56 protein-coding genes (2 of these 56 only partly in view) are annotated in these 57,671 nt (G+C 47.6%); 28 read left to right on the top strand and 28 right to left on the bottom strand.

The annotated features are described in order from the left end of the window. Positions 1 to 267 carry the 3' portion of a hypothetical protein gene (locus tag ACOQOZ_RS19175; RefSeq protein WP_420589758.1) on the top strand. It extends 471 nt beyond the left edge of the window, so the window shows 267 of its 738 coding nt (coding positions 472-738); the start codon falls outside the window, past its left edge; it ends in the stop codon at positions 265 to 267. 6 nt (positions 268 to 273) lie between these two features. Here the strand turns inward: ACOQOZ_RS19175 and ACOQOZ_RS19170 are convergent, their stop codons facing one another. Next, complete coding sequence (locus ACOQOZ_RS19170; protein ID WP_420589757.1) at positions 274 to 933, bottom strand: hypothetical protein; 660 nt, start codon at positions 931 to 933, stop codon at positions 274 to 276. Between the two features lie 12 nt (positions 934 to 945). Continuing rightward, a complete protein-coding gene (locus ACOQOZ_RS19165; protein ID WP_420589756.1) occupies positions 946 to 2,262 on the bottom strand; it encodes an ammonium transporter in 1,317 nt (438 codons plus the stop codon). A gap of 227 nt (positions 2,263 to 2,489) precedes the next feature. On the opposite strand from ACOQOZ_RS19165, the gene ACOQOZ_RS19160 reads away from it, so the two are divergent. Both ACOQOZ_RS19160 and ppnN read left to right on the top strand, forming a co-directional pair. Next, positions 2,490 to 3,071, top strand: coding sequence for an HPP family protein (locus tag ACOQOZ_RS19160; RefSeq protein WP_420589755.1), 582 nt, complete (start codon positions 2,490 to 2,492; stop codon positions 3,069 to 3,071). 60 nt (positions 3,072 to 3,131) lie between these two features. Next, positions 3,132 to 4,493, top strand: a complete 1,362-nt coding sequence (ppnN, locus tag ACOQOZ_RS19155) for a nucleotide 5'-monophosphate nucleosidase PpnN (protein ID WP_420589754.1) — start codon at positions 3,132 to 3,134, stop codon at positions 4,491 to 4,493. A 22-nt stretch (positions 4,494 to 4,515) separates the two neighbouring features. Here the strand turns inward: ppnN and ACOQOZ_RS19150 are convergent, their stop codons facing one another. Beyond that, positions 4,516 to 4,986 carry an Lrp/AsnC family transcriptional regulator gene (locus ACOQOZ_RS19150; RefSeq protein WP_420589753.1) on the bottom strand — a complete coding sequence of 157 codons (471 nt, stop codon included), beginning with the start codon at positions 4,984 to 4,986 and terminating at the stop codon, positions 4,516 to 4,518. Positions 4,987 to 5,035: 49 nt separating this feature from the next. After that, entirely contained in the window at positions 5,036 to 6,406 is a 1,371-nt protein-coding gene (locus ACOQOZ_RS19145) for an aspartate aminotransferase family protein (protein WP_420589752.1), read from the bottom strand. A 176-nt stretch (positions 6,407 to 6,582) separates the two neighbouring features. On the opposite strand from ACOQOZ_RS19145, the gene ACOQOZ_RS19140 reads away from it, so the two are divergent. The 4 genes from ACOQOZ_RS19140 to ACOQOZ_RS19125 are packed head-to-tail and all read left to right on the top strand — an operon-like array spanning position 6,583 to position 11,672. Continuing rightward, positions 6,583 to 7,899 (top strand): hydrolase, encoded by a 1,317-nt coding sequence (locus ACOQOZ_RS19140; protein WP_420589751.1) that lies wholly within the window; start codon positions 6,583 to 6,585, stop codon positions 7,897 to 7,899. Continuing rightward, complete coding sequence (locus ACOQOZ_RS19135; protein WP_420589750.1) at positions 7,893 to 8,918, top strand: arginine N-succinyltransferase; 1,026 nt, start codon at positions 7,893 to 7,895, stop codon at positions 8,916 to 8,918. Before ACOQOZ_RS19140 ends, ACOQOZ_RS19135 begins: the two co-directional genes overlap by 7 nt. Beyond that, the gene (locus tag ACOQOZ_RS19130; protein ID WP_420589749.1) at positions 8,905 to 10,386 is read left to right on the top strand and encodes a succinylglutamate-semialdehyde dehydrogenase; all 1,482 of its coding nucleotides are present in this window, start codon (positions 8,905 to 8,907) and stop codon (positions 10,384 to 10,386) included. Before ACOQOZ_RS19135 ends, ACOQOZ_RS19130 begins: the two co-directional genes overlap by 14 nt. After that, positions 10,383 to 11,672 carry an N-succinylarginine dihydrolase gene (locus ACOQOZ_RS19125; RefSeq protein ID WP_420589748.1) on the top strand — a complete coding sequence of 430 codons (1,290 nt, stop codon included), beginning with the start codon at positions 10,383 to 10,385 and terminating at the stop codon, positions 11,670 to 11,672. The genes ACOQOZ_RS19130 and ACOQOZ_RS19125 overlap by 4 nt, the downstream gene beginning before the upstream one ends. Here the strand turns inward: ACOQOZ_RS19125 and ACOQOZ_RS19120 are convergent. The 8 genes from ACOQOZ_RS19120 to ACOQOZ_RS19085 all read right to left on the bottom strand — a co-directional run bounded on the left by ACOQOZ_RS19120 (position 11,660) and on the right by ACOQOZ_RS19085 (position 21,347). Continuing rightward, complete coding sequence (locus tag ACOQOZ_RS19120; protein WP_420589747.1) at positions 11,660 to 12,346, bottom strand: manganese efflux pump; 687 nt, start codon at positions 12,344 to 12,346, stop codon at positions 11,660 to 11,662. The two genes, ACOQOZ_RS19125 and ACOQOZ_RS19120, sit on opposite strands and share 13 nt — an antisense overlap. A gap of 2 nt (positions 12,347 to 12,348) precedes the next feature. Beyond that, positions 12,349 to 13,983 (bottom strand): hypothetical protein, encoded by a 1,635-nt coding sequence (locus ACOQOZ_RS19115; RefSeq protein WP_420589746.1) that lies wholly within the window; start codon positions 13,981 to 13,983, stop codon positions 12,349 to 12,351. Between the two features lie 149 nt (positions 13,984 to 14,132). Next, entirely contained in the window at positions 14,133 to 15,995 is a 1,863-nt protein-coding gene (locus ACOQOZ_RS19110) for an alkaline phosphatase PhoX (RefSeq protein WP_420589745.1), read from the bottom strand. 127 nt (positions 15,996 to 16,122) lie between these two features. Then, the gene (locus tag ACOQOZ_RS19105; protein WP_420589744.1) at positions 16,123 to 16,797 is read right to left on the bottom strand and encodes an OmpA/MotB family protein; all 675 of its coding nucleotides are present in this window, start codon (positions 16,795 to 16,797) and stop codon (positions 16,123 to 16,125) included. Continuing rightward, positions 16,797 to 17,594, bottom strand: coding sequence for a motility protein A (locus ACOQOZ_RS19100; protein ID WP_420589743.1), 798 nt, complete (start codon positions 17,592 to 17,594; stop codon positions 16,797 to 16,799). Before ACOQOZ_RS19100 ends, ACOQOZ_RS19105 begins: the two co-directional genes overlap by 1 nt. A gap of 18 nt (positions 17,595 to 17,612) precedes the next feature. After that, positions 17,613 to 19,592, bottom strand: coding sequence for a FliG C-terminal domain-containing protein (locus tag ACOQOZ_RS19095; RefSeq protein ID WP_420589742.1), 1,980 nt, complete (start codon positions 19,590 to 19,592; stop codon positions 17,613 to 17,615). A 12-nt stretch (positions 19,593 to 19,604) separates the two neighbouring features. Then, on the bottom strand, positions 19,605 to 20,285 hold the full coding sequence (locus ACOQOZ_RS19090) for a tetratricopeptide repeat protein (RefSeq protein ID WP_420589741.1): 681 nt from the start codon (positions 20,283 to 20,285) through the stop codon (positions 19,605 to 19,607). 9 nt (positions 20,286 to 20,294) lie between these two features. Further along, positions 20,295 to 21,347, bottom strand: a complete 1,053-nt coding sequence (locus ACOQOZ_RS19085) for a hypothetical protein (RefSeq protein WP_420589740.1) — start codon at positions 21,345 to 21,347, stop codon at positions 20,295 to 20,297. Positions 21,348 to 21,460: 113 nt separating this feature from the next. Here ACOQOZ_RS19085 and ACOQOZ_RS19080 point away from each other — a divergent pair, with 113 nt between their 5' ends. Then, positions 21,461 to 21,787, top strand: a complete 327-nt coding sequence (locus tag ACOQOZ_RS19080) for a hypothetical protein (RefSeq protein ID WP_420589739.1) — start codon at positions 21,461 to 21,463, stop codon at positions 21,785 to 21,787. Positions 21,788 to 21,876: 89 nt separating this feature from the next. On the opposite strand, the gene ACOQOZ_RS19075 is transcribed toward ACOQOZ_RS19080, so the two are convergent. Then, positions 21,877 to 23,388, bottom strand: coding sequence for a fumarate hydratase (locus ACOQOZ_RS19075; protein WP_420589738.1), 1,512 nt, complete (start codon positions 23,386 to 23,388; stop codon positions 21,877 to 21,879). A gap of 127 nt (positions 23,389 to 23,515) precedes the next feature. Beyond that, positions 23,516 to 24,241, bottom strand: coding sequence for a DUF2846 domain-containing protein (locus ACOQOZ_RS19070; RefSeq protein WP_420589737.1), 726 nt, complete (start codon positions 24,239 to 24,241; stop codon positions 23,516 to 23,518). Between the two features lie 190 nt (positions 24,242 to 24,431). On the opposite strand from ACOQOZ_RS19070, the gene ACOQOZ_RS19065 reads away from it, so the two are divergent. Next, positions 24,432 to 24,950: a hypothetical protein gene (locus ACOQOZ_RS19065; protein WP_420589736.1), complete on the top strand. Its 519-nt coding sequence runs from the start codon at positions 24,432 to 24,434 to the stop codon at positions 24,948 to 24,950. A 33-nt stretch (positions 24,951 to 24,983) separates the two neighbouring features. Next, complete coding sequence (locus ACOQOZ_RS19060; protein ID WP_420589735.1) at positions 24,984 to 25,481, top strand: hypothetical protein; 498 nt, start codon at positions 24,984 to 24,986, stop codon at positions 25,479 to 25,481. Here the strand turns inward: ACOQOZ_RS19060 and ACOQOZ_RS19055 are convergent. Both ACOQOZ_RS19055 and ACOQOZ_RS19050 read right to left on the bottom strand, forming a co-directional pair. Continuing rightward, the gene (locus ACOQOZ_RS19055) at positions 25,478 to 26,260 is read right to left on the bottom strand and encodes a hypothetical protein (RefSeq protein WP_420589734.1); all 783 of its coding nucleotides are present in this window, start codon (positions 26,258 to 26,260) and stop codon (positions 25,478 to 25,480) included. The genes ACOQOZ_RS19060 and ACOQOZ_RS19055 overlap by 4 nt on opposite strands. Before the next feature lie 89 nt (positions 26,261 to 26,349). Next, entirely contained in the window at positions 26,350 to 27,141 is a 792-nt protein-coding gene (locus ACOQOZ_RS19050) for a hypothetical protein (protein ID WP_420589733.1), read from the bottom strand. 307 nt (positions 27,142 to 27,448) lie between these two features. Between ACOQOZ_RS19050 and ACOQOZ_RS19045 the strand changes: the two genes are divergently transcribed. Both ACOQOZ_RS19045 and ACOQOZ_RS19040 read left to right on the top strand, forming a co-directional pair. Continuing rightward, the gene (locus ACOQOZ_RS19045) at positions 27,449 to 28,030 is read left to right on the top strand and encodes a Fe-Mn family superoxide dismutase (RefSeq protein WP_420589732.1); all 582 of its coding nucleotides are present in this window, start codon (positions 27,449 to 27,451) and stop codon (positions 28,028 to 28,030) included. Positions 28,031 to 28,102: 72 nt separating this feature from the next. Next, on the top strand, positions 28,103 to 28,708 hold the full coding sequence (locus tag ACOQOZ_RS19040; protein ID WP_420589731.1) for a Maf family protein: 606 nt from the start codon (positions 28,103 to 28,105) through the stop codon (positions 28,706 to 28,708). Positions 28,709 to 28,772: 64 nt separating this feature from the next. Here ACOQOZ_RS19040 and gspD read toward each other — a convergent pair whose 3' ends face one another. The 3 genes from gspD to gspN are packed head-to-tail and all read right to left on the bottom strand — an operon-like array spanning position 28,773 to position 32,354. Further along, positions 28,773 to 30,665 (bottom strand): type II secretion system secretin GspD, encoded by a 1,893-nt coding sequence (gspD, locus tag ACOQOZ_RS19035; RefSeq protein WP_420589730.1) that lies wholly within the window; start codon positions 30,663 to 30,665, stop codon positions 28,773 to 28,775. Positions 30,666 to 30,676: 11 nt separating this feature from the next. Beyond that, positions 30,677 to 31,558 (bottom strand): type II secretion system protein N, encoded by an 882-nt coding sequence (locus ACOQOZ_RS19030; protein ID WP_420589729.1) that lies wholly within the window; start codon positions 31,556 to 31,558, stop codon positions 30,677 to 30,679. 34 nt (positions 31,559 to 31,592) lie between these two features. Continuing rightward, positions 31,593 to 32,354: a type II secretion system protein N gene (gspN, locus tag ACOQOZ_RS19025; RefSeq protein ID WP_420589728.1), complete on the bottom strand. Its 762-nt coding sequence runs from the start codon at positions 32,352 to 32,354 to the stop codon at positions 31,593 to 31,595. Between the two features lie 332 nt (positions 32,355 to 32,686). On the opposite strand from gspN, the gene ACOQOZ_RS19020 reads away from it, so the two are divergent. Continuing rightward, positions 32,687 to 33,418 (top strand): substrate-binding periplasmic protein, encoded by a 732-nt coding sequence (locus ACOQOZ_RS19020; RefSeq protein ID WP_420589727.1) that lies wholly within the window; start codon positions 32,687 to 32,689, stop codon positions 33,416 to 33,418. Positions 33,419 to 33,430: 12 nt separating this feature from the next. Here ACOQOZ_RS19020 and ACOQOZ_RS19015 read toward each other — a convergent pair whose 3' ends face one another. Continuing rightward, entirely contained in the window at positions 33,431 to 33,748 is a 318-nt protein-coding gene (locus ACOQOZ_RS19015) for a GIY-YIG nuclease family protein (protein ID WP_420589726.1), read from the bottom strand. A gap of 16 nt (positions 33,749 to 33,764) precedes the next feature. Between ACOQOZ_RS19015 and trhA the strand changes: the two genes are divergently transcribed. Then, positions 33,765 to 34,484 (top strand): PAQR family membrane homeostasis protein TrhA, encoded by a 720-nt coding sequence (gene trhA, locus ACOQOZ_RS19010; RefSeq protein WP_420589725.1) that lies wholly within the window; start codon positions 33,765 to 33,767, stop codon positions 34,482 to 34,484. A 53-nt stretch (positions 34,485 to 34,537) separates the two neighbouring features. Further along, positions 34,538 to 34,948, top strand: a complete 411-nt coding sequence (arfB, locus tag ACOQOZ_RS19005) for an alternative ribosome rescue aminoacyl-tRNA hydrolase ArfB (RefSeq protein WP_420592434.1) — start codon at positions 34,538 to 34,540, stop codon at positions 34,946 to 34,948. A gap of 21 nt (positions 34,949 to 34,969) precedes the next feature. On the opposite strand, the gene djlA is transcribed toward arfB, so the two are convergent. From djlA to ACOQOZ_RS18990, 3 genes are read right to left on the bottom strand one after another with little or no spacing between them, the layout of a single operon-like run. Continuing rightward, positions 34,970 to 35,770 carry a co-chaperone DjlA gene (gene djlA, locus ACOQOZ_RS19000; RefSeq protein ID WP_420589724.1) on the bottom strand — a complete coding sequence of 267 codons (801 nt, stop codon included), beginning with the start codon at positions 35,768 to 35,770 and terminating at the stop codon, positions 34,970 to 34,972. Then, positions 35,767 to 36,468, bottom strand: a complete 702-nt coding sequence (murU, locus tag ACOQOZ_RS18995) for an N-acetylmuramate alpha-1-phosphate uridylyltransferase MurU (RefSeq protein ID WP_420589723.1) — start codon at positions 36,466 to 36,468, stop codon at positions 35,767 to 35,769. The genes djlA and murU overlap by 4 nt, the downstream gene beginning before the upstream one ends. Beyond that, positions 36,465 to 37,508: an aminoglycoside phosphotransferase family protein gene (locus ACOQOZ_RS18990; RefSeq protein WP_420589722.1), complete on the bottom strand. Its 1,044-nt coding sequence runs from the start codon at positions 37,506 to 37,508 to the stop codon at positions 36,465 to 36,467. The genes murU and ACOQOZ_RS18990 overlap by 4 nt, the downstream gene beginning before the upstream one ends. Positions 37,509 to 37,651: 143 nt before the next feature. Between ACOQOZ_RS18990 and ACOQOZ_RS18985 the strand changes: the two genes are divergently transcribed. The 10 genes from ACOQOZ_RS18985 (at position 37,652) to ACOQOZ_RS18940 (ending at position 50,024) form a co-directional block, all read left to right on the top strand. Then, positions 37,652 to 40,153, top strand: coding sequence for an LPS-assembly protein LptD (locus ACOQOZ_RS18985; protein ID WP_420589721.1), 2,502 nt, complete (start codon positions 37,652 to 37,654; stop codon positions 40,151 to 40,153). Further along, entirely contained in the window at positions 40,143 to 41,429 is a 1,287-nt protein-coding gene (locus ACOQOZ_RS18980) for a peptidylprolyl isomerase (protein WP_420589720.1), read from the top strand. The genes ACOQOZ_RS18985 and ACOQOZ_RS18980 overlap by 11 nt, the downstream gene beginning before the upstream one ends. After that, positions 41,426 to 42,424 carry a 4-hydroxythreonine-4-phosphate dehydrogenase PdxA gene (gene pdxA, locus ACOQOZ_RS18975; protein ID WP_420589719.1) on the top strand — a complete coding sequence of 333 codons (999 nt, stop codon included), beginning with the start codon at positions 41,426 to 41,428 and terminating at the stop codon, positions 42,422 to 42,424. Before ACOQOZ_RS18980 ends, pdxA begins: the two co-directional genes overlap by 4 nt. Beyond that, entirely contained in the window at positions 42,421 to 43,272 is an 852-nt protein-coding gene (rsmA, locus tag ACOQOZ_RS18970) for a 16S rRNA (adenine(1518)-N(6)/adenine(1519)-N(6))-dimethyltransferase RsmA (protein ID WP_420589718.1), read from the top strand. Before pdxA ends, rsmA begins: the two co-directional genes overlap by 4 nt. 24 nt (positions 43,273 to 43,296) lie before the next feature. Then, positions 43,297 to 43,677: a Co2+/Mg2+ efflux protein ApaG gene (apaG, locus tag ACOQOZ_RS18965; protein ID WP_420589717.1), complete on the top strand. Its 381-nt coding sequence runs from the start codon at positions 43,297 to 43,299 to the stop codon at positions 43,675 to 43,677. Positions 43,678 to 43,714: 37 nt separating this feature from the next. Beyond that, positions 43,715 to 44,542: a symmetrical bis(5'-nucleosyl)-tetraphosphatase gene (locus tag ACOQOZ_RS18960; protein WP_420589716.1), complete on the top strand. Its 828-nt coding sequence runs from the start codon at positions 43,715 to 43,717 to the stop codon at positions 44,540 to 44,542. Next, positions 44,542 to 44,862: a thiosulfate sulfurtransferase GlpE gene (glpE, locus tag ACOQOZ_RS18955; RefSeq protein ID WP_420589715.1), complete on the top strand. Its 321-nt coding sequence runs from the start codon at positions 44,542 to 44,544 to the stop codon at positions 44,860 to 44,862. The genes ACOQOZ_RS18960 and glpE overlap by 1 nt, the downstream gene beginning before the upstream one ends. Before the next feature lie 328 nt (positions 44,863 to 45,190). After that, positions 45,191 to 47,113 carry a PrkA family serine protein kinase gene (locus tag ACOQOZ_RS18950; RefSeq protein ID WP_420589714.1) on the top strand — a complete coding sequence of 641 codons (1,923 nt, stop codon included), beginning with the start codon at positions 45,191 to 45,193 and terminating at the stop codon, positions 47,111 to 47,113. A gap of 87 nt (positions 47,114 to 47,200) precedes the next feature. Continuing rightward, positions 47,201 to 48,493, top strand: coding sequence for a YeaH/YhbH family protein (locus ACOQOZ_RS18945; RefSeq protein WP_420589713.1), 1,293 nt, complete (start codon positions 47,201 to 47,203; stop codon positions 48,491 to 48,493). A 13-nt stretch (positions 48,494 to 48,506) separates the two neighbouring features. Next, a complete protein-coding gene (locus ACOQOZ_RS18940; protein ID WP_420589712.1) occupies positions 48,507 to 50,024 on the top strand; it encodes a SpoVR family protein in 1,518 nt (505 codons plus the stop codon). Between the two features lie 46 nt (positions 50,025 to 50,070). Here ACOQOZ_RS18940 and ACOQOZ_RS18935 read toward each other — a convergent pair whose 3' ends face one another. Next, a complete protein-coding gene (locus tag ACOQOZ_RS18935) occupies positions 50,071 to 51,276 on the bottom strand; it encodes a flagellar assembly protein FlgT (RefSeq protein ID WP_420589711.1) in 1,206 nt (401 codons plus the stop codon). Positions 51,277 to 51,288: 12 nt separating this feature from the next. Further along, complete coding sequence (locus ACOQOZ_RS18930) at positions 51,289 to 51,867, bottom strand: LPP20 family lipoprotein (protein ID WP_420589710.1); 579 nt, start codon at positions 51,865 to 51,867, stop codon at positions 51,289 to 51,291. Between the two features lie 381 nt (positions 51,868 to 52,248). On the opposite strand from ACOQOZ_RS18930, the gene traF reads away from it, so the two are divergent. Together traF and ACOQOZ_RS18920 are read left to right on the top strand one after the other, a co-directional pair. After that, entirely contained in the window at positions 52,249 to 53,874 is a 1,626-nt protein-coding gene (traF, locus tag ACOQOZ_RS18925; RefSeq protein WP_420589709.1) for a conjugal transfer protein TraF, read from the top strand. A gap of 88 nt (positions 53,875 to 53,962) precedes the next feature. Continuing rightward, a complete protein-coding gene (locus ACOQOZ_RS18920) occupies positions 53,963 to 55,189 on the top strand; it encodes a multifunctional CCA addition/repair protein (protein ID WP_420589708.1) in 1,227 nt (408 codons plus the stop codon). Between the two features lie 300 nt (positions 55,190 to 55,489). On the opposite strand, the gene folK is transcribed toward ACOQOZ_RS18920, so the two are convergent. The 3 genes from folK to tsaD are packed head-to-tail and all read right to left on the bottom strand — an operon-like array spanning position 55,490 to position 57,425. After that, positions 55,490 to 55,984: a 2-amino-4-hydroxy-6-hydroxymethyldihydropteridine diphosphokinase gene (folK, locus tag ACOQOZ_RS18915; protein ID WP_420589707.1), complete on the bottom strand. Its 495-nt coding sequence runs from the start codon at positions 55,982 to 55,984 to the stop codon at positions 55,490 to 55,492. Continuing rightward, positions 55,984 to 56,358, bottom strand: coding sequence for a dihydroneopterin aldolase (gene folB / locus ACOQOZ_RS18910; protein ID WP_420589706.1), 375 nt, complete (start codon positions 56,356 to 56,358; stop codon positions 55,984 to 55,986). Before folB ends, folK begins: the two co-directional genes overlap by 1 nt. Positions 56,359 to 56,381: 23 nt before the next feature. Beyond that, a complete protein-coding gene (tsaD, locus tag ACOQOZ_RS18905; protein ID WP_420589705.1) occupies positions 56,382 to 57,425 on the bottom strand; it encodes a tRNA (adenosine(37)-N6)-threonylcarbamoyltransferase complex transferase subunit TsaD in 1,044 nt (347 codons plus the stop codon). Positions 57,426 to 57,609: 184 nt separating this feature from the next. On the opposite strand from tsaD, the gene rpsU reads away from it, so the two are divergent. After that, positions 57,610 to 57,671: the beginning of a 30S ribosomal protein S21 gene (gene rpsU / locus ACOQOZ_RS18900; RefSeq protein ID WP_068441605.1), read on the top strand. It continues 154 nt past the right edge of the window; only the first 62 of its 216 coding nucleotides appear in the window; its start codon is at positions 57,610 to 57,612; its stop codon lies off the right edge, out of view.

The raw sequence follows: 57,671 nt of genomic DNA, 5'->3' as shown, positions 1-57,671 counted from the left end.
ATCGAACGCGCGGCATCTTCGATGGGCGCACCGCTGTCCGTTGATGGTCCGCAATTACCGGAGCTGATGGCCAGTTTTAAACAAGGTCTGGAACTGTTTCCACAAGGGAAAGCCGGATCGGACGCAAGCCGTTCTCTCAGCCGCATCAAAGGGCAATGGCTGTTTATCGAGAAGTCAGCCCAGGATCAAAGTGCTCGATTAGTGCCCTATCTGGTGATGCGTTATACCGACAGCATTCTCAACCGCCTACAACAACTGGCAAGCTGAATTACCTCACAACAATTGCGACACATCAGGCTCACTGTATTGAGCCTGAGTGTGTTTAATCGCATGGGAAAGAATCCGATCAGCTTCAACTGGCCCTAGCCGTTCGCATAAACCGATATAAATGTAATTCAGTAGCTTCCGCAAAGCCGCAGATTCAACATCAGCAATATCCATAACACCCTGTGGGCTTTCTTTCCAAAGCGTGAATGCATAAGCCAGGCGTGCATCCAGAGAATGACGCTCCGCCTGCTCTTGGGCATATTTGCCAATACTGCGTGCAGTGTCGCTGCGTAATGAGGTAAATATATCCCGCGCTACCGTAGAAAAAGCTGCCGACCAATCAGAAACTGCAGTCGCTTCAACAAACGGGTTTAACAACTCCAGCTCGGTTAACTCTTCTGCGTAGTTTTGCATATCAACAATAGGGTCGGCTTTCAGTTCTTTTTCTTCCAGCATCATGCAACTGATTAAACGCCGATATAAATTTGCACGATTTCCGGCAATGGCCTGAATATGATTACAAGCCGATAAAAAACCATTTAATTCAAATTGTGATTTATGTGAAAACTGTTGTTGCCAGCACCACATTGCTTGCCACAATTCAGCTCCCTCAACGACCTCAGATAAAACGGTAAATACTGCACGACGTTTATGTTCAATATTCATTCGGATACCCGCTTAACTTTTCTTCTGATAGGTCACATGCTGATGAAATTCCGGATAACCAATCTCATCATGTTCTGTGTAATCCAGGCCCTGCTGTTCATGCTGAGTTGACGCACGCAACCCAACCAACCGATCGATCACAAAAAACAGCAATAGTGCAACCGGGAAAGCCCAGAGAAATGCGGACAATATGCCAACTAACTGCACCACAATTTGCGACAGGTTAAACAAATCTCCTTCTACGAATAAACCTGCAGCTAACGTTCCCCAGGCTCCGGCAAAGCCATGCACGGGAATTGCACCAACCACATCATCGAGTTTGCGTCGCTCCATCCAGGCCGTGCCATACACTGACACTGCGCCAGCAATCAGTCCGGTAAATGCGGCAAATTCAACCGACATCGTGGCGCAACCAGCGGTAATGCCTACCAGTCCGGCCAGACTGCCATTAATGGTTGCCGTTAATAACACCGGTCTGCGGCTAATACGGGAATACAACAAAGCCCCAACTGCACCCGCGGCGGCAGCCAGTTGAGTATTCAGGATAATTTTGCCGACATTAGCGCTGGCTGCTAACGTACTGCCACCGTTAAAGCCAAACCACCCCAGCCATAAAATAAAACCACCTAAGGCTACCAGCGATAAGTTATGCCCGGGAATTTCCCGGACGCTGCCATCATCCGGGGAAAATCGCCCGGTACGTGACCCCACTACAATAATGCCCGCTAAAGCACACCAGGCACCAACCGAGTGAACTACAGTAGAACCGGCGAAATCAATAAAACCGAGTTCTGCCAACCAACCGGAGCCGCCATATAAACCACCCCATACCCAACTGCCAAACACCGGATAAATAACGGCAATAATCCCACATGCAGCAATTAAATAAGCATCGTATTTTGTTCGTTCCGCCATTGCGCCACTACAAATGGTAACGGCTGTGGCAGCAAACATGGTCTGAAACAATAAAATTGTGTAATCCCAGCTTTCTCCATTATTCATCGCAAAGTGACTGGCACCAATAAAACCGGAATTGTTTTCGCCAAACATTACGCCATAACCAACCAGCCAGAATAATAAGCTGCCAAGACAAACATCCATGTAGTTTTTCATCATCACATTAACGGCATTTTTAGAACGAGACATACCGCTCTCTAACAAAGCAAAACCGGCCTGCATAAAGAAAACCAGAGCAGCAGCAATAACCACCCACATGGTATTTAAATTCAGTTCCAGCACCTGCATTACTGAATTTTCACTGGCATTGGCCGATACACTGAATAACGACACAAATAATGCTCCGGAAACTTTTTTGTCAATCGATGACATATCCGTACTCCCAATGAATAATTGTTTGAGTTCAGCAACAGATATGCCAGAAAAGATACGCATTGAAATACGCAATTATTTCAGCCGTTATCACCTTCGTTTGACATTTTTGGGCACTTAAATCTTATTCCGGCACCAAATAAGATCACATTCAAAATCAGGTCTGCGTTATTTTTGTGCAGCCCGCCCTCTCACGGTATTATTTGGTAACAATACAGGAGGTCAGGATGGCTTTAGTGGTATATGACATGGGCAAACGGATCGAAACACCGATGCGCCCGGAAAAAAACCGCATCAACCCAACCGTTGCCAGCCAGGCAATCACTCCGGTCGCCGATCAGAATGCTGATTACGGCGATCAGGCCGCTGCCTATCAACAGCAGCAGCCACAGCATCAACCGCAGCCGGTGGCCTATGTCAGCGACATAATGCAAACTCCGGTGCGCTGGATCAGTTCCGGCGCCAATGTTGGTGAAGCCTGGCGCCTGATTCAGCAGAGTAACTTCCATCATATCCCGGTGGTCGACTCCGAACTGAAAATTAGTGCAATATTCTCACAACAGGATATCGTCAAACATTGCGCTAACGGGCCGATTGACTGGCAGAAAAACATCCTCGACTTCGCCAGCCGACCGGTATTGTGTATCGCGGCAGACGCTGATATCCGCCAATGCGCCCGAAGCATGCTCGATTACGACATCGGCGCAATGCCGGTGGTAAATCAGGATCATATCCTCAGCGGCATCATTACCCGCAGCGATATTCTCAGAGTGATAAGCCATTATGGGCCGATGGAACTCTGGGCCTGATCAGCGCATCAAACAACTATGGGTCGTCTACGCTTTAAAGACTCTAATAAGGAATTATCTATGGCACGAAACATCGAAGTCATTCATCCGAAAACGCACCTCAGAGTGCTGTCTCGTTACGAAATTCAACAACTGAAAGATTTCAGCGCTCCTACCCACGAATTACTGCGCCGTTGCTGCTATGCCGTTCTCAGTGCTGGCAGCCAGAACGATGATTACCTCGACCTGGAAAGTGAATTCAAAGACTTTAATATCGAAGTAGCTCAGGAAGAACGTGGCATTGTACTGAACCTGACATCACCACCGGAAAGCGCATTTGTTGATGACGAAATTATCCGCGGTGTTCGCGAGCAACTGTTTTCCGTTCTGCGGGACGTGTTGTACGCACAGGATTCCATCATCAAAGCACATCGCTACGATTTAAGCCGCGGTGAAGATATCAGCAACGCCATTTTTCATTTACTTCGCAATGCTGAAGTATTAAAACCAGATCGAGAAGCCAATCTGGTAATTTGCTGGGGTGGTCATTCTATTCCGCGCCACGAGTATCAATACACAAAGGATGTTGGTTATCAGCTTGGTCTGCGCAGCCTGGATATTGGCACTGGCTGTGGCCCTGGGGCGATGAAAGGTCCGATGAAAGGCGCGGCGATTGGCCATGCGAAACAACATATCTGTGATGGCCGTTATATCGGCATAACAGAACCCGGAATTATTGCCACCGAAGCACCCAATCCAATAGTCAACGAGCTGGTTATTTTACCGGACATTGAGAAACGTCTTGAAGCCTTTGTCCGTCTTGCCCATGGCATTGTTATTTTCCCTGGAGGTCCGGGAACGGCTGAAGAACTGCTGTATTTATTGGGTGTGCTATCTCATCCGGCCAACCAGAACGCTCCTTTCCCACTGGTAATCACCGGCCCTGCGGAAGCAGAACCTTACCTGAGAGATATCGATCAGTTTATTGGTGATACCCTGGGTAAAGAAGCACAGCAGCGTTATGAAATAATTATTGATGATGCAGAAGCTGTGGCTCGCTACATGTCACAAGGCACACAAAAAGTCCGCGATTACCGCAGCCTGATCGAGGATGCATTTTTCTTTAATTGGTCGCTGACCATTGCAGATGACTTCCAGCAACCGTTTGATCCAACTCACGACAACATGGCCGAGCTGGAGCTGAGCCAATCTCTACCTCAACATAAACTGGCCGCTAATTTACGCCGGGCTTTTTCCGGAATTGTTGCTGGTAATGTAAAAGAAAAAGGCATTAAACGCGTGCAGCAGCACGGTCCTTATCAGATCCGGGGGGATGAAAATATTCTTGCGGGTATGGATAAACTATTGTCGGCGATGGTTGCCCACGGAAGAATGAAAATTCAGGGGGAATACACTCCTTGTTATCGCATCGTCAACGAATGACGGTTGAACAGAAAATAACAAGTCACAGTGAAGGCAGAATAAAGCCCTGAAATCGCTTGCTCTGCTTCAACACAACGTGAGTATTTATCTGACCAATGTCCGGGCAATAATGAAGCAGTTCATTGGTCAGATCCATATACCGACTCATCTGTGCACAGGCAAAGCGCACAATAAAATCGCAACCACCACTGACGGTATAGGCTTCTAACACTTCCGGCATTTGCTCCAGCTGCTTTTCCACCGAAGCAAAGGATTCCGGTGCATGACAGCTCATCGATATCGTTGCCAGACACTGTACCGGTGCCGCCAGCTTATCGATATTAACAATACCCTGAATGCCAAGCAGCCAGTCTTCGTCCAATAACCTCTGGAGGCGTTGATGACAGGCGCTGGTCGACAAATTAACCTGTTCTGCCAGATCTTTATTGCTGATTCGTCCATTGTCCTGCAATAACGCCAGTATCCTGAGATCAATGCGATCAAGTGATTTCATACACACCGTCCGCCACAGTTATTGTTGTAACTATAGCAGGCTTCCGCGACTACCCGGTGACCACCTTAATGGCATGAGCCATCACATCAACAATACGCTGTAGCTGCTCACGGCTGATGATCAGTGGAGGTGATAAAGCCAGACTGCCAACCCCCGGCAGTGGCCGCGCGATAACACCGGATTTACGCATTTCGGCCACCACTTTAGCGGGCCACTTTATCGCCGGATCAGGAAGTTCAGCCCGCTGCTTATCAACCACTAACTGAACACCGGCGAGTAACCCGAGCCCTCTGACCTCACCAACATGATCGGACAACATCAGTTGCTCTCTGATCACTTGTTGAAACCAGCGGCCGTTATCATCGGCTTTTTTAATCAGCTGCTCATTTTCAAGAATCTGAATATTTGCTAACGCCACAGCAGCCCCTACCGGATGGCCTGAATAAGTATATCCATGGGAAAAAGCGCCTAACTTATCTGAACCCTGAACCAGAACCTGCCAGATCTCATCACTGATAAGCGACGCTGACATCGGAAAATAGCCACTACTCAAGCCTTTGGCACAACTGAGCATATCGGCCTCAATGTCGAAGTATTCACTGGCAAACCAATGCCCTGTGCGTCCAAAAGCACACACCACTTCGTCAACAATTAAAAGAATGTCATTTTGCTTCAGTAACGGCTGGAGCTTTTTAAAATAGTCTTTAGGCGGTGGAATCACTCCGCCCGCGCCCATAATAGGTTCAGCAATAAATGCGGCAATATTCTCAGCGCCTTCCTGCTCAATAGTCGTTTTAATTTCATCTATTAATCGCTGACAAAACTGCGCTTCGGTCTCCCCTTTAAGACCCCGCGTATAAAAATGAGGACATTCAACCCGTAATACAAAATCCAACGGTAATGGATAATAATTATGAAAACTGGGAAGCCCGGTCAGGCTGGATGTACTGACTGATGTACCATGATAAGCCTGCTGACGAGCGATGACTTTTTTCTTCGAAGGCTGTTGTTTTAAAGCAAAATAATGCCAGGCAATTTTTATCAGAGAGTCGTTGGCATCACTTCCTCCGCTGCCAAAAAATACCTTTGATAATGGTTCCGGCGTCAGATCGACCAGCTTCTTAGCCAACGCCCCCTGCCATGGATTCGTAGCATTACTGAAGCTGTGGTAATAAGACAGCTGCAGCGAAGCCTCTTTCATCACCTGAGCCAATTCATAGCGACCATAACCAACGTTGACGCACCATAAACCGGCAACACCGTCCAATAGCTGATTACCCTGCTCATCGGTAACCTCACAACCCTGTGCTGCAGCAATCAACCCCGGACCATCCGCAATCAGCTGACTGATCGACGATGCAGGGTGCAGCAAATACTCCGCTTCCTGTCGGGCACATTCAGACCAATAATTTGCCGTCATAGACACGCTCCTGACGCAGAATGAAAACGCGTACTTTTACCCTACCCCAGAGCCCGCCTGATTTTATTCGGATTATCATCATAAGTTACGCAGAAAATCCGGTGCCGCCTGGGTGATACTGGAGAGAGTTAATTCTTAGCTGATGGTAAATGCTTCCGGCATAGGCGGTGGGAGGTATGATGAAAACACCTGAAGACACACCAGCATTACGCATTCCGATTAAAACGCCCGTCGAAGACTTTTCATTGGGTGAATATCTGTGGAGCCGCTGCCAAACCGCGCAACAAACCATGCTCGACCGGACAATAGAATTATGCGAAATAAATTCCGGTAGTTTTAATAATCAAGGGATATCAGAAATTCAGCAAAAGTTGAAATCATTATTTCAACCGATAGCAGACAGTTATCAGACCATTGACCTGCCCGACTCCGAGTTAGTTGATGACGAAGGCAAAACTCAGACATACGCGTTACGCCCAATGCAGGTATTCCGTTTTAACCCTGAAGCCGAATGCCAGTTACTGCTTACCGGGCACAGCGACACTGTTTTTCCCACTGAGTCTTCGTTTCAATGCTGTAGCATCAAACAAAACCACCTCCATGGCCCTGGAACCGCTGATATGAAAGGTGGGCTGATGGTGATGCTACAGTCATTGTTATTATTGCGGGAAATTCTCGCCGACACCTTCACATCAGAATGTCCTCTTGGATTTACAGTAGCAATATCACCAGATGAAGAAACGGGGTCACTGGGATCGGCTGAGACATTAACCAATCTGGCACGCCAGGCCGATTTTGGCCTGACGTTTGAACCCGCTTTAAGTAATGGCATGTTAGCCGGGGCACGCAAAGGCAGCGGCAATTTTACACTCTGTGCATATGGAAAAAGTGTTCATGCTGGCAGAGATTTTTTCTCCGGCCACAACGCCTGCCTCGCCATCGCAACTGTTTGCAGCGAACTGGCCGCATTAAGTGATGAAGAAAACGGAATCACCTTGAACATCGGAAAGATCAGTGGCGGCGGCGCGGTGAATGTTGTGCCGGATTTCGCACAGTGTCGATTTAATGCCCGTTTTCAACATCAACACCAGCAAGTGACAATAGAGCAAAAATTCAGAGAAATTATTTGTCGGGTCGAGCAGCAAAGTCACTGCAAACTCAGACTATCAGGGCAATTCAGCCGTCCGGTAAAAGTCATGAGCCAGCAGCAGAGTCAGATGTATCAACTACTGAGACACTGCGGTGAAAAACTGAATATTCCCATTAAATGGCAGGCAACCGGTGGCTGCTGCGAAGGTAATAACCTCGCAGCTGCCGGACTTTTAAATATCGATACTTTGGGAGTCCGGGGTTCTGGTATCCATAGCGGTCAGGAATACGCATGTATTGATAGTTTTGCCGAACGTAGTGCACTTGTCACCAGCTTTATGCTTCACCTGCTGCAGCAAAAATCGGGATCATTGAACTCAGAGATGGAGCGACTGTTATGCTGATTGTACGCCCCGTTAAACATTCAGATATCGATGATTTACTGTTGCTTGCTGTTAAGGCAGGCCCTGGAATGACATCCTTCCCGGCAGACCGGTATTTGCTCGAACGTAATATCGAAACGTCAATAAACAGTTTCAGCCATGAAGGCTATGATCCTCACGACTTTTTCTGGCTTGGGCTGGAAGATACTGATAAAAACAAAGTGGTTGGCTGTGCCGCGATTTTTACAACAACCGGCAGCCGTCAGGCCTTTTACTCATATCGATTGATTTCATTAAGCCACCATTCCCATGCGCTGGAAAAACAGTTGCGCGTCGACATGCTGCAACTGACAAACGACTACACCGATTGCTCAGAGGTCGGAACACTGTTTGTTGACCCGGAATACCGTGGTAATGGCCATTGGCTGGCACGTTGTCGTTACCTGCTGATGGGGGCCTACCCAGAGCGCTTTAACAGCCATGTGATTGCTGAACTCAGGGGACGCGTTGATAAAAATGGCTACTGTCCATTCTGGCAAGGCCTTGGCCGACACTTCTTTCAGATGGATTTTACTGAAGCAGACCGTTTATGCGCTGAAGGTTCAAATCAGTTTATTACCGAATTAATGCCACGCCAGCCGATATACACCTGTTTACTGCCGGAAGAAACCCGTAATGCCATAGGCAAGCCTAATGATGCCGGTATTCGCGCTCAAGAACTGTTACACCAGGAAGGATTTCAGTTTGAACAAGTCATAGATATTTTCGATGGTGGCCCGCTGTTGCGCTGTAAGGTATCAGAGCTTAACAGTGTGAGAAGTATTCGTCGCACAACACTATCGCAACTTGATCAGTGCAATCCATCAATAATCAGTAATGGAAGCTTCTCCGGCTTTCGTGCCACCCTCAGTAGCCAACAGACTGATGATTCAGAACCGCATAAAGAGCTATACAGCCATCTGAATTTAATGCCAGAAAACGAAGTTGTGGCTATTCCCCGAACGTGTCAGCAGACGGGAGAAAAAAATGAATATATCTGATAAAGGTTTATTTATTAATGGCAATTGGCTAAATGGAGAAGGCCCTGTTCTTACCTCTTCAAACCCATCCAGTGGTGAAGTTATCTGGCAGAAGAATCAAGCTGCAAAGCATCAGGTTGAACAGGCTTTTGTAGCAGCCAGTAGCTACGTCGGTCGCTGGAGAAATATCGGTCTTACAGAACGTATCTTGATTATTCAGACCTTTACTCAGTTGCTGAGAGATAATCAAGAATCGTTGGCGACATTATTATCGAAGGAAAATGGTAAACCGCTGTGGGAAGCCCGAACAGAAATCGCAGCCTGTATCAATAAAACAGACATCAGTATCTCAGCCCAGCAAAACCGTTGCGCCGATACCAACAAGAATCCATATAGATTGGTTCACCAGCCACTTGGTGTGGTGGTGGTAATTTCTCCCTATAACTTCCCATTTCACCTGGCCAATGGCCATATTGTTCCTGCTTTATTGGCAGGCAACTGCATTTTGTTAAAACCAAGTGAGCATACCCCAGCCTGCGCTGAATTTATGGTTCAACTCTGGCATCAGGCCGGCCTTCCTGCCGGGGTAATAAATTTATTGCCTGGAGGCTCTGAGGTATCAGAGGCCTTATTATTACAGCCCGTAAATGCCGTGTTGTTTACCGGGTCTTCACAGACTGGCCGGATAATACACAAAGCCTTAGCCGGAAGGCCGGAAGTTTTATTGGCCCTGGAAATGGGTGGCAATAACCCGCTGATTGTCGATGCTTATGATAAACCATATTCAGATAATGAAAGAAATCAAATCAGCGACCTGATTATACGCAGCGCGTTTATCAGCAGTGGCCAGCGTTGTACCTGCAGTCGTCGACTTATCATCATTGATAACCAAGAAAACAGAGAGTTACTTAACAACTTGGTTTTACGTTGCCAAAAGCTTCGGGTATCAACAACCGATGGAAAAGAATGCCAGAGCTTTATTGGCCCGCTGATTTCCCCACACGCAGCAAATAAAGTCAGACAGCAATATCAACACCTTGAGTCTCTGGGAGGTAAAAAACTGCTTGAGCCACAAGATTTAGAACCAGACACACTGGTCTCTCCGGCAGTTATCGACATGTCTTCAGTTCCGCAATCAATAATTCCGGACGAGGAAATATTCGGACCTGTGTTACAGGTGTTTTGGGTAGATGACATCAATCAGGCAATCCAGCACGCTAATGCAACGCAGTATGGTCTGGCTGCGGGTTTGGTCTCACAAAATATTGTTCATCAACAACAGTTCCAGCAACATATCAACGCTGGCTTCTTCACAATAAATAAACCCACAACGGGAGCTCCCAGCACGCTGCCGTTTGGAGGAACCGGGGTCAGCGGCAATCATCGTCCCAGTGCTTATTATGCAGCAGATTACTGTGCATGGCCGCAAGCCTCTGCTTTAGCAGAAGCCATTGAAGATTCCGTGAAAATCAGCCAGGTGGATTTATGATTGAAGTGAACTTTGATGGGTTAATTGGCCCCAGCCATAATTATGCTGGTTTAGCCATTGGTAATGTTGCCAGCCAACAGCATGCACAGCAAATATCTTATCCCAAAAAAGCAGCGCTTGAAGGGTTAAGCAAGATGCAGTGGATGATTGAATCCGGTTTTATCCAGGGAATCTTTCCTCCTCATTTTTGCCCTCGTATTGAGCTGCTTCATCAGCTGGGTTATTACGGTAATCTGTCGGAACAGTTAAAGCAAGCGAGTGAAATTCCGGGATTATTAGCACGCTTGTATTCGGCATCAGCCATGTGGGCTGCGAATGCTGCTACCGTCACACCATCCTGTGACACTCTGGATAATAAATTACACATTACCGTAGCTAACTTGCAATCCAATGATCACCGAAAACTGGAAGCCGAACAAACAGCTAGAATGCTGTCAACGATATTTTCAAACAATGCTCACTTCACGATTCATCAAGCGCTACCAGAACTGAGGATTTTTTCAGATGAAGGAGCGGCAAATCATAACCGGCTGTACGATAAACATAACTATGTGCAATTATTTTGTTATGGAAAAAATTCAGCGGAACAGGTCTACCCGGGCCGACAAAGCCTGGGGGCCAGCCAGTCCATTGCCCGGATTCACCAGGTACCAGTAACCCATCAGGTATTTATTCAGCAGAGTACCGAAGCAATTAATGCCGGAGCCTTCCATAATGATGTTGTTGCCGTGGCTAATGCCAATGTACTCTTCTTCCATGAAAAAGCCTATGAGCCCGAATCACAAAAACTGGCGTTCGAGAAAATCCGATCGCTGATTGATTTCCAGCCAATAACAGTAACTGAACAACAGGTGCCATTAGAAGAAGCTGTAAACACTTACCTGTTTAACGGCCAACTGTTAAACGATCCAAAGCATAAAAATCTAATGCGGTTGTTATTACCGGTTGAATGTCAGTACAGCGTGAAGGTAAAAACCTATTTAAATACCCTGCTAAATGATTATTCACAACCAATCAGAAAAGCAGACTTCATCGATGTTCGTCAGAGTATGAACAATGGTGGAGGGCCAGCTTGTTTACGTCTGCGTGTTGCATTAACTGCCGAAGAGCTATCACAAGTCGACCAGCGATACCTGCTTGATCTGAATAAGATTGAACAACTTCAGCAGTGTATCAATGCTTTTTACCTCGATTCGATAGAGCCTGAGCAATTAAAAAGTGCTGACTTAGCCGAGCAGTGTCTGCTCGCCAGCCAAAAAGTTCATCAACTTATTCAGGCGTTCTGAGGTTGCTGTAATACGGATGAGGCTGCCATCAGTACCGATGTCATTGCCATAGATAACACAAAAACAGAGGCATCACTGATTTCAGAGCCCAGTGTATAGCGGAATAAGGCCAATAAACCAAAGTAACCAATAACGCTGTATTGCACCCACTGCAGGAATATTAACGGGTTGCCGCGTAAGCGGGCATAGTGGCAAAAAGCACTGGCGAGACGAAATGCCAACATGGCAAAGGCCATCACAACCAGGCCGACCAGTATAAACGAGCTCCAGATCTGCCACTCACTCCAACCAACAATTTGTGCTGACTTAGCAGGTCCGGACCATAAGGCATCCCAGCTTACTGCCAGAATAATACCCGCGGTTACGATCAGATTCTGGTGTTCTGATTCTTCTTCGCTTGCAAACAACTCTTCCCATAAGAACCAGGCAATCAAAGAAAAAGCCAGAACACCAATCAGCGGCGTTAAGGTTGGTAACGTTTGAATGCTGAAGTAAGTCAGTAAATACCCTGCCATAGGAAACAGGGTGTGAGTCAGAGTAACGCCGGCAATCCACAACCACACGATTTTCTGCTGTTTAAGAACCTGTGTACGCAATGCCGTTGCAATTGCTACATCGATTCCGATTCCCAGGCCCATCAGCAAACAAGCCTGAAAAAAACTATCTGATAGCATGGTTATAGACTCTCAGCCAGATCCAGATGTTTATTCCAATCTAGGCGCATATCCCAGTGATGACGATGTGTTTCCTGCAGCGGAGCAACACTATCATCAACATGCTGAAGGACATTGCTTGCTGGCGTTAGCACGGCATCACGACCATAGATGTAACTCTGCTCGTCTACGATGGCTTTATAAGCCTTATTCAATGCCAGCGCCCGCTCTGCAGATGGCATAATCAGCTCATACAGAGATTTCGCTGCTTCAACCTTTGTGCGATTAACAGTTCCATCGCTATTGAACCAACGCTTCAGCATCTCTTTATTCTGACGGAACTCGTCGCCACCACCAACGCGTTGCATATAGGTTAAAAATTCACCTTGCGTTTCACCCATGGTCGGAACATCTTTTATTTTTCTTAAGTCGATATAACCCCAACCCTGCTTCCCTTCTAGCTTACGCGCAAATGAAAAGGTTTGATCAAAGGTTGTGCCGACGGTCTTATGGCAACCGTTGCAGAAAGCCAGTTCTTCACGATTTTGTTGTCTCAGACTGCCATCTTTATCTTCGATATAACCATTAATTACCCAGCCAAAACCATTGCTGATACCTTTATCTCCGGTATACACAGTTACCGGCAATTTTCCGAAATCTTTTTCTTTAGCTTCGCGATAGTAAGATGTCGACAACAGGTTCTTGCGTTTAAATTGAGCTTTACGCATGTAACGTACTTCTTTCATTCTCGGTGCATTAAAGACCTGGCCGTTCTCGTCAACACCTATATAACGCACTGTATGCAAGAACTCTGTTCCTTCTGGATACAGCATCTTTGCCAGCTGGATATTTGAGGCATCACCAAGATAAGTATCACGAATTGTTATCGTGGTAACGTCATCTTTCAGAACACCATCGCCATCGATATCTTCTGCAATACTGTTCTCAGAAACCGGGAGGGTAGATACTTGTTTTATATCTTTTACAGCAATTTCCAGAAGCGCCAGGTTAGCGAAATAAACATCGGAGTTATACACGCCGTCAATCTCGCGAAAAGCTGCAGGCAGGCGAACCATGACATCTCCGGTAGATCCGTTTGTCGGCCAGAAAGTACTCGGGAATGGTTTGTAGTTAAATGCCACCCAATAACTGCCGTCTTTAGCAAGGCCATTTTCATGGAAGGCTTTATCGGGATAAGCCAGATCTTCGATTTTTGCTATCTCACCCTGCCAATCAGAGTCATTCTCAAGCTGACTTATAAACACTGAATAATTGTCTTTATCAACCCAACTACGGATATCATCATCAGATAATGTTTTTATGTATTCGCCTCGGTCAACAAACAAGTTTTTCCAGCTATTCACCATACCTTCATCAGAGAAGTCATAGCTGCCCTGAAGTCCACCATCAGCCATAATATTCGGCCTACCTTCCGACTTTTTGTAGGTTTGGTGGCATGCATAACATGGGTTTTTATTACCATCAGTCTTGGTATAACACTGTGGAGGAATCACTGCTTCCGGGTTATAAGTCTCACCCAGAGCGATGTAATCAGATGCAGGAATACCGGAAGAAGTGGTATTAACATTGCTATCGGCTGCTCCTTGATCGCTACAAGAAGCAAGAAATGAGAATAAAAGAATGCCTCCAAACGACATAAAAAAATACATTATATTCATGACATCAAGCTAATCTATTTCTAATTAATATTCTGTCATTATGATTTTTAAAAGTTTCATTCTTATTAAATACTAATAACAAAAAAGGCCTTACGTTTTACCGCAAGGCCTTTTAAGGAATCTAAATTTTATTTTTTAGGTTCATACATCCAAAGCGTATCATTATCGCGATTACTGCCAGCATCCTCACCAATCAGAATACTACCATTATTCAGAACGATAACGTTGTCAGGGTTTGTAATACCATTCACATCACACTTATCTGCGCCAGATAACTTGGTACGATAAGTAGAACCTGTTAGCACAGGGTCGATACGATTAATGTTGTAGTCAGCAAGAATTTTCGCACGATAAATAGTGCCGCAATCTTTAACACGACTGGATAGGCGGATATCTCCAACTTCATCAATCATGGTTTTATCGGTGTCGGCATTCCCCATATACAGATAAGCAGCTGTTACTTTCTCGTCTGCAATCAAGTCTTCACCAGTAACTGCTTCTTTTACACGCTTATGGTTAATAGAAATCCCTTCCAGTTTGCGCCATTCTGCTGTTGCACCGAGTTGTCGGGCTGCCTGACGAGACTCAATAAACGCTGAACGATCATCCATAGGCTTGCCAGCCGTTACCTTGCCACCGCCATTTTCTACTGTCGGATAAGTATGCCCAGTAGCCGGACGACCCGCTTTCACCCATGCAGCCCAAGCTTCAACATCTTTGACTGTCATATAGCTGGTCTTGCCATCTTCCCACTGATCAGTACCAATGCCATCGAATTCATTGATCCAGGCTTCAATCGTTGCATTATCAGACGATGCCAGAGCAACCCACTCAACGTCGAAACCCGTTGTTGCCGGATCATTCTTATCAGCATCCTGAGTCAATTTAGCACCGTACAAGGTACCTGAACTCAAATCTTCTGCAGTATCGGCAACGAATTTAAACAGAACACCGCCATCATCATCCTGAGATGAGTAAACCGTTTTCGCGTCAGGCATTACTGTTGAGTTTTCATGCTCATAGCGGCCAATGGTGTAATGTTTAACCGGCACAGGAGCTGCTTCGAGAGGTTTGCTGATTTCAACGATATAACCGAAGTCATAAGGGTTAGCAGGCGTATCAGCTAAGTCCCAAACGGCACTGGTACTGCCAGGTTTGTTCCAGTCCGGGTGAGTGGTTGTATCTACTTTTGTGCTGATAACCCACTCTTCTGAAGTCAATGGAGTACCCCATGGAGAAACGGAACCAAAACAGTTAGCACCTGTTCCTTGTACGGCCGCGAAATCAACCATCATCGCATCCAGAACCGTCCATTTGCCATTTTCTTTCTTCAGGTGCATACGGCTCATACCACCCGGGCGATCTTCCCAGTTGGTATACAGGTAACCTTCATTAGTTTTGTTTGGAATTGGCAGGTATGCATTGAAGTCTGGCATATCGGTTTCGGTGACTTCTGCGCTGTTATCCAGTTTGCGAATGCTACCTAACTTGCCTTCTGGCTGTGTGCCGCCATTTTTTGCGGCGTCGCCGTTCTGGCCAAGAATTTTGTATTGACCATATGCGGTCTGTACCAACTGCATTTCTGCACCAATAGGAACTGGCAGGTTAATTTTATCTGCAGGAATTTCGTTGAAGCTAAAGCCTTCGATAACGCCTACCGTACCTTTGTTATACGGCGTTGCATTACCATCCGTTTCGACGTTCGCACTTGATGGGTGCTGTGCGTTGAAGAATAAATCACCATTTTCCGTCATAAACATGCCGGTTACTTCAGCACCGGTTGGGACGGTTGCAATACGAGTTAAACGGCCAGTTACAGACGCATCATCCCCTTTGTCTCCCTTGTCACCAGGTGAGCCCGGAGCACCTGCCTGACCTGCTGTGCCAGTAGCACCATTGTCGCCATCTTCTGAACCACAAGCCACCAGAGCGCTGGCCGCCATAGCAATCATCAGCGCTTTATATAAGCCACTTTTGTTAAATTCCATCATCGTTCTCTCTCAGGAGCTAAGCTTTAATTCGGAGCCAGCAGGCTAAGAGAGAAAAGTGACAATAACGAGACACGAATATTTCAGAAATGTAGCAGTTATATTTCCACGAAAATATTATGCTGCTGATTCAGTAACGTCGAACAAATACCACAACCCGACGATTCGCGGGACGAAGCTGTTCAGCAGTGAGGTTTTCGGAGTTTTCCTTAGGGCGACTATCTGCAAAGCCGGAAGCTTTTAAGCGTTCTTTTTCCAATCCCTGCGACAAAAGATACTTTACGACATTGGTCGCACGAGCCGACGATAGCTCCCAGTTGGAAGGAAATTTTTCTGTCGATATAGGCAAATCATCGGTGTGCCCTTCGACTTCAATCATATGACTGGAGTGACTGGTATTGCGAATAACCCGACTCACTTCCTCAAGCAGAGGCAGCGCGTCGGTCTTGATGTCCGCCGAGCCAGAATCGTACAAAGCAACGTTAGCAAACTCGACTTTCACTCCCTTGTTATCGAGCACTACTGATAACTGATCCTGAAGGCCTTGCTTTGCAATATATTCATCAAGGCCCTTCTTAATATCAGTGAAGGGAGTAGGCTTATCTTCATTAGTGATAACTTCAGATAAACCTTCTTTCAAAGCCTCAACCTTACCCTGATTAAGATCACTGACGGCCAGGATCATGACAAAAAAAGCCAACAATAAGGTAATTGCATCCGAATAAGTCACCAGCCACGAACTGGCTGAATCATCAAAGTTTGGCCGACGACGGCGCAGCCCTCTTGATTTAACCGACTCCTGCATCAGAAGTCCTCAACAACCGGACGTAAACGTGATGTTGGATGCAGGTAGGCATTCAAACGATCCTGAATAAACATTGGATCACGTTTTTCAGCAAGCAATACAAAGCCTTCTGTAACCAGCTGATTGCGGAAATACCAGGTTTCCTGTTTTTCTGTCACCTGATTGGCCGCAGGCTTAAAGAACAAGTTTGATAACACAACGCCGTAGAGAGTTGTAATCAATGCCAGCGCCAGACCTTTCCCCAGTGCCGCCATATCACCGTTCATATTATCAAGCATAATAATCAGGCCAATTATGGTACCAACCATGCCGAATCCCGGGGCATAAACAGCCATGGTGTTGAGTACTTTTGCCTCCAGTGTATGGCGCTGCCAGGAGGCGTCTGACTCATCGGTTAACATCATACGAATATCGCTGTTTTTATAGCCGCTTCCCATCAATTCAATGCCATTACGAATAAAGTCATCTTTTTGTTCCTTCTCCGTAAGACTGCTTTCCAAAGCGGCAATACCACCTGAGCGATAGACCGTACTCCATTCAACAAAGCGCGCAACCAGTGTGTTCAGATGCTGCTGTGAAGTTGGTGCGTGGAAAAACGTTGCTGCCATACAACGCACTGCAATCAACACATCTTTGGTGGAATAACTGATTAAAGACGCGGCCACCGTGCTGCCTAAAACCAATGCAAAACTCGATAAGCTAACGAATATCTGATGGTTGTCTGTGCTGCTGGCAACAGCAAACACAAACAAGCTGATACCAGCAATAAAACCAATTAGCGTACTGAATGAAAACATAAACTGCTCTTCTTATCGTTATTCAGATTCAACAACATCTTCACGCGCAGGCGTCGCAATCGGGGCCAGTTCGTCCATAGAAAAACGGCCTTCTTTCAGCAAACTGCGCATTATTGATACAACCTGTTGTCGCGCCGCTTCAACATGGTCAAGCGTTGCTTCACTCTCCTGAATTTTGAGTTCAGCAATCACGGCTGTTCTTAATTTACCAGGCAATGCAGATAACACATGACGTTTAAATTCGGTCGAACAATGACACAACGCCATCGCCATCACATCACGATTCACTTCTCGAAGCTCATTGGTAATTACGCGCTCTGGTGTGCGAACCAAATCAGCAAACGTGAAATACACCTGACGCAAGCGATAGAAGGTTTCTGGCTTTTCTGATTTCAGTGTTTTGAGCAGGCGGGTTTCATCAGCGGTATTCATGTTATCCAACATACGAATCAGTACTGACAGGCCGTCTGCGGTTACATTTTCAAAAGTTGGTGCCGTCAGAGACTGCTTTGCCAGTCGATCCGCGACGTCTTTAAATGCTGCTAAAGGCAAGGTTTCAAACTGTCCTAATTCGTAAGCGACTGCAGCCTGATCTTTGGCTTTGAGGCGTTGAATAATATCCGCCGCACGCTGGGCTTCCAGCTGTGACAATACCAGCGCTTTGATACGAACATCTTCATCTTTAATAAGATAGATTACCTGGGAATCATTAAGCTTCTCCAGGAAAGAAAATGGCTTACTGCTTTCAGGTGTATCACTGTCAATCGCCAATACCATACGCTGATGGAAATCGACCAAGGAGGTTAATACCAATTCCGGTGACCATTCCATCTGCGTATGCAGTTCGTTGATGTGATGCCACTGCTCAGTATCAATAGCAGGCAATAAACTTTTCAGTAGGTTCCCGCCCATAACTTCAAGCATTGCAGCAACTTCTGTATCGCGTTGACTCTGAATAGATTCAGTCACCAGGCGCTGGAACAGCTGAGGTTTCGCTAAACCAACCGAGACCAATTCCTGTCGGGTTTCATTCAGCTTCTGACGTAGCTGCTGCATTTCATCACTATTGCCCGATAGCGGCATAACGGCCGGCATTGCCGATTCAGGCGCAACGGAAGATAGGCTTTCCGACGCTGAGGGAGTTTCTGACTTCCCGGTACGGCGGTAAAACCAGATGATTAACAGTATCGACAGAAGCAGGAACAACAGAACAATCAGGGTCCAGATCCAATCGGCATATTTCGTCAGAAAATCTTCTGCTGGTTCTGCTTCCGGTGTCGCTTCTGACGGTTTGGTATCGATACGGTTAAAATCGGTTCGTACGATGTTCAGGGTATCACCACGTAACTCATTCAACTGAGATTTGCGGGTAATCAGATTTTTCAGGAATTCGATCTGCTCATCTTTTAATTCGCGATCAACAACCAAAGTGATGGTCATCTTTTTAATGCTGTTGCGATACCCCAGCGTTTTTTCTTTTATGGTTTTAATCTTTTTCTGAGCTTCTTGCTTCAGCTTATCTGCATACTGCAATGCTTGTTGACGATCGAATTCAAGTTTTTCGACGATCTCCTGCAATGCCGCGATCTCTTGCTGGTTTTCACGCAGCAAAGGTAACTCATTTACGGGTAATCCTGGCAGTTCCTCCAGATCCGCAGCATCAATGGTTTTTACTTCTGGAGGGCGGACCTGAGTGGTTGTAATAGAAGGTACGGGAGCCTGAGGCAACACGGTTGCAGGAGAGCCTGAATCGCCGCCTTCTTTAACGACGGTACGGGTTTTTTGCAGTACTGCTTCAACCTGAATAATAAACTGGTTATTTCCCAAATATGACTCAATGTCCCGTGCAAGCCGGGCTTCCATTTCATTCTTAAAACGGGCTTCTTCCAATTCGTCTTTTTTGACAGGTACTTCATATTGCTGAGGCTCCGATTCTTCAGAGAAAGCAATATGGGAAAACAAAACCAGATTGAGTAATAACGAAATCAATACTTTCATAGTGAGTCTCCGTTATTGAATACGAGCAAGGCTGGTTTTTACCTGATCCATTTCAGGATCAAGCGACAGAGCCTCTTCCCAGCTGGCTTTCGCTTCAGGAATTAAACCCATCTTGTAATATATACTGCCCTTTAATGCATGCGCCTGAGCAGATGTTGGTAAGCGCTCCAGAGCTGCATTAGTCTCATCCAATGCTTTCCAGTATTCTTTTTTGTAGAACATGGACTGAGCATTCAGGATATGGCGGGTAGTTTGTTCAACAACCTGAGCTTTTTCCTGCTCTAACTCTTTGATACGTTCGGCCATTTGCTGATGATTTTCAGCCGGATCAGGCAGGTCTTCAGCAGTTTCAGACTCTTCGTCAAAGTCAACGGCATCAGACTCAGGCTGCGGTGATTCCTGTACTTCCTTGCCATCAGGTAACGCCATTACAAATTTAACATCACTATCGCCGGCATCCAGTGTCAGCAAAATGTCATAACCCGGACCATAACGATGAATGTGCATCAATCCATGTTGTTTCTTCGCCGCCTGGGCGACTTCTTCTTTTCTTTCTGATTCCTGTGGGGCGTCTTCAGTTTCCGAAACCCAACCAGAATCACCAAAGCCTTTTACAATACGGTTGTTTCTTTCATAGCTGCAACCGGACAAAAATGTCACCAGGCCGATAAATATCACTGTGATTAATTTCATAATAACGCCTTAAAATCTCAGCCCTAATGTCAGGTCATAACCGGTTCCACCAAATTTTCCGCTCTCTTCCAAGGTTGATTCTTTTTTCCATTTCACATCGCGAGTCGGCATTGAAACCATGCCAAAATCAATAAAGCCATCACTGAAAAACGGGAATTCAAAACCAAGGCGAAAAACGAGGCTATTGGCATCATTAAAAAATGACTGACCAAGTCCGAGATAGACCCGGGTATCAATGATGTTATCCAGACTAGGCAGATCAGCGATTATCCGGCCTTCAAGATTGACTCCGGACACATCGAAGTTGTCGCTTTCAGAAAAATTTCGGAAGTGCTCAATTGCTAAAGTGTACTCGAGCTTTTCATCGATGCTGGTTGCTTCGCGACGGCGTAAACCAAACACAGTGACGCCATCCACTTTTTCACTGCCACCGGCAATAACATCACGCTCACCGGTCACTCCCCAACTGCCAATCGTCAGTTCGTAGGTCACCAGGTCAAAACCTTCTTCTTCCTGCTCTCGAGTTGTCTTTTTGGAGTATTCCTTTAACCACAATAAACCGTTGTCACGAGCATCAACCATACGCAGGTTAATGGTGAATTTTTCATCATGAACCGAAGCGTTCCAGAACAAAAAAGCATCGGCACGAACTTTTTTCCCCAAACGGCGAAGCTGCTGGTTAGATTCCGCCGCATGAGCGATTTCCAGCTGTTCACCTCGTAGTTGCACCTGAGTCATTCGGCACTCGATGCACTGGATCAGTTCGAAACGCTCACTGTCCAACACCCGGTGCATCAGTTTATTTTCGATCATCAGATGCACTTGCTTTGGTATTTTTCGGTGTAAACGATCACCATTGTGGTACATGGCAACCCGTTTAATATTGGCATCCAGATCGATCAGCTCTTCAAGCACCAGTGTTTTATCGTCATCCAATAGCTGACTAAAACCGGTATAAAGAGACGACGGTTGCTCATTTAATTTGGGTAGTTGGTCTTCTGCGTGCGCAAAGGCGCTCCATATGCCGACTAACATCACGGCAATGAATTTTAGGGAAGTCATTCAGATTCCTTGGTCCGAAAATTCCTGAGAGATAGAGAAAGCATAGTTCATATTTCAGAAATGAAAGGAACGGCCGATAATAAGAACAATCGGAAATACTCTGGAATTACGGTGTGAAAAACCTGATTTACCTGTTTTTTTTACTGAATACTTGCACAACGATGGCAGCGGATCGCATTAACAACCAGACAATCATCGCGGTGTATCAACTTGATGATGAGGAAGGTGCTGGCTTCGACTTTTTTTCGTCAGAAAAACTTCATAAGTGCGACAAAGAGCCGTCAGGCCGATATCGTTCGTACAGTAACAACGCCGATGTTGCGGCAAGAAATTTTGAGCTGGCGCTGATGGCGTTTGAACAAAAAGGCAGACTCAGCTTCAGGCTTCTGTCTTGCGAAGGTAAAGCGATGCTGGTTGACCAGATTGGTATTCAGAAATAATACCGAGAAACAAAAAAGGCTCCCGAAGGAGCCTCAATTTTTGCGCGACGCAGAATTAATTCTCAGTCACACTTTTACCTCTTTAGCGCTTACACCTCAGTGGCATTAATGCGCTGGAACCACTCTTGTGGGCCGGTCTGGTGAACTGATTCACCTTTGCTATCTACTGCAACCGTTACTGGCATATCAACCAGATCGAACTCGTAGATAGCTTCCATACCCAGATCTTCGAAACCAACAACCTTAGCTTCTTTAATCGCCTGTGATACCAGGTAAGCAGCACCACCAACGGCCATCAGGTAGACCGCTTCGTTATCCTTAATCGCTTCAATTGCAATCGGACCACGCTCGGCTTTACCAATCATACCCAGCAGACCGGTTTCTTCCAGTACGGTGCGAGTAAACTTATCCATACGGGTTGCAGTGGTTGGGCCAGCCGGGCCAACAACTTCTTCGCGAACCGGATCAACCGGGCCCACGTAATAGATAAAGCGTCCTTTCAGATCAACCGGCAACTCTTCACCTTTGGCGATCATATCAACCATACGCTTGTGAGCCGCATCACGGCCAGTCAGCATCTTACCTGACAAGAGCACAGTCTCACCCGGCTGCCATTCTTTAACGTCTTCCGGAGTGACCTCATTCAGGTTTACACGGCGTACGTTTTCACCCACTTCCCAGCTGATTTCCGGCCAGTCTTCCAGGCTTGGCGCTTCCAGCTTAGCCGGGCCAGTACCATCTAAAGTGAAGTGTGTGTGGCGGGTTGCAGCACAGTTAGGAATAATCGCTACCGGCTTATTCGCAGCGTGAGTTGGGAAATCAGCAACTTTTACATCGAGAACGGTTGTCAGACCACCCAGCCCCTGAGCGCCAATGCCCAGCTTATTCACTTTTTCGAACAGCTCTAAACGTAGCTCTTCAGCACGGTTAGAAGCACCACGTGCTTGCAGCTCATGGATATCAATCGGATCCAGCAGAGATTCTTTAGCCACCATCATAGCCTTCTCTGCAGTACCACCAATACCTATACCCAGCATACCTGGAGGACACCAGCCAGCACCCATCTTAGGCACCTGCTCCAGAACCCAGTCAACGATGGAGTCAGATGGGTTCAGCATGGCGAACTTGGTTTTCGCTTCAGAACCACCACCTTTCGCCGCTACATGAACATCAACGGTGTTACCCGGAACAAGTTTCATGTGAATAACAGCTGGCGTGTTGTCTTTGGTGTTAGCACGTTTGCCATCCGGATCAGCCAGAACAGAGGCACGCAGCACGTTATCAGGATGAGTGTAAGCACGACGAACACCTTCGTTCGCCATATCTTCAACACTCATATCACCTTCAAACTTCACATCCATACCAATGGTCAGGAATACGGTTACGATACCGGTATCCTGACAAATTGGACGTTTGCCCATGGCGCACATACGGGAGTTGATCAGAATCTGAGCCATTGCGTCTTTAGCAGCTTTAGATTCTTCTTTCTGATACGCCTCGTGAACAGCGTCGATAAAATCTTTTGGATGGTAATAAGAAATGTACTGCAGCGCGTCAGCCACGCTTTGGATCAGGTCTTCCTGCTTGATCACAGTCGTCATGGAAGGGCTCTCTCTTGTTTTGGCCTGATGAAGCTAACCGCAATCTCAGGCTCTTACGGTTGTAAAAACGCCCACTAAAAAGTGGGCGTTTGAATGCTATCCGTATTGTAACCCATTGAGGTCTGACCTAAAACGGCCACCACTCTTCTTCTTTAGTACGAGGGCGTGCCTTAATTCCGCTCGCTCCCGAAGCTGGAGAAGCTTCATTACTGACCGGTGCTTGCTCTTCATCTTCCAGTGACGCATCAAACACATTTTGCAGATCTTCGTTTGGTTTCACCTCGAGGGCAGCTAACAGTCCACGGCCGCGGTGAATCATCTGTACGTCACGCAATTCCGCCAATGCCCGGCTTGGAGCAACCAATTGCAGCGGACCATCTCCCAAAGGAATTTCTTCTAAATCAGGGTCGATAACCGGCGGATCAATTTCGGAGTAACGTAAGTAATATACTTTTCCGGCTTTGGCTTCGAATGCGATTTCTGCAATTCGCTTGATCTCAAACCACTCAACGCCTTCCAGACCAAAAATACCGCGTCGAACCACAATATCGTATGAGCCTGGCTCCATCTCATACCAGGTATACCCACCACCTTTAATATTGAACAAACGCTCCCCGTTTACATTGAAACTTGGCGTTTCAAGTTCATCCATCGACCACTCTGTAGCGGGACGGTAAACATAGAGTAAAGCCGTATGTTCATAATCCCAGCGGTAGCCAACGGGCTTGAAATCCTGGCCATCCGGAGCTGCGACATAAGAACCGAAGTTATCACCGATAGATTGGTGAATGGTACAGCCGCTGAGGGCTAAGAGTGCAAGTATGCACCAACTAACTGACAATTTTTTTATCATTATTATGGTCCTGCCTAAGGCAAAATCCCGAAAACACTCAACAATACATCAATCTGGCACAATTAGACCGACCGCAGTCTGGTAAAGGCGTACCAAATGGGTTAAAACGAGCCGATGCATTGTACATAAAAAGTACGCGTTGCTATCATGACATAATTACAAAAAATAACAAAAAGCGATAGGGTCATTTATGAATGGCAAAGGGAAAAAGCTGCTACTTGTGACAGCGCTTGGAACAACTGCTGTAGTGAGTCCGTTATTGTATTCTCAACCGGGCAACGAAGCATACTATTCTACCGAAATCGATGATGCCGTCGCTCATGCCAAGCGCAACCCAATCGACAAGCGTTATGTTGGCTCGACCTGGTACAACCGCTCAACCTCGAAAAGCTTCCGCCTCCCGAAAATGCTGAACACCGAGATGGATAACGAGATGATTGAGGGAGCCGTTGGCGCAACGGCGGCTGGCGACGAAAGAGTTGCTGAAATTGATGAATCGGTTATTCAGGTTGACCTGGGACATACCATCGATAACGAAAGTCTCGAAGAGGCCAGGCCAGTTCAGTCAGCTGAAACACCGGTTCAGAAGGTAGATTTGTCAGAAGCAGAAGTGTACATTCCTGTCACCACTTATTCAGGGCAAGGCTTTTCTGGAACAGCAACTGACATCCGCTCAAGCGTTAGCATTAGTGCCGAAGCTCGCCCCTGATATTGTCAGTTAAGAATAATAACGAGGTGCAGTATGAAAAAGATCACACTGTTTATCGCAATCGCGATCCTGAGTTCTAAAGCGTTCGCTGTTTCGCCACAGCATGACGAATATTATTCTGATGATATTTTTACAGCGATCGAAGAAGCCAAGCACCGCACTCACCATTACAACTACAGTCGGCATAAGCGATATAACCGTACGACTTCACAGAGTATCGACATCCCACGCCTACTCAATTCAGAAATGGATGAACAAGTTATCGAAGGAGCAGTTGGTGCAACAGCAAGTGGTGACAACCGAATTAATGAAGTCGAAGAACCAGTTCGCCAAGCCAATCTCGGACAAACAATTAGCTCAGAAAAATTGAGTGTGGAACAACAGTCCAGCAAGGACAATAGAGCTCAAAAGGTTATTCAGAGTGGAACCACTACTTATATTCAAAGCATCAATTATTCTGGCCAGGAATTTACAGGTTCGGTTAACAATATTCGCGCAGATGTGTCCGTAAGCGCAACAGCTCGCCCTTAAAGCCTAGCTTTCACTTTCTCTCGAGCGACTGCGCCTAACATCAGTAGTGCGCTATCTTGCTGCCACTCCTGGCGAAAGGATGAAGGTAACTCTTTCGAAGCCAGTTTCATTTCTGTCCCCAGCTTATCAATTAATGACAGCGAACTCTGACTGAAATAGTCAGGGGATTCATGGTAAGACTCAATCAACGCCGAAGCTGAGTTCGCTAGCATCGATTTTAAATGAGAGTCCGACAACGTCCTGATTAGCCAACCTGCATAGCTCAAACTGACCATCACGTCTTCCCAATACCTGAACGGCTTAAATGCTCTCTGATGTGCATCAGCGAGGTAGTAATCAGGCTCACAGGTACAGTGATCAAATACAACTGGAGTGTGCGGAACATCCTTTAGAAATGCTTGTTGTTTTGTGGAGTTCTGAGGAGTAAAGCCCTCGTCCGACGTCAAAACCTTAAGGCACACCAGCTGAGAATCTTGATTATTAGCAAGCACATAAACGGAGTCTAATAGCCCACGCTCCAGCAACATAACATGTGACTTAGTGCCACAAACAATTTGACCCTCCCCTCTCTGACTGACGGAAGTTTCAAAGTCTCTGGACGAACGAATACCTTTCTCAGAAGCTGCAAAAGCCGCGAATTGATCGTTCTCTAATACAGGATCTAGGCGGCGAACCGCGCACTGATAACCAAAGAAAAACGCAGTTGAAAGAGTGTCACTTAAGTGACCGCAAGCCAGAGCGGCTTCTGCGAGAGGCAAAGAGCGCAGCTGCTGAGACATAATCTCAGTCAGCTGCTGTTTATTAGCAGTGGAAATATTACAACCAGGCAGGTCCGCCAACGATTGCAACAATTGCGCTCCCGATACCATTATTGAGCGGTACCACCCAGAGCGTTCTGGATACGGTCAAGACGGATCTGAATATCTTCAATCTCCATTCGCATGTCACCCAAATCTCCACCAAGCTTCAGTTTTGCGACCTTAGCATCCAGCGCCTGAATAGTTTCGCTGTTTTGACTGATACTCAGCTGTGCTGTCGCCAGATCTTCACCTGAAGCTTCCACTTTCTTAATACGCGAAGATAAAGCGGAAGTTTTAGAGTTTAATGCCTGAGTCAGCTCTGTTTTCGCCGCTGTGATAGCAGACTTGTTCGCTTTATCCGCAGCTACCTGCTTTTTAGATACAGCAGCAAGAGAGGATTTTACCGACTTAATCGCTTTGTCGTTACTGGCGATATTTGCCTTGTTACGTTTATTAGCAACGTCCCAAAGCTTACGGATCTCTTTATTGTTTTCTTTGACCAATATTTTTAACGCATCAACCGACAGGTTGGCATTTTCACCGGTCGCGGACAGCTGGTCATTCAGCTTCTGTAAGTTCTTACCCTGATCGGTAATAACCACCTGCGCCTGGTTTAATTGCTTTTGCACAATCTGTAGCTGCATAAAGAGAAACGCTGCAGCTGCTCCCATAACAATCGCTACTACCAGAGCAATAATCGCAACGGTTTGTTTCGCCGGTTGTGCTGGTGCAACCGCAGTTTTCGCAACCGCAGCACGCTGTGCAGCCTGACGGCGAGCAGCCATCTGACGCTTACGCAGCTCAATATCTTCGGCGGATGGTTTCATATCAGGAACGATAGGTTCTTTTTGCTTTTCCATGGTTCACAACTCGTGGTAGCCGCCAGCTTACTGCTGGTCTGTGTAATTTTGCTACGAATAGTAACCTAGAGAGACAAGCGGTTAAACATACACAAGTCTCAGAATTAGCAAAATGTGCGACCAATCAGCGAAGAAGGCTAAAACCATACAATTTTCATGCGTAGCAAGCCCTATAGTCCGGTGCTATCATTGCTCGACTACTAAAAAAGAGAGTTGAATTCGCTTCATACTCTCCCCATATATAGTGGACCCGTATTCCCCCGAATTGGGTTTGCAACCGACTTAGCAAAGATAATGGAGACTCACAATGGCATTCGAATTACCGGCTCTGCCGTACGAAAAAAATGCTCTGGAACCACACATCTCTTCAGAGACTCTGGATTTCCACCACGGCAAACACCATAACACTTATGTGGTAAAACTGAATGGTCTGATCGGTGGTACTGAGTTTGAAGGTAAGACTCTGGAAGAAATCGTAAAAACTTCTTCTGGCGGTATCTTCAACAACGCTGCGCAAATCTGGAACCACACTTTCTACTGGAACAGCCTGAGCCCTAACGGTGGCGGCGAACCAACTGGTGCTGTTGCTGACGCTATCAATGCAGCGTTTGGTTCTTTCGAAGAATTCAAAGCCAAGTTCAACGAAATGGCTGTGAACAACTTCGGTTCAAGCTGGACCTGGTTGGTTAAAAAAGCTGACGGTTCTCTGGATATTGTTAATACGTCTAACGCAGCAACACCGATCACTGAAGAAGGTGTTACTCCACTGATCACTGTTGACCTGTGGGAACACGCTTATTACATTGATTATCGCAATGTTCGTCCAGACTACCTGAACGGTTTCTGGGCCCTGGTAAACTGGGAATTCGCGAACGCTAACTTCGCTTAATTCTGATCCAGAATAAAAAAGGAGCTGCGGCTCCTTTTTTATTGCCCTTAATATTTTGCTGATAAGTAACTCATGTCTGACTTTAAACTGCTACTGGCATCAAGCTCTCCTTTCCGTCGCCAGGTTCTGAACAAACTTCGTATCCCGTTTGAATGCGCCTCGCCAGACATTGATGAAACACCACTCCCAAGAGAAAAACCGCAGCAATACGTCGAGCGCCTGGCTGTCGAAAAAGCTCAGGCATTGGCCGAGCAATTTAATGATCACTGGATTATTGGCAGCGATCAATGCAGCGTTGTCGACGGCAAAATCTGTGGTAAACCTCATACAGTCGAGAAAGCACAACAACAGCTGAAGTTGAGCAGCGGTAAAGCGGTTCACTTTTATACGGGGATCTGCTTATTAAATGCCAAAACCGGAGAGCATCAGAGTGTTACTGAACCCTTCTCAGTACATTTCCGCGAATTAGATGACGAAGAAATTAAGCGTTATATCGAGCTGGAAATGCCACTCAAGTGCGCAGGAAGCTTTATGGTCGAAGGCCTTGGCATCAACTTATTTGAGAAGCTTGAAGGTCGTGATGAGAACAGCCTGATTGGCTTACCGCTGATTGCACTTTTGCAATTGATGAGAAGTGCCGGACTAAATCCATTAGCGCTGGCTCAGCCGGATAACTGATCAGCAAAAAAAGAAAAAGCCGGTATTAACCGGCTTTTTACGTCAGGGAGAACACTAAACTCGCTTACCGGGCGGCCGGTAAACCTTTGAACAGTTTCTCCATTCGTGAGTTAACATCATCAACACCGACGTCATCAGAAATGGTGAACTCCCAGATACCGTTGAGCTTATCTGTTGTTAACTGCTTCGCTTTGCTCGCTTCAACCACAATCGTAGGACGCAGGAAAACCATCAGGTTACTTTTTACCTGCTCGGTAGAGCTGGAGCGGAACAACCAACCCAATAGAGGGATATCACCGAGCAGAGGAACTTTGCTTTCCACTTCACGAACGTCGTCACGAATTAAGCCACCCAATACGATAGTCTCTTCGTTTTCCGACAAAATCATAGTTTTGATCGAACGCTTATTGGTAATCAGATCGGCACTGCCGTTCACACTGGTTTGAGACACAGATTCCGCGGTTGCTTCAACCTCTAAACGAATGGCTTCGCCATCGTGAATGTGTGGCTTAACCTTTAACGTAATACCAATGTCTTCACGAGTGATCGTGGTAAACGGATTGGAGTTATTATTCGATGCGGTCGATCCGGTACGGAAAGGAACGTTCTGACCGACAATAATCTCAGCTTCCTGGTTATCCAGCGTCATGATGCTTGGTGTCGACAGCAGGTTCGTGTTGGTATCACTTTGCAGCGCCTGAATAACGGCACCAAAAGAAGCCTCACCGTCTTTTTCCTGATACGCACCTAACGTTAAGCCAGCACCCAACGCAGCGGCCGGATTACCACTGGCAACCGAACCCGCAATGGTCGATAGCGACGGACCAGCATTGCTGAAGTTGGTGCCGCCAACAGGGTTGTCTAAATCGCCAACAGCCCACTGGACACCCAAAGCGTCATTCACGTTACCAGTTACTTCAACAATTGCAGACTCAATTAACACCTGAGCACGACGCACATCGAGTGACGACACCAGCTCTTTAATTTCTTTCATTAACGAAGGCTCGGCGCGCACAACCAGAGCGTTTAACTCTTCATCAGCGTGAATACCCGCCTTACCTTTTGCCTGGTTAGCATCTTTGCCGCCAGCCGGCGCTTCAGATAATAAGCCCTTCAGCAGCTCTGCCAGTTTCTTGGCATCGGCGTATTGCAGACGCATCACCTGGGCGCTGCCACTGAAATATGAAGGCTGATCCAGCTCTTCAATCAGTTTACGTACGCGGGCGCGCGCGCTTTTTTCACCTTTAATAATCAGACGATTACTACGCTCATCAGCCACCACACGGATACTGCCTGAGGTGCGGCCCGCATTGCTATTTCCTTTGGCCACTTTTGAAGGGTCCAGGTTCTGCAACATGGTAACCACATTACCCACCCAGGCCTCTTTCAACTGAATCACTTCAAGTTCTTCAACACCCTGTTTATCCAGACGTTCAATAATCTGTTCGATACGACGAATGTTAGAAGCATGATCAGAAATGATTAAAGCATTAGCGGATTTCACACCTGCCAGGTGACCGTATTTAGCCACCAGCGGACGCAAGATAGGAACCAGGTCCAGTGCCGGGGTGTTTTTGATACCAATAACCTTGGTCAGCATTTCCTGGCTTTCATCAGCAATCTGCGCTTCGATGTCGCGTCCCTGCTGCTTAATTTCATTCTGCTGAACAACTAATACCACTTCACCGGCTGGTACAGCGGCATAACCATGTACCTGTAACACCGACAAAAACAGCTCATAAACCCCAGCCTGATCGACCGGTTCGCTGCTCAGTACGTTCACTTTGCCTTTAACCCGTGGGTCAATCACAAAACTCTTACCCGTGATGTCGGCAACCTGGCTGATAAAGGCACCGATATCAGCGTCCTTCAGATTAATTTGCCAGTTTTCCTGAGCCTGTACCGGATTGAGAAAGCTCAGCAACAATAATGAAGCGACTAAAAAACGCTTAAACACACCCATTTCCTTTAATTAAGTTTGTGATTAACCACGAAACGATTATTACCACGCTGCACTTCAATTCGTGCATTACCAGAGCTGGAAAGCTGTTCCAACACAGATCTGTCCGCGTCCAGATCACCCAGTCGCTGGCCATTAACTGACAATACGATATCACCCGGCACCAGCTGTAAAGCAGTGAGCATAGAGCCCGGTTGCACCTTATACCCCTGACCGGCTCCGGCTGACCGAAGCCCCAACTCACGAATGGCACCTTCAGGATCGCTGGCCATTTCAGCCGATGCTAACTCCATAAAATCCGATGCAGAACGAACTTTGCCAAAACGCTCACGTAATGAACCTGATCGACGGCTGGCGGGTTTCGGGGCAGCAACAGAGCGTGCGTTGATACCGGATTTTTTTGTTTCTTCGAACTTCAGCGTTTCAAGCTTGCCGTTGGTATCCAGAACCACTTTGTCATGCTGAACACCGGCCAACTTGGTACGCCCCTGAATCGTGTCACCAATGCGGTAAAAGTCTCCTCGACCGCTTTGTGGTGCAATAATGGCGCTAGACTGCTCGGCATCCGACGATTTATTGATGCCCAGTAAACGTAGACGCAAGCGGGTAACAGGCGCATCCACCACCTGAGTCTGGGCCTTCACAGGCTCTTCAGTGGCAACACCAAATAAATGATAATCCGCCGTGCCACGAATGCCGGAAACCTGCGCTCCGCCACTGCCTTGCGTGGGTGCCATAAGCGACAGTGGTTCAGGAGCAACAATCATCCACACCAGTGCCGCAGCCTGAACGGCCAGCAATATCGTAAACAGCAATTTTCCCAGCACTAAGACCAGCTTTTGCCACGATGCAAGCGGCACACTGGCTGGCGCATTTATTTCCGCGCTCACAACCAAACTTCACTCCTTCAGAAAGCGCCCAAGGTTATAGAATCTTCCGGGACACTTCAAAAATTACTGTTTCCTCGGTGGCCTCTGCCGGCCATTTTTGTCCGAGAATATCCAGGAAGCGACGACGGATAGCGACACCTCCCCAACCATCGTTCTGGATAAACGCCTGACCAATAGGCAGGCCTTCCTGAGTTTCAATATTTAATACCGACTTGTCAGATTCGCGTTTCAACAAACCGACCAACAGTGGCAGTTCCGCCTGAACCGGTTTGCCATCCACCGGAAAACCAACATCACCACCGGAAAATATCAGCTGGCCATCGAGTTGATTAATCTGACGTGATTCAATATCCAGCTGCGCGGTTAAACCGGTGACCTCAAAATCACCTTGTAACGATGCACGCCCCTGACGTAACAACGGCTGCAGATGTTTAGACGATAAAAAGCCCGTTGTGTTCATCACATGTAACTGACGGTCGGTTCCCATCATGACCTGACCATTGAGCTGGACACCATTGCCACTGACATCCAGATTCAAATCAGCATTAGCCGTTAATAGTTTCCATGGGCTTAGTTGCCAGTGAACATCAAGCAATCCCAGCTGCGGGTCTTGTACGCGCACCTGTCCATCCCAGACAGTGCCGGAAATCTGTTTGATATTAACGGGTAAATTAGCAGCCTGAGGCTCAGCAAAACGCCAGATGAAATGCAGAGGTGTGGTTACAGCAAGCGCAATCGTGAAAACAAATAAGCCCAGTAACACATACCAACGGGCTGCCCAAATGGCCTTAAACATGGTGAAAATTATTATCCGTATCGAATCGTGCGGGACATTCTACTGAACAGGAACATAAAGTGTAATGGGGCATTATGACAGTCCTGTAAAAAAGCGTAGGGCTGTCTCAGATTGGCCAACCGTTATTTCATCAGCCATCACAATCAAGCCAAATTAAGTGCAATTGATAAACATTCCGCCACAATCTAAGACCGATGTACCATTGAGATTCCCTGTAGACGGCATCATTTATACGCTTGCACCACCAGTAACCGGCAAAAACAGCCAATCAGATACTGTTATACTGAGCTATTGTTATACAAAGCCGATTCAAACTAACCTCTGGAGAACTCATGCGCCAGGCTCTTGCGATGATATTGCTGTTATGGAGCACTGTTTGCTTAAGCGACAACGTCGTCCGCTTAACTTCGCTGGAGTGGCCCCCTTATTCGGGCAAACAACTTGATCATCAGGGCGCTTCCGTTGCGGTCGCCAAAGCCGCATTTGCAGCAATGGGATATCAACTGGAAGTCGATTTCTTCCCATGGAGCCGCACAGTATCGCTGGCTCGCAACAATAGCACCGCCTACGCCGGGTACTTTCCGGAATATTATGCCGAAGACATAGCACAACAATTTATTTATTCCGACGAGATTGGCAGCGGCCCTCTGGGGTTTGTTGAGCAAAGCCAAAAACCGGTTAACTGGTCAACATTAAATGACCTGAAAGATTATCGCATCGGTATCGTTCAGGATTATGTGAACACCAAAGAGTTTGATGCCATGGCTGAAAGCGGCCAACTGACAACAGAAGCTGTGATCAACGATAAAAGCAATCTGTTGAAAGTGATCAACGGTCGGCTGGATTTAGCAGTAATCGATCGCAACGTGATGGACTATCTGTTTAAGACAGATCGCTCATTGCGCAATAAAGCAGCCCGAGCAAACTTCAACACTCGGCTATTGGCCAACAAGAAACTGTATATTTGTTTCAAGAAAACCCCTCAAGGGCAAAAGCTGGCTGAAATTTTTAACCAGGGATTAGCCAGAATCGACATTCATTCCATTATGGCAAAGTACCTTTAACCGATAGGCCAATTAACCAGAAAAGTCCGGTAATGACCGCTTACCTGTGACTAACTTTTCCTTCTCTCGCTTGGTCAACTGCTTGATCTGATATTCCGCCTTTGAAGCGTCGCTGCGATTGCCAACCACCTCACAAAACACCAGTGACAATGGCCCCTTCCCACGTAAAGCCCGGGCTCCCTTTGCACTGCTGCAATGTTCTCTGAAACGACGTTCGACGTCTGTACTGATCCCACAATAAAGATTTCCCGACGCCATTCTCACCAGATACACCGACCATTGCGGGACTTGCTGGCTTTTCTCATCTGGCCCGGGTTGCTCACTTGGCACAATAAGCCCCCTACTTATGTTAAAGAAAAATACGTATGGTAGCGCTTTTCCACCATCCGATAATCAACAGCTTATGCATACCGTCTTTCGTGATCCGGTCAGTGGCCTGACCCATTTAGCAGGCGCAATTTTTGCCATTGTAGCGCTGTGCATTTTGTCCGTTCAGGCGGCACTCTACGGCAATGTCTGGCATATGGTGTCATTTGTGATTTTTGGTGCAACCATGTTTCTGATGTTCGCCAGCAGTGCCTTGTATCATCTGATGCATGCCAGTGAAGAAGCCATCCGCTGGTTAAAACGCATCGACCATATGGCGATTTTCCTGATGATTGCCGGAAGTTATACGCCTATTTGTCTGGTGCCATTAAATGGTGATACTGGCTGGATTCTGTTCTCAGTCGTCTGGGCATTGGCTGTCGCCGGTATCGTATTAAAACTGGTGTGGATCAGCGCACCACGATGGTTATCCACACTGATTTACCTGGCAATGGGCTGGATGGTCGTATTTGCAGCAGGGCCGGCGATGGAGACCATTCCTGTCGATGCTCAGTGGTGGATTCTGTATGGCGGAATCAGCTACACACTGGGTGCCATCGTATACGCCTTAAAATGGCCGAATCCATGGCCGCGCTGGTTCGGTTTTCATGAAATCTGGCACTTGTTCGTAATGGGTGGTGTGTTTTGTCACTTCTGGGCAATTGCCTTCCATATGGCTACTATTCCGGTTTTATCCTGAGCCACTCTTAATCCGGGTTAATCGTGAGTCAGCCACAACTTGAAAACGACGCTTTGGTCATCAGTCGCAGCGTCGTCATTCCACTGTATCAAATAGAATTAAATGCGATCCGGGCGCAGGGTGCCGGCGGACAGAACGTTAATAAAGTCTCTTCTGCGATACATCTGCGCTTTGATATTCATCGCTCAAGCCTGCCTGACTTTTACAAAGAAAAATTGCTGGCATTAAAAGATCAGCGCCTGACCAAAGAGGGTGTGCTGATTATTAAAGCTCAGCAATTTCGCACTCAGGAGCTTAACCGCGACGACGCCTTATTTCGGTTGCAGCAACTGATTCGCAGTGTGAGCCGGGTTGAGAAGAAGCGAATTGCAACAAAGCCGACCCGGGGTTCGCAAAAACGCCGGGTAGACAGCAAGGTAAAGCGTGGTCAGACTAAAAATCTGCGCCGCAGAGTTGATTACTGATCAATCGAAGTAAAAACGCGATCAGCTGCGGCTCTTTTTAATCAGATCGTAGGCGGTTTGAATTTCCTGCGTTTTTTCCTTCGCGAGCTTCATCATTTCTTCAGGCAAGCCTTTCGCCAGCAATTTATCCGGATGATGCTGGCTCATCAGTTTACGGTACGTTTTCTTCAGCTCTTCATCGGAAGTATCCGCTTTAACGCCTAATACGGCGTAGGCATTCGCTAACTGCTGACGCAGGTTATCCCCCTGGCGCGCCGACTGTCCGGCAATGGCCGCTTTTACCCGTCCATGGATCCATTCAAACTGAAAGGCACTGATGCCCAGTTGCTTACACAGCTGATTAAATAAGCGTCGTTCTTCAAGGGCCAATTCACCGTCGGCATAAGCAACACTGAGCTGAATTTCGAGAAACATTTGCGCCAGACTGGCACGCTGGCTGATAACACGCTTCAGCGACACCAGATCCGGCGATAAATCGAACCCGGCTTTTTTACCTTCGGTAAAATAATCGATTGCCGCTTGTCGTTGCGTTCCGCTCAACCCCATCTGATCCATAATGTGAGTTGCCGCCGCAATCTCAGATTCAGTGACTCGACCATCCGCTTTTGCCAGCTTCCCCATTACCCGGAAAGTACTGCGGAAGAACACCTGCTGCACCGAGGTTTGACTGCTTGCCAGTGAAGAGCCGTCATCCCCGACTAAAAACCGACCGATGCTCTGATCGAATAAATGTCCGGTAAAGGCACCAATCAATAAACCGAAAGGCCCACCGGTTAACAAGCCAAACGCTCCGCCAACTAATTTACCAATAAAGAAATTCATCCGGGTATCTTCCGCAACAACGTCTGTTCCAGACTGGCTAATCGCTCGGGAGTTCCCACATCAACCCAATCACACGGCAAAACCTGCCCATGAATTGTACCCCGCTCCATCGCCTGGCGCAGTACTGGCGCCAGCGGCCTGACTCCCTCAGGTAAGTCGGTAAACAGCCTTGGTGATAACAGACTGACACCGGAGAACGTCCAGCCTGCATCGTTTATCTGCGACAACACCTGGCCGTTATCGGTTAAAGCAAAATCACCCGCTGGATTGTGATCCGGATTTTTCACTAACCAGAGAAACCCCTCCTGTTGCTGATCGAAGTTTTCTGCGATGGCAAATGCATTGCCATAATCCCAATCCAACCAGACATCGCCGTTAATCAGCAGGAAAGGTTCATTCGACTCAGTCGCCAGCAACGGCAGCGCTTTGATAATGCCACCAGCAGTTTCCAGTGCCTGGTCTTCTGCAGAATAACGGATACTGCAACTCCATCGGGAACCATCTCCGAGAGCGTCTTCAATCATAAAACCAAGGTAGGCATGGTTAATAACAATGTCGCGAACCCCTGCCGCCACCAGCTTTTCGATGTGGTGTTCAATCAGCGGCTTGCCCGCCAGCGGGATCAGTGGCTTTGGACAATTGTCCGTCAACGGTGCCATCCGGGTGCCACGACCTGCGGCAAGAATCATGGCTTTCATGCCGCACGCCCATCAACAAATCGTTGTAAAGCCAGCATAAAACGTTGCTGAAGCCATTGGTGAAAATCGGAGAATTGTGGATAACGAGCACTGATTTCAGTCAGGTAGCGGCAAGTATTGGGGATATCCGCCAGGTAACCGTCTTTACCATCACGCAGATGTAATCGAGCAAAAATGCCCGCCGCTTTTAAATGTCGCTGCATCCCCATCCAATCAAAATCCTGGGTGAACGCATCCAGCGATTGCTGATAGATACCGGCACTACGGGCTTGTTGCCAGTAATACTCCACTAACGGTGTAATCAGCGGCTCATCCCAACGCACATAACAATCACGCAAAAGAGAGACCAGATCATAACTGGCGGCCCCCACCACCGCGTCCTGAAAATCGATCACCCCCAGAGAGCCGTCGGTTTTTAGCATCAGGTTACGTGAATGAAAATCGCGATGAACCACAACCGCAGGTTGCTGCAATGCCTGCTCGCGCAGCTGATCAAACACCTGCTGTAGCATGGCTTGTTCTGAATTACTGAGCTCCAGTTTCAGCTCTTTTGCACATAACCAATCACTGAACAGCGCCATTTCCTGATCAAGCAGAGCAGCATCATAAGCTGGCAGATCGGCCGTTGGCAGTTGCTGAATGGCAATCAACTGATCAATCGCCTGGCGATACAACTGCTGAATCTGTTCTGTACTGCTGCCCTGCTGATGCAGAGCCGGCCATAACATGGCATCGCCAAAGTCTTGCAGCAGCATAAAACCCTGATCGAAGTCGTGGGCAATCACCTCAGGAACCGCAATATTGTGTTGATGCCAGTGGCGGGCGATTCGCACAAATCGCGGGTTATCTTCTTTATCAGCCGGAGCATCCACAGCAATCCAGCTGAGATGCTGCTCGTCTTGACAAAAATTTAAGCGAAAATAGCGGCGAAAACTGGCATCACCCGATACCGTGTCCAGCTGTGGTGGGACATTGTGTTGATACTGCTGGCGAATAATATCCGCTGCCCAGTGCGCGAGTTGGTCGCGACGCTGATCCATGCTGGCCTCTCAGAGTTAGTCGTTCTAGAATTGGGCGCCTGCGCGCTGGCACCATCAATTACACCAATTTCAGGTATTATGTGTCGTTATTCAGCCCGTAATGTAACACAGTTAATAATATGGACAGGCGCGTTGCAGCCACTATGACTATTCAAGCCGGAAAAATTTGTTTTAACGCACTGCTGCTCAGCCTGGTAATGACTCCGGTTGCCAGCCAGGTTCAGGCCCAGCGTGCGACTCAACAGCAACCGGGCTATCTCAATTGGTATCCAAACGAATTTCTGAACGAAGAAGAACAACAAGGCATGATGTCTTTTTGTTCAGGCGCCTACCGTCAGTCTCAGATCACCCCAATCGAAGGTGATTATATTGAGGTTGAAGCCAATGAATCCGAACGTGAAAAAAACGGCAATACGCATTTCTCCGGTAATGTTGAATTCCGCCAGCACGACCGTATCCTGACCGGCGATCAGGCCAGCTGGTTTCCTGCCAGCCAAACCGGTTTCTTCTCCGGCAATGTTCGCCTGCAAACGTCTGACATCACGCTGTACGGCGATAAAGCCGAAGTCGATGAACAAGAGCAGATGCAATTCACCGCAGCCGAATATTCGATCCCGGCGCGACACCTGCGTGGCAGTGCTGACACCATTGCCAGTGAAGGTGATGGTAAGCTGAAACTTGAACACGCAACGCTCACTTTTTGCGAGCCACAGAGCAACGACTGGGATATCGCCGCTTCAGAGCTGAACCTTGATCAAAAAAGTGGCATTGGCAGTGCCTGGCATGCCAGGTTACGCATCGCCGACGTACCGGTGATGTATTTACCTTATTACCGTTTTCCGATTGGCGATCAGCGCACCACCGGTTTTCTGAACCCGCAGTTCTCGATCAATGGCCAGTTCCAGGCGCAGGATATTCAGCTACCTTTTTACCTCAATCTTGCGCCTAATCTGGATGCGACCATCACACCACACCACATTCTTAATCGTGGATTGCTGTGGGAATCGCAGTTACGCCATAAAACGCGCTGGTTTGGTGATGGCGAACTGAATCTGGGTTACCTCGATAGCGACCGTCAGCAACGACAAGAGTTCGCCGACTTTAACGCCGCTCTGCCAGAAGGCGCGACCAACCAAAAAGAGTCTGGTGAGCGTTATCTGATCAACTACCAGCAACAAGGTCAGATTAATAAAAACTGGTCACATCGCTGGGTCTACAACAAAGTCAGTGATAAAGATTATTTATCCAATATGAAACCAACCGCCGCGGTTGACCGAACCACGCATTTACCACGACGTGGTGAAATTCTGTTCAATCAGGCCGACTGGCACTTTGATATTACCGCGGAAAGCTTCCAGACCGTCGATGAAACCATTGCGCTAAAAAATCGCCCTTATCGTCGTTTGCCACAGCTGAATCTGAATTACACCCCTAGCGTGATCAACGATTGGCAATTGGAGCAAGAGCTGCAATACACCAGCTTTACTCGCGCCGACAGCGCTGAGATCAATAACGTTGATGTCGAATTAACCGGATTTGATGCCCTGAACGGACGCCGCTGGTTATCGAACTCCGCGATTTCGTACCCGTTCGAATGGCCATTTGGTTTCCTGACTCCCAAGGCCGAATACCGCTATCGCCAATACAAACTGACCGATGCCGATGAAACCATAAGCCAGGACGACGCTACCGAGCTGAATATCAGCCATGGCGTGGGTCGTTACAGCCTTGATGCCGGTGTTTACTTTGATCGCGAATTCGACTGGTTTGGCAGCGATTATCAACAGACACTGGAGCCACGGGTATTCTGGGTAAAAAGCCCTTATCTGGCTGGCCAGGAAAACATTCCTAACTTTGATACCACCGTCAGCACGGTATCGTTTTCCAGTTTATTCACTGGTGAACGCTTCACTGGTGGTGACCGTCTGGCCGACCTTGATCAAACCAGCATTGGTTTAACCAGCCGGATTATTCGCGATGATGGTCTGGAGCAGTTCCGCCTGAGCCTTGGTCAGATCAAGTACAATGAAGACCGTCGCGTTCAGCTGAACAAAACCGCCACTCTGGATGTTGCCGACACCCAGTCAACCTCCAGCACTCTGGCTGAAGTTGAGTGGAATCCGGATGAGAAGTGGTCGCTATATCACACGCTGGAATGGGATCCATTTGAAGATTACGCCAAACAGCGTCGCTATGGCGTGCGGTTTGAAGGCGTCGAAAACCGCTTCCTCAGTGCCTCCACGAATACCGTGCAAACCTACGATGCCGAAAATGACACTTTCGAAACCAAAACCAAGCAGCTGGATTGGGGCTTCTTCTGGTCACTTAACGATCGCTGGGCATTAATTGGCCGCCAGTTACGCGACCTGCGTTCTTACCAGGGCGAAGACAAACGTCCGGTCAGTGATGTGCTGGAATCCATTGCCGGGCTGGAATATCAGAATTGTTGCTGGCGGGTGCAGCTGCTCTACCGCGAGAGCTCTCCAAAAGAGTCCGATGCCGAGAGCAACTTCACCACAGACAAAAAATACGGCTTTATGCTCAGCATCCAGCTTAAAGGCCTGACCACCCTGGGTGGTGGCACCGACGCCCTTATCGAAGATGCAGTAACCGGTTACTCAAGACGAAAATACCATGACTTTTAAACACCTTATCTCTGCCAGCCTCATCACTGCGGCTTTATTTACATCCGCCGCTCAGGCAGCACCTGTCTCAATCGACCAGGTAGTTGCTGTGGTTGATGATGACATCATCATGAACAGTGAGCTGCAGCAACGTATTGAAACGGTGCGCCAGCAAAATGCCGGCGCTTCGTTGCCTCCGAATGATGTGCTGCGCAGCCAGGTTCTCGAACGCATGGTGCTGGAGAGTATCCAGCTGCAAATGGCAGATCGCGGTGCCATTCGTATCAGCGATGCTGAACTCAACGATGCGATACGCCGGATTGCAGCACAGAACCAGATGTCTCTGACGCAATTCCGCCAGGCCATGGAAGCCGAAGGCGTATCCTTCTCCCAGGCCCGTGAACAGATTCGTAACGAAATGCGAGTCAGCCGCGTTCAGCGCTTCCAGGTTGGTGAGCGCATACAAATTACCGATCAGGATGTTGATTATTTCCTGGCGTCGGACCTCGGCAAAATGGCATCAGCAGCAGAATATGAGATTGGTCATATCCTGATCGCCGTTCCTTCCCAGGCTAGCCCTGCCGACATCCAGAAAGCCGAAAACAAAGCCCAGGGCGTGGTTCAGGAGCTGCGCAACGGCGCAGATTTCCGTCAGACGGCCATTGCTAAATCCAACGGACGAAACGCACTGAAAGGCGGTAACCTGGGCTGGCGTAAAGAAGCTCAGCTACCGGGAATCTTTGCTAACGTGATCCCGGCGATGAAAACAGGTGACATCAGCAACCCAATCAAAAGCGCCAGTGGCTTCCACATCGTTAAGTTACTCGATAAGCGCGGCGGTAACACCCAGATGGTCACCCAATCGAAAGTCCGACACATTCTGGTTCAGCCGAATGAGCTGCGGAACAAAGAAAAAACGTCCGCACTGATTCAGCAACTGTATCAACGCTTACAAGCGGGTGAGGATTTTGCTGAACTGGCACGCGAATTCAGTGACGATCCGGGCAGTGGCGCCAGTGGTGGTGACCTTGGCTGGGTAAATCCGGGCGACATGGTACCGGCTTTCGACAAGACGATGGCCGCGACTGAGCCTGGTAAGATGAGCACTCCGTTTGAAAGCCGCTTTGGCTGGCACATCCTGCAGGTTGAAGATCGTAAACAAACGGACATCGGTGCTGAAAAACAACGCGACCAGGTGCGCCAGATGCTGTATGGCCGCCGTTTTGAGGAAGAGCTACCAATCTGGTTACGTAAAGTGCGTTCCGAAGCATACGTTGATATCAAGGCGGCTCAATGACCATTCGCCTGGCAATTACCGCCGGAGAACCGGCGGGTATTGGCCCTGATTTGTGCGTGCAACTGGCGCAACAAAAACACGCTCAACAGCTGGTTGTTATTGCAGACCCCCAGCTGTTAACTGAACGCGCAGAGCAACTGGGGCTGCCACTCACCGTACGGTTACTAGATCCGGCAGCGACGCCAGAGCTTGCCAGCAGTGGCGAACTCTGGGTTTATCCGGTTACGCTGAAACAAGCCGCCTGTGCAGGCCAGCTCAATAAAGCCAATGCCGATTATGTATTGGAAACGCTGCGTATTGCCGCCCAGGGCTGTCTCGATGGTTGGTGGCAGGGTATTGTCACCGCACCGGTACATAAGGGCGTTATCAACGAAGGCGCGACCGATTTACAGGAAGGCACAGGATTCAGCGGCCACACTGAATATTTTCGTGATTACTGCGGCGTTAAAGAAGTCGTTATGATGCTGGCCACCAGCGACCTTCGGGTGGCCCTGGTCACCACCCACCTGCCCTTACGCGATGTAGCTGATGCCATTACCGCAGAACGTATCAAACGTGTCAGCCGTATTCTGCACCAGGACCTGAAGACGTTTTTTGGCCTGGCTCAACCCAGAATTCTGGTTGCCGGGCTGAATCCCCATGCCGGTGAAGATGGCCATTTAGGCCGTGAAGAAATAGACACTATCACCCCAACGCTGAATGAACTGCGCGATGAAGGCCTGAACCTGGTTGGCCCATTACCAGCAGACACACTCTACACTCCCAAGTTATTAGAAAACGCAGACGCAACCCTGGCGATGTATCACGACCAAGGCCTGCCGGTATTAAAATTCCACGGATTCGGTCGTGCCGCTAATATTACTCTTGGACTCCCGATTATCCGTACTTCGGTTGATCACGGCACCGCACTTGATCTGGCAGGCACTGGCCAGGCAGACAGCGGTAGCCTGGCAACAGCCATCGAAGTCGCCAGCCAAATGGCAAGCAATTTATGAGCAAAGCATCAAACAAACACTCGTTAAACCCAAACGATCACGGCCATAAGGCACGTAAACGGTTTGGTCAGAACTTTCTGCATGACCACTACGTTATCGACAAAATTGTGCGTTCCATCAACCCGAAGGCAGAAGACTGCTTAGTTGAAATTGGTCCGGGTATGGGGGCGATCACCGAGCCTTTACTGGAAGCCAGCGGTCGACTGAATGTGGTTGAACTGGACCGCGATTTAGTGCCGATTCTGCGTACCAAATTTTTCAATTATCCGGATTTCAGGATTTTTGAAGGCGATGCACTGAAGTTCGATTTTCGTCAGCTGCTTGATCACGACGATCAGCAACTGCGGATTGTGGGAAACCTGCCATATAACATCTCCACACCACTGATTTTCCATTTCCTCAGCCACCACGCGATGGTGAAAGACATGCACTTTATGCTGCAGAAAGAAGTGGTGGATCGTCTCGCGGCTGGTCCCGGCTGCTCTGATTATGGCCGCCTGGGCATCATGGCACAGTATTACTGTAAGGTTGAGCCGCTGTTTATTGTTGGACCTGGCTCCTTCAATCCGCCACCTAAAGTGGATTCTGCCATCGTTCGGCTGGTGCCTTACGACGAACTGCCTTATCCGGCAAAAGACGCCAAAGTTCTGCAGCGGGTTGTACGTGAAGCGTTCAGCATGCGTCGTAAAACCATTCGCAATACCCTGAAGAAGTTGCTTGATGCTGAAGAAATTGAGGCACTCGGTCTCGACACCAGCTTACGCCCGGAGCGCCTGACGCTGCAGGATTACGTTAAGGTGGCAGACGCGGTGTACGATAAACAACAGCGGGAAACTCCCGATAACTAAGACAGAGCGGTTGAGAGAATATCCATGAGCCATCTGGACGACAGCATCGAAGTTGATGTCATCAGCGAATATCTGGCTGATCAATCGGTGCCAGACGAGCAACGTTATGTGTTCGCCTATCACATCCGTATTCTCAATCACGGAGATCAGGCAGCAACCCTGCGCAGCCGCCACTGGTTTATCGCCAATGGCAACGCCGATGTACAGGAAGTAAACGGCGAAGGCGTGGTTGGTGAGCAGCCAACCATCGAGCCAGGTGGTAACTTCGATTACTCCTCCGGTGCGGTGCTGGCAACTCAGGTCGGCAGCATGCGTGGCTATTATGTGATGGAAGCCGCTGATGGCACGCTGTTTCATGCCACTATTCCGGTATTTACTCTGGCCATTCCACACGCGCTAAACTGAAGAACGATTGAACATTCACAGCATAAGAAAAACCTAAATGGCAACATACGCAATCGGCGACATTCAGGGCTGTTATGAACCTTTGCAACGCCTGTTAGATAAAGTGGAATTCGATTCCGCTAACGATCATTTATGGATTGCCGGAGACCTGGTTAACCGCGGCCCACAATCGTTAGAAGTGCTGCGTTTTCTTAAGGGCCTGGGTCATAGGGCCACCAGTGTATTAGGCAATCATGACCTGCATCTGCTGGCTGTTTACTACGGCGATCACAAGCTGAAACGCAGCGATACCCTTGATCTGATTATGAAAGCTGCGGATGCAGATGAATTGATGGACTGGTTAAGGCACCAGCCATTGGTACACTTCGATGAAGCACGTAACTGGTGTATGAGCCACGCCGGCATTCCACCGAAGTGGAGCGGCCGCAAAGCGCATAAGTTATCCCAGGAAGTTGAAGCGGTTTTACAGGGCAATCACCACCGTGAGTTTTTTCAGCAAATGTACGGCAACAAGCCTGCTCGCTGGGATAAGTCGCTGGAGGGCATGGACCGTATCCGAGCCATTGTTAACTGCCTGACCCGTATGCGCTTTATTGATGGTATGGGAACACTGGATCTGCTCAGCAAAGAAGGCCTGGATACCGCACCAAATGGCTTTATTCCATGGTTCAGACACCCAAACCGCAAAGCGGCTGATACCAGAGTGTTGTTTGGCCACTGGGCAGCACTGGAAGGCAAAGTGGATGTCGATAATGTTTATGCTCTGGACACGGGCTGTGTCTGGGGTGGCAAATTAACCGCACTGCGCCTGGATGATGAAAAGTTTTTCCGGGTTGGCGCACAACCAAAAAAGAAGAGTAAATAATGCAGGCCTTTCAACGTATCCGTGCTGCTGACGCCAAAGCCATGATGGAGCAATCAGCGCCACAAATCATCGATATCCGTGATGCTATGAGTTTTGACGCTGGCCGTATTACCGGTGCAGTACGTGTTGATAACCAGAACCTCAACGACTTTATGAACAGTGCTGATAAAGCAACAGCGTTGTTGGTTTGCTGCTATCACGGCAATTCCAGTCAGGGAGCAGCTCAATACTTCACTGAACAGGGCTTCGCGGAAGTGTATAGCCTGGATGGTGGATTTGAGATGTGGAAAATGGCCTTTCCCGATTTATGCGAGCAGTAATCGCGCTGAACTGAATTCCCGTATTTCAGACTTTCCCTGCTGACCTTCTTTACAGCCAAAAGCTGCAGCCAATCACCCGCTTGTTTTCTCATACAAGCGGGTGACTTTCCTTTCACATTTCTTTAATTGAATGTTTATTTACTAACTACGGCATAAAGCCTGCTTAACAACATTCATGCGCCAAAAAATGATTTTCTCACAATTATTTACTGGCGAAACGCAACTAACCTGAACCATACTGATCTTATAAAACGTATTAACCATTAATTTCTGAAGTAAAAAAGATGTAGCAGAAGTAGCCAAAATTCAGCAATACAAGGGGTGCCCTATGACTGTATTCAGCCGCTATCAGGAACGGTATCAAGCAACTCAGGAAGAAGTCATGAGCTTGCAACAATACCTGGAACTCTGCAAACAGGATCCCAGCGTATATGCAACCGCAGCAGAACGCATGCTGATGGCAATAGGCGAACCTGAAGTGGTTGATACCTCCAGAGACATACGCCTCAGTCGTATTTTCTCCAACAAAGTCATTAAACGTTATCCGGCTTTCTCCGAGTTTTATGGTATGGAGGAAGCGGTCGAAAATATCGTTTCATATTTCCGTCATGCCGCTCAGGGGCTGGAAGAACGTAAACAGATTCTCTATCTGTTAGGCCCGGTTGGTGGCGGTAAGTCCTCCCTGGCAGAACGCCTGAAGCAATTAATCCAGCACGTTCCTTTCTACGCCATTAAAGGCTCTCCGGTATTCGAATCACCATTAGGATTATTCGACCCGGATGAGGACGCTCATATTCTTGAAGAAGATTACGGCATTCCTAAACGATACCTCGGCAAAGTGATGTCACCATGGGCAGTAAAACGCCTGCATGAATTTGGCGGCGATATCAGCAAGTTCGAAGTTGTAAAACTCTACCCTTCCATCCTTGACCAGATTGGTGTTGCTAAAACAGAACCCGGCGATGAAAACAATCAGGATATCTCGTCATTGGTCGGTAAGGTTGATATTCGAAAACTGGAGGACTTTGCTCAGGATGACCCGGATGCCTATGCACACTCGGGTGCACTCTGCCGTGCCAATCAGGGCCTGATGGAATTTGTCGAGATGTTTAAGGCACCGATCAAAGTTTTGCATCCGCTGCTCACAGCCACACAGGAAGGCAATTACAACGGAACCGAGGGCATGGGTGCCATGCCGTTTGAAGGCATCATTCTGGCGCACTCAAATGAATCCGAGTGGCAGACTTTCCGCAACAACAAAAACAATGAGGCCTTCCTCGACCGGGTATACATCGTCAAAGTGCCTTATTGCTTACGGGTTGACGAGGAAATCAATATCTATGAAAAACTGCTGAAAAGCAGTTCACTGTCCGATGCTCAATGTGCTCCGGATACGCTCAGCATGCTGGCGCAGTTTACCGTTCTGTCGCGCTTACTGGTACCGGAAAATTCCAGCGTTTATTCGAAAATGCGTATCTATAACGGTGAAAACCTGAAAGATACCGACCCGAAAGCCAAATCGATTCAGGAGTATCGTGACGGCGCCGGTGTAAATGAAGGTATGAGTGGTATTTCGACCCGGTTTGCCTTCAAAATTTTATCCAAAGTATTTAACTTCGATTCCACAGAAGTGGCGGCCAATCCGGTTCACCTATTGTACGTGCTGGAACAAGCCATCGAGCAGGAACAATTCCCCGAAGAAACTCACGATCGTTATCTGAATTACATTAAAGAATATCTGGCAACAGAGTACGTTGACTTTATCGGTAAAGAAATCCAGACCGCTTATCTTGAATCTTATTCTGAGTACGGTCAGAACATTTTCGATCGCTACGTTACTTACGCAGACTTCTGGATTCAGGATCAGGAATACCGGGATCCGGAAACCGGGGAGATGCTCGATCGTGTCGCTATCAATGAAGAACTGGAGAAAATTGAAAAATCGGCTGGAATCAGTAATCCGAAAGATTTCCGTAATGAGATTGTGAATTTTGTGTTACGGGCTCGCGCCAACAACAATGGCAACAATCCATCCTGGCAATCCTACGAAAAAATGCGCGCTGTCATTGAGAAAAAGATGTTCTCGAATACAGAAGATCTTCTGCCGGTCATTTCTTTCTCAGCCAAATCTTCGTCGGATGACCAGAAGAAACACGACGACTTTGTCGAGCGTATGAAAGACAGAGGTTATACCGAGAAACAAGTCCGGTTGTTATCGGAGTGGTACCTGCGGGTAAGGAAATCTCAGTAACCACTGAGCCTGCTGGTAAACGAGATAACAACAACCGAAGCATTGTCAGAGTACTGTGAAAAGTACTCTGACTAACCGAGGTGGTCTATGTCATACATTATTGATCGGCGTTTAAATGGCAAAAACAAAAGCATGGTCAATCGCCAGCGCTTTTTACGGCGTTATAAAAGCCATATCAAAGACGCCGTTTCTGATGCTGTTAATAAGCGTTCGATTACCGATATGGAACGTGGAGAACAAGTCAGTATTCCGACCCGTAGTACCCATGAGCCGATGATCTCCCATGGCCAGGGAGGTAAACAGCACCGTGTGTTTCCGGGAAACAAAGAATTCAATACGGGTGATCACATTGATAAACCCCAGGGAGGAGGTGCGGGCTCAGGCAATGGTCAGGCCAGTAATCAGGGCGAAGGAGAAGATGACTTTTCTTTCTATTTGACGAAAGAAGAATTTCTCAACTATCTGTTTGACGATCTTGCTTTACCCAACATGGTCAAAAAAACACTGAGCCAGTCGAGCGAATATAAAACGCTGCGTGCTGGTTTTGTATCAGAAGGAACTCCCAATAATCTTTCGGTCGTTCGCTCTTTGCGAAATGCCCATGCCCGTCGTATCGGAATGACATCCGGAAAACGCAAAAAGCTGAAAACTCTGAAAGCAGAACTGGTGGAATTACAGCAGCATAGTTCGGACAAAGACAGCCCAGATCAAAGCAGAATTAACGAGCTTAAGGATCAGATTGCAGATCTGGAAAGACGGATCAAGCTGGTTCCCTTTATCGATGACCTCGATCTGCGTTATCGCAGCCAGGTTAAAGTACCGGTTCCGAGCAGTAAGGCTGTGATGTTTTGTCTGATGGATGTATCCGGCTCTATGACACAGGATGTCAAAGATATCGCCAAGCGATTCTACATTTTGTTGTACTTATTCCTGCAGAAAAACTACGACAAAATTGAAATTGTATTTATTCGCCATCACACCAGCGCAAAAGAAGTATCTGAAGAAGATTTCTTCTATTCGCGTGAAACCGGCGGCACCATCGTATCCAGTGCTCTCAAGCTGATGAATCAGGTTGTCGAAGAGCGTTACAGTAGCTCTGAATGGAATATTTACGCAGCACAGGCATCCGACGGTGATAATTGGGATGATGACTCACCATTGTGCGCTCAGATTCTCAGAGAACAGCTGCTTCCGGCAGTGCAGTATTTTTCCTATATCGAAATTACACCCAATCAACATCAGGCGTTGTGGGAAGCTTACGACGATTTATCCAGAACTCACAGCCAGGAATTCGCCATGGCTCAGATTCGCGACGCTGGGGATATTTATCCAGTTTTCCGCGAACTGTTCGCTAAAGAAAAATACCAGCAGGCGAGCTGAGTGAGGAGGTGTTATGACTGATCAGCAAAAGAACTATATATCGACCGACTCTGATTGGACCTTTGAGCTGTTGCAGCAATACGACGAAGAAATTGCCCGGGTCGCGGCAATGTATAAGCTCGACACCTACCCGAATCAAATCGAAGTCATCAGTGCCGAACAGATGATGGATGCTTATTCATCCGTCGGGATGCCAATCGGCTACAACCATTGGTCATACGGCAAGCAATTTCTGGCAACCCAGAAAAATTACCAGCGTGGCCAGATGGGGCTGGCTTATGAAATTGTCATAAACTCAGATCCCTGCATTGCTTACCTGATGGAAGAAAACACACTTCCTATGCAAGCTCTGGTTATTGCGCATGCTTGTTATGGTCACAATTCATTTTTTAAAGGTAACTACCTGTTCCGCACCTGGACTGATGCCAGCTCAATCATCGACTATTTATTATTTGCTAAAAACTATGTCCGCAAATGTGAGGAACGCTACGGCCAGGAAGAAGTGGAACAGGTTCTCGACGCCTGCCATGCATTACAAAACTACGGTGTTGATCGTTATCGCCGCCCTAAGCCAATATCTGCGGCTGAGGAAAAAATGCGCCAACAAGAGCGGGAAAATATTCTGCAACAACAGCTGAATGATTTATGGCGCACGATTCCTAACCAACAAAAGACCTCAGAGAAAACCAGTAAACGTAAATTCCCGGAAGAGCCGCAGGAGAACCTGCTGTATTTCCTCGAAAAAAACGCTCCGCTGCTCGCACCGTGGCAACGTGAAATCATTCGTATCGTCCGCAAAATCTCCCAATACTTTTACCCTCAACGTCAAACTCAGGTTATGAATGAAGGATGGGCAACCTTCTGGCATTACACGCTGCTCAATCACCTGTATGACGAGGGAAAAGTTAACGACGGCTTCATTATGGAGTTTCTGGCATCTCACACAAATGTGGTATTTCAACCACCGTTTGATGCACCGTATTACAACGGCATAAACCCCTATGCACTGGGCTTTAATATGTTCCAGGATATCAAACGGATCTGCCAGAATCCGACGGAGGAAGATAAAGAGTGGTTCCCTGATATTGCTGGCAGTGATTGGCTTGAAACCCTGCATTTCGCGATGCGCAATTTCAAAGACGAGAGCTTTATCCAACAATTCTTATCACCCAAGCTGATGCGCGACTTCCATTTGTTCGGGATCTATGACGACGCAGATAAATCTAATTATCTGGTCGAAGCCATACATGATGAAAAAGGTTATCGCAGCCTGAGAGAAATGCTGGCACGCCAATACGATTTATCCATGCGCGAGCCGAATATTCAGGTCTGGTCTGTTGACCTGGAAGGAGATCGCTCTTTAACCCTGCGGCATACGATGCACAACGAAACACCATTATCGGCAGATACTCACGAAGTATTGAAGCATCTGCATTTGTTATGGGGATTTGATATTCATCTGGAAACTTACCATGAAGAACGCATGGTAAAACGCATCAGCTGCCCGGCAACATCGCTGGACGATTTATAAAGTCACTAACAATCCTGCCAATTTGATACTGGTAACGCGAAACGCGTTACCAGGCAATCACCATATCATCTCGTTGAATAGCTAAATGCTCTGCGGTGTATTGCATTTCGGCAATGACAAATTGTGGTTGTACCTGTTTAACCACAACCTCCGTTGCCATATCACTTAATTCCGTTCTGGGCTCCAGGTCAAGATTGTAGAAAGTGCCGGTACGATACACCTGAAACTTATCACCAGGTCGGATACCAGCTCCGGCACTGGCTTCAATATGCAATCTATTACCGCGTGCTTTCACCACCCGCGCCATAAACGGCTGGCACCGAAGTACTTCATCAAGATCATCAACCACCGAGGTTAAAACATCACGAACCTGATGGCCGTAGCCTGTGCGCCAGAATTGTGGAGAGGCAAAACCAACCCTTTTCTGGCGAGGTAAATCCCAGCTTCCTGAGGCAGAGTAACTACGCTGAAAAAGCATGGCCCCACTTAAACCATCATGAACAAACACATCCAGCACGAACTGACGAGCGCCTTCCTGTTCCTCCACACCCAATAAAGAAAGCCACTTATCTGTTACACCGGGCTCACTTTCCCGTGCATCCCCCTGCATCGCCAGGTCACGCACCACGCCCGAGACAACATATTGTGCTCCCAACTGAGTCGCCAGAGAGATAGACGTTGTTAATCTTTGCTGTGGCGTTTCAGCCGATGGCGCCCGACGCGGGTCACGAAATAAGCTGCTTCGCGTAGCATCCAGTGCATGAGTAGCTCCGCGATTATTCAGTGTATTAATTAATACCCGGGGTAAATCCTGTTCGATATTCTGCAGCTGACCAATACTCGCCTGCATCGGATTAGCCAAACCAAACCCGGTTACAGCAATGGCTTTACGGTAGCGCTGACTGCTGTTCGGACACATGGCCTGTGCGCTGACATCGGCACGAATTGCCACCTGATATAGGCCATCAATCTGGTCTTCCCAAAGGATCTCAACATTTTTCAGCTGAGAGTTCGACGTCAGCTTTACTTTGTCTTCTTCAACAACGCCATGCTCCATTAGCTGCGTGCTGCTGATCTGAGCTCCGGCACGCAAACTTGCCTGGCGCATGGCGTCATCCATTGCCAGTTCACGTACCCGTGACAAAGCACCATCGATAGGCGCCTGGCCAACAACTTCAACCGACAGAGCAAATACCGATGGTACAAAGATTAAGCTTGCCAGAATGCACAGAAAGGTCGCAGCACGAGTCATAAGGAACTCCGGTTACTCAATAAAATAGAAGCCTGATTCCGGCATCGACGCTTCACCCTGGACACGCTGACGCTGGCTGGCAGCAAAGTGGTTCGGATTATTCCCGCCCAGCGGTACCCGGCAATCAACGTTAAAGCGTTGATTATCGGTTGTTTGCAGACAGTTACGGAAACCCTGATCAATGATCATTTCCAGAATAGTCTCGACACTGCCATCCGGCAGAACATCCGTAGAAACAACACGAGCACCGTGCATATAGGTCTCAACGTAGGAGCGGAAGCGATCATTCTGGACCACCATATCACGCACAGTGGTACTACCTTGCACCGAGGTCCCATACACCCTTTCCGCCATGGAACGATAAGCATCCATTTTCGAAGCACGAATCGCCATCAGGCGTTTTTGCACGCTGCTCTTTTTGCTGTTGCTGTCCATGGCACCATATCCAACAACCCGCAAAACCATGGGAGCAATCGGATCGATTTCCTGCTCAACTGGCTGGAAAAAAGCCTCCGGCTCTTCAACGATATTATCTTCTTCAATTAACGCACTGGAGCAGGCTTGCAGCCCCATCACAGCAACAGCGGTCAAGCTGATCCTGGCAAAAGGTTTCATACGGTATCTCCCAAACTAAAACTCGGTTAAGAGGTGACTTAGCTCCTGTATCGGCCTGTGCTTCAGGAAATTTAGTAACGGCTACAGGAAATTTTCACCTGACCCAAATATGGCGCATTAGACCCAGCTCACAGTTTCATGATTAATTTGCCATTTTGGCCTCGTCTGAGACGAAATCGCCATGCAAGGGCCAATTTTTAGGGCTATGATTATCGCCACATACAGTTAAAGGGACTAACCCTATAGTTTCAGGGTAGGGAGCCGGACGCCAGGCGATTACAATCGCACCACTCCCAACCGATAGAAGGTTTTATCGGAGCCAGAAGGACTTCGCTCACTTATTCAGGAAATGTGATCATGATCAAACGCTCTCTTCTTGCCGCAACCATTGCCACCATTGGTGCACAATCTGCCGTCGCAGCGCCATTTATGCCGATGGACGCACGTGGTCTGGCTATGGGTAATACCGGTGTTGCCAGCGCTCAACGCGCTCACGCTCCGGCATATAATCCATCATTACTTTCTCAGGCTCATGAAAGTGACGACTTCGCTTTATTGTTTCCGCAAATCGGGGTCAATGTTGCCGATGAAGAAGGCCTGGTGGATGATGCAAACGACATCATTGACGAGATTGTTCCTAAATTTGAAGACTTGTTTAAAGATAACAGTGACTTCAGTAATAACGTCAACGCTTTGTCGACCAGTGCAACCAATCTGAGTAACGCGATTACAAATCTTCAGAATGCTATCTCGAATAACAATGCTTCACAGATTCTAAGTAGTGCAAACCAAGCTAAAACGTCGAATCAGAACCTTAAGCAATCCCTCGATGGGGTAAACCAGCAAATTAATGACGTAAACACAGTGACAGAGGATTTAAACAAGTCTTTGGATGCCATTTCAGGTAACCCACTCCGCGGACGCTTTGGTGTTGGTGCTGCACTTGCATTCCCTGGTAAAAAATTCGCTGCGGCTTTGAGTGTTAATGCTGATGCAAATTTCTCCGGTCGGGCACTGTTCTCAGATCAGGATCAGAATTTAATTTCAGCGTACGGTAAAGAAGCACAAAAGCTGGTTGGTCAGGCATCGGATGCGTCTCAGAACCTGGACCAGGTTCTGCAGGAAATCGAAACAAACCCACTTGCTCCTGGGCTGGTTAGTAAAGTTGTTCCGATTCTGAACCAGGTAAATAATGTTGCTAATTACACCAGTGATCCGGTAGAGACTGCAGCTGGCAACATTTTATTATTCAAAAATGGTCAGCTATCTGATGAGGCTAAAGAGCCTGATCTGAATTCTCAGGTACAGATCAAAGCCATTGCCGTTGCTGAAGCTGCACTTTCCATCTCAAGAGAGTTCGAATTCTTTGGCGAGAAAGTTGCCATTGGCTTAACGCCTAAGTTGCAACAAATCGAAACCTTCCACTTCGTTACTGAAATTGATAGCGACGAGGATATTGACGCAGACGCGGTAGAAGATTCTCGCGAGAGCTATAACAAGGTGAACCTTGATATCGGTTTGTCCTATCGCTTTGGCGGTGAAGATAAGTGGATATTAGGCCTGGTCGGTAAAAACCTGATTGGTGAAGAATTCGACGTTGCAGACGTTGAAGTAAAAGGCAGTAAGAATAAACTGACACTGGATGGCGGCACGATCGCATTAAATCCACAATACCGTGCAGGTCTGGCTTATAGCGGCGACTGGGTTACCGTAGCTGCTGACCTGGATTTAGTGGATAACGAACCAGTAGCGTTCGAAAAAGCGACACAGTACGCGGCTGTTGGTGCAGAGCTGGATATCTTCGATACCGTCCAGTTCCGTGCAGGTTATCGTACAAACCTTAAAGGCAGCAATGATGAAGTTGTGTCTTTGGGCGCAGGCTTCTCACCATTTGGCGTCCATCTGGACTTAGCTGTAATGGCTAATCCGAACGACCCGAAAAAAGAAGCAGGCGTCGCTCTGGAAACCGGCTTCTATTTCTAAGCATTCATCTGGCTAATAATCGGCGTTACACTAAAGCCCCAGGTTGCCATCAAACCGGGGCTTTTTTTATTTCTGGCACAAGTAGTTTATGAATATATATCTGGTTGGCGGAGCGGTGCGCGATGCACTATTAAATATTCCGGTCAAAGACAGGGATTGGGTGGTTGTGGGTGCGACCCCAGAGCAGTTGCTTGAACAGGGCTATCAGCAAGTAGGCGCTGACTTCCCGGTTTTCCTTCATCCGGATACTCATGAAGAACACGCGCTGGCGCGCACTGAACGAAAGTCAGGCAAAGGCTATCAAGGCTTCGACTGCCGTTTCAGCCCGGATATTACCCTCGAAGAAGATTTATTACGCCGTGATCTAACGATAAATGCTATGGCCCAGAATGACGCTGGCGATATTATTGATCCATACAATGGTAAGCAAGATTTAGAGAATAGAATCCTGCGCCATGTTTCTCCGGCATTTAGTGAAGATCCATTACGGGTTTTACGGGTTGCTCGGTTTGCTGCTCGGTTTGCTGATCTCGATTTCACCATTGCCGATGAAACCATGTCGTTAATGCAGCAGATGGTGAACGATGGAGAATTGGATCATTTAGTCGCAGAACGTGTTTGGCAGGAAACCCAACGCGCACTTGGAGAAAAGAACCCTCAGGTTTATTTTCAGGTACTGCGTGACTGCGGTGCATTAAGCGTCTGGTTTAAAGAGATCGATGATTTGTTTGGCATTCCACAACCAGAGCAATACCATCCTGAAATCGATTGTGGCATCCATGCATTAATGTCATTACAGGCCTCGGTTCCCTTATCCGAAAGTATCGCAACGCGTTGGGCAGCTTTAACTCATGACCTTGGCAAAGCACTTTCGGATAAGGAAAACCTTCCTCGTCACTTCGGTCATGAAACCAAAGGTTTAAAACCGATTAAGTCTTTATGTAAAAAACTTAAGTCGCCAAAAGATGCACAGGAACTCGCACTGATTTCCAGTGAATTTCATACCCATGTTCACCGGGCAATGGAATTAAAACCGGAAACAATTTTGAAAGTATTCGATCGTGTTGATGCCTGGCGTAAGCCCGAACGGTTTGAACAGTTCCTATTAGTAAGTATCGCTGATTCTCGTGGCCGTACCGGTTATGAAAACTGTGAGTATCCACAAGCGGATTATATGCGTGAGGCGTTAAGCGTCGCGTTATCAGTGACGGCAAAAGATATGATTGCTCAAGGATTAGCTGGCCCGGCTATTCGGGAAGGATTGCAGAAGGCTCGTGCAGATAAATTAAAAGAGTGGAAGCTTTCTCGAGCTTAAAAATTGCATCGGATATGTTTTCAATAGCAGCAACACAAAATTACAGGATAGTATTTTTGCACAGCGAAGCTGCCTGCAAGGTGAAGTACATGGATGTTCTGAATGCTCTGTTGCGGTAGAATCTAGGGCCATGGATGGCCCAGAGATCCGGCGGCTGAAAATATATCTGATGTAATTTTACTGTTCTTACAAAAAGCGATAAGTATGTATTATTTTTTGCCGCCGCGCAGAAGCCACATCCATGTGATCGCTGCGCTAGCGTGACATCCTGTCACTGCTTTCAAAAACAATACACACTTATCACTTTTCCACCAAATCTAAGCACTGGCTTTGAATATTCGTCCTAAACTCACTCAGCGGCTGCTGGTGCTCAGGGCAAACCAAGTCCGGAGCTATATCCAGCAAAGGCGTTAATACAAACGCATATTTCCAGATATCTTCACGTGGCAAAGTAAACGAACTGCTCTCTGTCGAAAACTTTCCGACCTTGTCATCAAACAATAAAATATCAATATCTAGATGACGGGATGAATATTTCACCGCATCAGCAGCACGGCCAAAGTCCGTTTCAATTTGTTTTAATTGCTGCGACAACAGCTCAGGAGAAAAATCATCTTTCAGCTGAATTTCAACCACCAGGTTAATAAACTCCGGCCCCTCAAAACCCAGTGCCGGCGAGCGATACCAGGGCGACTGCTGAATTAACTGATAATCCTGAGCCAAACGTTCGATACCAGCTGCCAGATTCACCTCAGCATCCAGATTGGAGCCTAAACCTAAAAAAACGCGCGCCATCAATGCCCGCCTTGTTTTGGATCAAGTTCACCGCGCTCTATATACAAACCCACCACTCGGGATTGCGGCACAACTGCAGGCTTTTCAACCTTAATACCAATCCATGGCATACCAAATTCTTTTCGCAAAGCTTCCGCCAGACGCTCAATTAAAGATTCCAGCAACTGGAAATGCTGCTCCCGCACAAATGCTTCTACAAATTCGGTCACAGCCTGATAGTTCAATGCGTGAATTAAATCATCCGTTGCAGCGGCAACACGAATATCCCAGGCCATCTCCAGATCAAATACCAGTGGCTGGCGAACTTGTTTTTCCCAGTCGTAAACACCAATTACCGCATCAACTTTCAGACCGTGAATAAATACCTTATCCATTTTTTCGCCTTTATTACCTGAGATTAACCGCGAGCGGTGTATTTTACCGGATTCAATTCGGTCATTGGCCAACGTGGCACGGCGGACACCGCAAGATCTGCCTGTTCACCCGCCAATAAACGCTGAGTACCTGCGTAAGCAATCATGGCCCCATTATCGGTACATAATTCCGGACGCGGGTAATAAACCGCACCACCGAGCTTTTCTGCTGTTTGCTGCAACTTAGCGCGCAGCTGACGATTAGCTCCCACACCGCCAGCGATGATTAAACGCTTAATACCGGTCTTTTCCATCGCACGCTTACATTTAATAGAAAGTGTGTCGACAACCGCAGCCTGAAAACCTGCGGCGATATCGGCTCGATCCTGATCAGCTAACACACCGTCTTCGGCACAATTTAAAATTGTGGTTCGGGTAAAGGTTTTTAAGCCACTGAAACTGAAATCCAACCCAGGGCGGTCCGTCATCGGCCGCGGGAATTTAAAACGTGTTGCATCGCCAGAATCTGCCAACTTGCTTAACTCAGGACCACCCGGGTATGGCAGATTCATCATCTTGGCAGCTTTATCAAAGGCCTCACCGGCCGCATCGTCCAGCGACTCCCCCAATAAAGAGTATTTACCAATACCATCAACCTGAACCAGCTGGGTGTGGCCACCAGACACTAATAAAGCGATAAAAGGAAACGGTGGCGGATTATCTTCCAACATAGGAGCCAATAAATGACCTTCCATATGGTGAACACCCACCGCAGGCACATCCAACGCCCAGGCAAGAGAGCGCCCCAGACAAGCGCCAACTAATAATGCACCAACCAGACCCGGGCCTCGGGTATAAGCAATGCCATCAAGATCTTTTAGTTCTAAGCCAGCTTCTCCCATTACCTCACGAATCAGCGGCAAAGACTTACGAATATGGTCGCGAGAGGCCAGTTCCGGCACCACACCACCGTATTCTGCATGAACAGCAATCTGCGAATAGACCCGATGTGCCAGCAAACCACGCTCGCTGTCATATAAGGCAATACCTGTCTCATCACAGGAAGATTCGAGGCCCAGCACCCGCATAGATTGACTCCGGAGACACACTAAAATTCAGAAGGAGCGCAATAATACTGCCGCAAAGTACTAAAATCCATGCAGAGGTTTTGCATTCCTCGATCAAAGGCATTAGAATGCCCGCCCTCTGACTGGGGGTCCGTGGTTTTCCCCCACTAAACAAAGAATTTATTACATACACGTAGGTGATTGGATGCCAGCTGTAAAAGTTAAAGAAAACGAGCCGTTCGACGTTGCTCTGCGTCGTTTCAAGCG

The sequence above is a fragment of the Bacterioplanoides sp. genome (assembly GCF_965219715.1).
Classification (GTDB): domain Bacteria; phylum Pseudomonadota; class Gammaproteobacteria; order Pseudomonadales; family Oceanobacteraceae; genus Bacterioplanoides.
Note: the sequence above shows the minus strand (reverse complement) of the source record. Positions and strands in the feature narration are given on the sequence as shown.

Excerpts from the sequence above, each read along its gene's own strand:
- ACOQOZ_RS19170 (WP_420589757.1), bottom strand. The coding sequence starts at position 933 with ATGAATATTGAACATAAACGTCGTGCAGTATTTACCGTTTTATCTGAG.
- ACOQOZ_RS19165 (WP_420589756.1), bottom strand. The coding sequence starts at position 2,262 with ATGTCATCGATTGACAAAAAAGTTTCCGGAGCATTATTTGTGTCGTTA.
- ACOQOZ_RS19160 (WP_420589755.1), top strand. The coding sequence starts at position 2,490 with ATGGCTTTAGTGGTATATGACATGGGCAAACGGATCGAAACACCGATG.
- ppnN (WP_420589754.1), top strand. The coding sequence starts at position 3,132 with ATGGCACGAAACATCGAAGTCATTCATCCGAAAACGCACCTCAGAGTG.
- ACOQOZ_RS19150 (WP_420589753.1), bottom strand. The coding sequence starts at position 4,986 with ATGAAATCACTTGATCGCATTGATCTCAGGATACTGGCGTTATTGCAG.
- ACOQOZ_RS19145 (WP_420589752.1), bottom strand. The coding sequence starts at position 6,406 with ATGACGGCAAATTATTGGTCTGAATGTGCCCGACAGGAAGCGGAGTAT.
- ACOQOZ_RS19140 (WP_420589751.1), top strand. The coding sequence starts at position 6,583 with ATGATGAAAACACCTGAAGACACACCAGCATTACGCATTCCGATTAAA.
- ACOQOZ_RS19135 (WP_420589750.1), top strand. The coding sequence starts at position 7,893 with ATGCTGATTGTACGCCCCGTTAAACATTCAGATATCGATGATTTACTG.
- ACOQOZ_RS19130 (WP_420589749.1), top strand. The coding sequence starts at position 8,905 with ATGAATATATCTGATAAAGGTTTATTTATTAATGGCAATTGGCTAAAT.
- ACOQOZ_RS19125 (WP_420589748.1), top strand. The coding sequence starts at position 10,383 with ATGATTGAAGTGAACTTTGATGGGTTAATTGGCCCCAGCCATAATTAT.
- ACOQOZ_RS19120 (WP_420589747.1), bottom strand. The coding sequence starts at position 12,346 with ATGCTATCAGATAGTTTTTTTCAGGCTTGTTTGCTGATGGGCCTGGGA.
- ACOQOZ_RS19115 (WP_420589746.1), bottom strand. The coding sequence starts at position 13,983 with ATGTCGTTTGGAGGCATTCTTTTATTCTCATTTCTTGCTTCTTGTAGC.
- ACOQOZ_RS19110 (WP_420589745.1), bottom strand. The coding sequence starts at position 15,995 with ATGATGGAATTTAACAAAAGTGGCTTATATAAAGCGCTGATGATTGCT.
- ACOQOZ_RS19105 (WP_420589744.1), bottom strand. The coding sequence starts at position 16,797 with ATGCAGGAGTCGGTTAAATCAAGAGGGCTGCGCCGTCGTCGGCCAAAC.
- ACOQOZ_RS19100 (WP_420589743.1), bottom strand. The coding sequence starts at position 17,594 with ATGTTTTCATTCAGTACGCTAATTGGTTTTATTGCTGGTATCAGCTTG.
- ACOQOZ_RS19095 (WP_420589742.1), bottom strand. The coding sequence starts at position 19,592 with ATGAAAGTATTGATTTCGTTATTACTCAATCTGGTTTTGTTTTCCCAT.
- ACOQOZ_RS19090 (WP_420589741.1), bottom strand. The coding sequence starts at position 20,285 with ATGAAATTAATCACAGTGATATTTATCGGCCTGGTGACATTTTTGTCC.
- ACOQOZ_RS19085 (WP_420589740.1), bottom strand. The coding sequence starts at position 21,347 with ATGACTTCCCTAAAATTCATTGCCGTGATGTTAGTCGGCATATGGAGC.
- ACOQOZ_RS19075 (WP_420589738.1), bottom strand. The coding sequence starts at position 23,388 with ATGACGACTGTGATCAAGCAGGAAGACCTGATCCAAAGCGTGGCTGAC.
- ACOQOZ_RS19070 (WP_420589737.1), bottom strand. The coding sequence starts at position 24,241 with ATGATAAAAAAATTGTCAGTTAGTTGGTGCATACTTGCACTCTTAGCC.
- ACOQOZ_RS19065 (WP_420589736.1), top strand. The coding sequence starts at position 24,432 with ATGAATGGCAAAGGGAAAAAGCTGCTACTTGTGACAGCGCTTGGAACA.
- ACOQOZ_RS19060 (WP_420589735.1), top strand. The coding sequence starts at position 24,984 with ATGAAAAAGATCACACTGTTTATCGCAATCGCGATCCTGAGTTCTAAA.
- ACOQOZ_RS19055 (WP_420589734.1), bottom strand. The coding sequence starts at position 26,260 with ATGTCTCAGCAGCTGCGCTCTTTGCCTCTCGCAGAAGCCGCTCTGGCT.
- ACOQOZ_RS19050 (WP_420589733.1), bottom strand. The coding sequence starts at position 27,141 with ATGGAAAAGCAAAAAGAACCTATCGTTCCTGATATGAAACCATCCGCC.
- ACOQOZ_RS19045 (WP_420589732.1), top strand. The coding sequence starts at position 27,449 with ATGGCATTCGAATTACCGGCTCTGCCGTACGAAAAAAATGCTCTGGAA.
- ACOQOZ_RS19040 (WP_420589731.1), top strand. The coding sequence starts at position 28,103 with ATGTCTGACTTTAAACTGCTACTGGCATCAAGCTCTCCTTTCCGTCGC.
- gspN (WP_420589728.1), bottom strand. The coding sequence starts at position 32,354 with ATGTTTAAGGCCATTTGGGCAGCCCGTTGGTATGTGTTACTGGGCTTA.
- ACOQOZ_RS19020 (WP_420589727.1), top strand. The coding sequence starts at position 32,687 with ATGCGCCAGGCTCTTGCGATGATATTGCTGTTATGGAGCACTGTTTGC.
- trhA (WP_420589725.1), top strand. The coding sequence starts at position 33,765 with ATGTTAAAGAAAAATACGTATGGTAGCGCTTTTCCACCATCCGATAAT.
- djlA (WP_420589724.1), bottom strand. The coding sequence starts at position 35,770 with ATGAATTTCTTTATTGGTAAATTAGTTGGCGGAGCGTTTGGCTTGTTA.
- murU (WP_420589723.1), bottom strand. The coding sequence starts at position 36,468 with ATGAAAGCCATGATTCTTGCCGCAGGTCGTGGCACCCGGATGGCACCG.
- ACOQOZ_RS18990 (WP_420589722.1), bottom strand. The coding sequence starts at position 37,508 with ATGGATCAGCGTCGCGACCAACTCGCGCACTGGGCAGCGGATATTATT.
- ACOQOZ_RS18985 (WP_420589721.1), top strand. The coding sequence starts at position 37,652 with ATGACTATTCAAGCCGGAAAAATTTGTTTTAACGCACTGCTGCTCAGC.
- ACOQOZ_RS18980 (WP_420589720.1), top strand. The coding sequence starts at position 40,143 with ATGACTTTTAAACACCTTATCTCTGCCAGCCTCATCACTGCGGCTTTA.
- pdxA (WP_420589719.1), top strand. The coding sequence starts at position 41,426 with ATGACCATTCGCCTGGCAATTACCGCCGGAGAACCGGCGGGTATTGGC.
- rsmA (WP_420589718.1), top strand. The coding sequence starts at position 42,421 with ATGAGCAAAGCATCAAACAAACACTCGTTAAACCCAAACGATCACGGC.
- apaG (WP_420589717.1), top strand. The coding sequence starts at position 43,297 with ATGAGCCATCTGGACGACAGCATCGAAGTTGATGTCATCAGCGAATAT.
- ACOQOZ_RS18960 (WP_420589716.1), top strand. The coding sequence starts at position 43,715 with ATGGCAACATACGCAATCGGCGACATTCAGGGCTGTTATGAACCTTTG.
- glpE (WP_420589715.1), top strand. The coding sequence starts at position 44,542 with ATGCAGGCCTTTCAACGTATCCGTGCTGCTGACGCCAAAGCCATGATG.
- ACOQOZ_RS18950 (WP_420589714.1), top strand. The coding sequence starts at position 45,191 with ATGACTGTATTCAGCCGCTATCAGGAACGGTATCAAGCAACTCAGGAA.
- ACOQOZ_RS18945 (WP_420589713.1), top strand. The coding sequence starts at position 47,201 with ATGTCATACATTATTGATCGGCGTTTAAATGGCAAAAACAAAAGCATG.
- ACOQOZ_RS18940 (WP_420589712.1), top strand. The coding sequence starts at position 48,507 with ATGACTGATCAGCAAAAGAACTATATATCGACCGACTCTGATTGGACC.
- ACOQOZ_RS18935 (WP_420589711.1), bottom strand. The coding sequence starts at position 51,276 with ATGACTCGTGCTGCGACCTTTCTGTGCATTCTGGCAAGCTTAATCTTT.
- traF (WP_420589709.1), top strand. The coding sequence starts at position 52,249 with ATGATCAAACGCTCTCTTCTTGCCGCAACCATTGCCACCATTGGTGCA.
- ACOQOZ_RS18920 (WP_420589708.1), top strand. The coding sequence starts at position 53,963 with ATGAATATATATCTGGTTGGCGGAGCGGTGCGCGATGCACTATTAAAT.
- folK (WP_420589707.1), bottom strand. The coding sequence starts at position 55,984 with ATGGCGCGCGTTTTTTTAGGTTTAGGCTCCAATCTGGATGCTGAGGTG.
- folB (WP_420589706.1), bottom strand. The coding sequence starts at position 56,358 with ATGGATAAGGTATTTATTCACGGTCTGAAAGTTGATGCGGTAATTGGT.
- tsaD (WP_420589705.1), bottom strand. The coding sequence starts at position 57,425 with ATGCGGGTGCTGGGCCTCGAATCTTCCTGTGATGAGACAGGTATTGCC.